This is a genomic window from Bacteroides stercorirosoris (assembly GCF_900142015.1).
In the GTDB taxonomy this organism is placed as follows: Bacteria; Bacteroidota; Bacteroidia; order Bacteroidales; family Bacteroidaceae; genus Bacteroides; species Bacteroides stercorirosoris.
Genome location: NZ_FQZN01000002.1, coordinates 288356 through 346026, shown reverse-complemented (window position 1 = coordinate 346026; position 57671 = coordinate 288356). Strand labels below are relative to the sequence as shown.

Annotated in this window: 39 protein-coding genes, 1 tRNA gene and 1 pseudogene (2 of these 41 running past the window's edge); 21 read left to right on the top strand and 20 right to left on the bottom strand. The window is 45.6% G+C overall.

What is annotated here, in order from left to right; translation table 11 throughout:
- The 8 genes from BUC01_RS02800 to BUC01_RS02765 form a co-directional block, all read right to left on the bottom strand.
- Positions 1-890, bottom strand: partial view of a flexirubin biosynthesis tyrosine ammonia-lyase FlxA gene (locus tag BUC01_RS02800; protein WP_175560854.1) — the 5' portion only. Its footprint begins 640 nt before the window's first position; the window shows 890 of its 1530 coding nt (coding positions 1-890); its start codon is at positions 888-890; the stop codon falls past the left edge of the window.
- A gap of 122 nt (positions 891-1012) precedes the next feature.
- Positions 1013-1405, bottom strand: a complete 393-nt coding sequence (locus tag BUC01_RS02795; RefSeq protein ID WP_073312640.1) for a bactofilin family protein — start codon at positions 1403-1405, stop codon at positions 1013-1015.
- Between the two features lie 138 nt (positions 1406-1543).
- The gene (locus BUC01_RS02790) at positions 1544-3802 is read right to left on the bottom strand and encodes a RelA/SpoT family protein (RefSeq protein ID WP_073312680.1); all 2259 of its coding nucleotides are present in this window, start codon (positions 3800-3802) and stop codon (positions 1544-1546) included.
- 69 nt (positions 3803-3871) lie between these two features.
- The gene (locus BUC01_RS02785) at positions 3872-5179 is read right to left on the bottom strand and encodes a lytic transglycosylase domain-containing protein (RefSeq protein ID WP_025831814.1); all 1308 of its coding nucleotides are present in this window, start codon (positions 5177-5179) and stop codon (positions 3872-3874) included.
- Between the two features lie 34 nt (positions 5180-5213).
- Positions 5214-5972, bottom strand: a complete 759-nt coding sequence (locus tag BUC01_RS02780) for a DUF5683 domain-containing protein (protein ID WP_025831815.1) — start codon at positions 5970-5972, stop codon at positions 5214-5216.
- The gene (locus BUC01_RS02775; protein ID WP_025831816.1) at positions 5969-6859 is read right to left on the bottom strand and encodes a ParB/RepB/Spo0J family partition protein; all 891 of its coding nucleotides are present in this window, start codon (positions 6857-6859) and stop codon (positions 5969-5971) included. The genes BUC01_RS02780 and BUC01_RS02775 overlap by 4 nt, the downstream gene beginning before the upstream one ends.
- A gap of 16 nt (positions 6860-6875) precedes the next feature.
- Positions 6876-7640: a ParA family protein gene (locus tag BUC01_RS02770; RefSeq protein ID WP_021968027.1), complete on the bottom strand. Its 765-nt coding sequence runs from the start codon at positions 7638-7640 to the stop codon at positions 6876-6878.
- A 382-nt stretch (positions 7641-8022) separates the two neighbouring features.
- The gene (locus BUC01_RS02765) at positions 8023-8532 is read right to left on the bottom strand and encodes an HU family DNA-binding protein (protein WP_007667090.1); all 510 of its coding nucleotides are present in this window, start codon (positions 8530-8532) and stop codon (positions 8023-8025) included.
- Positions 8533-11172: 2640 nt separating this feature from the next.
- On the opposite strand from BUC01_RS02765, the pseudogene BUC01_RS26150 reads away from it, so the two are divergent.
- The 5 genes and pseudogenes from BUC01_RS26150 to BUC01_RS02740 form a co-directional block, all read left to right on the top strand.
- Positions 11173-11469: pseudogene (locus tag BUC01_RS26150) on the top strand (energy transducer TonB); the annotation flags it as partial.
- Positions 11470-11473: 4 nt separating this feature from the next.
- The gene (locus tag BUC01_RS02755; RefSeq protein WP_083595426.1) at positions 11474-12691 is read left to right on the top strand and encodes a WG repeat-containing protein; all 1218 of its coding nucleotides are present in this window, start codon (positions 11474-11476) and stop codon (positions 12689-12691) included.
- Positions 12692-12915: 224 nt separating this feature from the next.
- A complete protein-coding gene (gene surE / locus BUC01_RS02750) occupies positions 12916-13680 on the top strand; it encodes a 5'/3'-nucleotidase SurE (protein ID WP_025831821.1) in 765 nt (254 codons plus the stop codon).
- A 108-nt stretch (positions 13681-13788) separates the two neighbouring features.
- Positions 13789-14925, top strand: a complete 1137-nt coding sequence (lpxB, locus tag BUC01_RS02745) for a lipid-A-disaccharide synthase (protein ID WP_073312678.1) — start codon at positions 13789-13791, stop codon at positions 14923-14925.
- 162 nt (positions 14926-15087) lie between these two features.
- Positions 15088-15849 (top strand): NigD1/NigD2 family lipoprotein, encoded by a 762-nt coding sequence (locus BUC01_RS02740; protein WP_025831822.1) that lies wholly within the window; start codon positions 15088-15090, stop codon positions 15847-15849.
- A 56-nt stretch (positions 15850-15905) separates the two neighbouring features.
- Here BUC01_RS02740 and BUC01_RS02735 read toward each other — a convergent pair whose 3' ends face one another.
- Genes BUC01_RS02735 through rsfS form a run of 3 tightly spaced genes read right to left on the bottom strand, consistent with a single transcriptional unit; the run spans position 15906 to position 19231 of the window.
- The gene (locus tag BUC01_RS02735) at positions 15906-16745 is read right to left on the bottom strand and encodes a phosphatidate cytidylyltransferase (protein WP_025831823.1); all 840 of its coding nucleotides are present in this window, start codon (positions 16743-16745) and stop codon (positions 15906-15908) included.
- A 21-nt stretch (positions 16746-16766) separates the two neighbouring features.
- Positions 16767-18863: an ATP-dependent zinc metalloprotease FtsH gene (gene ftsH / locus BUC01_RS02730; RefSeq protein ID WP_025831825.1), complete on the bottom strand. Its 2097-nt coding sequence runs from the start codon at positions 18861-18863 to the stop codon at positions 16767-16769.
- Between the two features lie 8 nt (positions 18864-18871).
- Entirely contained in the window at positions 18872-19231 is a 360-nt protein-coding gene (gene rsfS / locus BUC01_RS02725; RefSeq protein WP_025831827.1) for a ribosome silencing factor, read from the bottom strand.
- Between the two features lie 218 nt (positions 19232-19449).
- Between rsfS and BUC01_RS02720 the strand changes: the two genes are divergently transcribed.
- The 3 genes from BUC01_RS02720 (at position 19450) to BUC01_RS02710 (ending at position 21484) form a co-directional block, all read left to right on the top strand.
- A tRNA-Gln gene (locus BUC01_RS02720) sits at positions 19450-19523 on the top strand.
- A gap of 102 nt (positions 19524-19625) precedes the next feature.
- Positions 19626-20252, top strand: a complete 627-nt coding sequence (locus BUC01_RS02715) for a murein L,D-transpeptidase catalytic domain-containing protein (protein WP_081795793.1) — start codon at positions 19626-19628, stop codon at positions 20250-20252.
- A gap of 53 nt (positions 20253-20305) precedes the next feature.
- Positions 20306-21484: a phosphoribosylaminoimidazolecarboxamide formyltransferase gene (locus BUC01_RS02710; RefSeq protein ID WP_073312638.1), complete on the top strand. Its 1179-nt coding sequence runs from the start codon at positions 20306-20308 to the stop codon at positions 21482-21484.
- 117 nt (positions 21485-21601) lie between these two features.
- Here BUC01_RS02710 and BUC01_RS02705 read toward each other — a convergent pair whose 3' ends face one another.
- From BUC01_RS02705 to rsmA, 3 genes are all read right to left on the bottom strand, one after another.
- On the bottom strand, positions 21602-23515 hold the full coding sequence (locus BUC01_RS02705; protein ID WP_025831831.1) for a DUF349 domain-containing protein: 1914 nt from the start codon (positions 23513-23515) through the stop codon (positions 21602-21604).
- Between the two features lie 116 nt (positions 23516-23631).
- Complete coding sequence (gene mgtE, locus BUC01_RS02700) at positions 23632-24972, bottom strand: magnesium transporter (RefSeq protein WP_025831833.1); 1341 nt, start codon at positions 24970-24972, stop codon at positions 23632-23634.
- A 39-nt stretch (positions 24973-25011) separates the two neighbouring features.
- Positions 25012-25827, bottom strand: coding sequence for a 16S rRNA (adenine(1518)-N(6)/adenine(1519)-N(6))-dimethyltransferase RsmA (gene rsmA / locus BUC01_RS02695; RefSeq protein WP_025831835.1), 816 nt, complete (start codon positions 25825-25827; stop codon positions 25012-25014).
- A gap of 171 nt (positions 25828-25998) precedes the next feature.
- Here rsmA and BUC01_RS02690 point away from each other — a divergent pair, with 171 nt between their 5' ends.
- From BUC01_RS02690 to meaB, 8 genes are all read left to right on the top strand, one after another.
- A complete protein-coding gene (locus BUC01_RS02690) occupies positions 25999-26991 on the top strand; it encodes a lysylphosphatidylglycerol synthase transmembrane domain-containing protein (RefSeq protein WP_025831837.1) in 993 nt (330 codons plus the stop codon).
- A 177-nt stretch (positions 26992-27168) separates the two neighbouring features.
- Positions 27169-28626: an aminoacyl-histidine dipeptidase gene (locus tag BUC01_RS02685; RefSeq protein WP_073312637.1), complete on the top strand. Its 1458-nt coding sequence runs from the start codon at positions 27169-27171 to the stop codon at positions 28624-28626.
- Positions 28627-28843: 217 nt separating this feature from the next.
- The gene (locus BUC01_RS02680) at positions 28844-29791 is read left to right on the top strand and encodes a tyrosine-type recombinase/integrase (protein ID WP_073312636.1); all 948 of its coding nucleotides are present in this window, start codon (positions 28844-28846) and stop codon (positions 29789-29791) included.
- Between the two features lie 445 nt (positions 29792-30236).
- Positions 30237-33431 (top strand): coiled-coil domain-containing protein, encoded by a 3195-nt coding sequence (locus tag BUC01_RS02675; RefSeq protein ID WP_025831839.1) that lies wholly within the window; start codon positions 30237-30239, stop codon positions 33429-33431.
- 78 nt (positions 33432-33509) lie between these two features.
- Entirely contained in the window at positions 33510-34004 is a 495-nt protein-coding gene (locus BUC01_RS02670; protein ID WP_025831841.1) for a hypothetical protein, read from the top strand.
- A 734-nt stretch (positions 34005-34738) separates the two neighbouring features.
- Positions 34739-40519 carry an alpha-2-macroglobulin family protein gene (locus BUC01_RS02665; protein ID WP_073312635.1) on the top strand — a complete coding sequence of 1927 codons (5781 nt, stop codon included), beginning with the start codon at positions 34739-34741 and terminating at the stop codon, positions 40517-40519.
- 153 nt (positions 40520-40672) lie between these two features.
- Positions 40673-41743 (top strand): DUF1573 domain-containing protein, encoded by a 1071-nt coding sequence (locus tag BUC01_RS02660; protein ID WP_073312634.1) that lies wholly within the window; start codon positions 40673-40675, stop codon positions 41741-41743.
- A 48-nt stretch (positions 41744-41791) separates the two neighbouring features.
- Entirely contained in the window at positions 41792-42889 is a 1098-nt protein-coding gene (gene meaB, locus BUC01_RS02655; RefSeq protein WP_025831842.1) for a methylmalonyl Co-A mutase-associated GTPase MeaB, read from the top strand.
- 90 nt (positions 42890-42979) lie between these two features.
- Here meaB and BUC01_RS02650 read toward each other — a convergent pair whose 3' ends face one another.
- Complete coding sequence (locus tag BUC01_RS02650) at positions 42980-43891, bottom strand: DMT family transporter (RefSeq protein WP_025831843.1); 912 nt, start codon at positions 43889-43891, stop codon at positions 42980-42982.
- A gap of 174 nt (positions 43892-44065) precedes the next feature.
- The gene (locus tag BUC01_RS26045) at positions 44066-44194 is read right to left on the bottom strand and encodes a hypothetical protein (protein WP_262483998.1); all 129 of its coding nucleotides are present in this window, start codon (positions 44192-44194) and stop codon (positions 44066-44068) included.
- A gap of 31 nt (positions 44195-44225) precedes the next feature.
- Here BUC01_RS26045 and BUC01_RS02640 point away from each other — a divergent pair, with 31 nt between their 5' ends.
- The 4 genes from BUC01_RS02640 to BUC01_RS02625 all read left to right on the top strand — a co-directional run bounded on the left by BUC01_RS02640 (position 44226) and on the right by BUC01_RS02625 (position 48125).
- Positions 44226-45056, top strand: a complete 831-nt coding sequence (locus tag BUC01_RS02640; protein ID WP_025831844.1) for an AAA family ATPase — start codon at positions 44226-44228, stop codon at positions 45054-45056.
- 4 nt (positions 45057-45060) lie between these two features.
- Positions 45061-46062: a DUF4435 domain-containing protein gene (locus BUC01_RS02635; protein WP_025831845.1), complete on the top strand. Its 1002-nt coding sequence runs from the start codon at positions 45061-45063 to the stop codon at positions 46060-46062.
- Positions 46063-46089: 27 nt separating this feature from the next.
- Positions 46090-47349: a mechanosensitive ion channel family protein gene (locus tag BUC01_RS02630; protein WP_025831846.1), complete on the top strand. Its 1260-nt coding sequence runs from the start codon at positions 46090-46092 to the stop codon at positions 47347-47349.
- Between the two features lie 341 nt (positions 47350-47690).
- The gene (locus BUC01_RS02625; RefSeq protein ID WP_025831848.1) at positions 47691-48125 is read left to right on the top strand and encodes an HU family DNA-binding protein; all 435 of its coding nucleotides are present in this window, start codon (positions 47691-47693) and stop codon (positions 48123-48125) included.
- A 101-nt stretch (positions 48126-48226) separates the two neighbouring features.
- Here the strand turns inward: BUC01_RS02625 and BUC01_RS02620 are convergent, their stop codons facing one another.
- Both BUC01_RS02620 and BUC01_RS02615 read right to left on the bottom strand, forming a co-directional pair.
- Positions 48227-49456 (bottom strand): hypothetical protein, encoded by a 1230-nt coding sequence (locus tag BUC01_RS02620; RefSeq protein WP_073312633.1) that lies wholly within the window; start codon positions 49454-49456, stop codon positions 48227-48229.
- 73 nt (positions 49457-49529) lie between these two features.
- On the bottom strand, positions 49530-52220 hold the full coding sequence (locus tag BUC01_RS02615) for a TonB-dependent receptor (protein WP_083595425.1): 2691 nt from the start codon (positions 52218-52220) through the stop codon (positions 49530-49532).
- A gap of 237 nt (positions 52221-52457) precedes the next feature.
- Between BUC01_RS02615 and BUC01_RS02610 the strand changes: the two genes are divergently transcribed.
- Positions 52458-55250 carry a sensor histidine kinase gene (locus tag BUC01_RS02610; protein WP_073312632.1) on the top strand — a complete coding sequence of 931 codons (2793 nt, stop codon included), beginning with the start codon at positions 52458-52460 and terminating at the stop codon, positions 55248-55250.
- 69 nt (positions 55251-55319) lie between these two features.
- Here the strand turns inward: BUC01_RS02610 and BUC01_RS02605 are convergent, their stop codons facing one another.
- The gene (locus tag BUC01_RS02605; protein WP_073312631.1) at positions 55320-56759 is read right to left on the bottom strand and encodes an NADH-quinone oxidoreductase subunit N; all 1440 of its coding nucleotides are present in this window, start codon (positions 56757-56759) and stop codon (positions 55320-55322) included.
- Positions 56760-56791: 32 nt separating this feature from the next.
- Positions 56792-57671, bottom strand: partial view of a complex I subunit 4 family protein gene (locus BUC01_RS02600; protein ID WP_073312629.1) — the 3' portion only. 602 nt of this gene lie beyond the right edge of the window; 880 of the gene's 1482 nt are visible here — the last part of the coding sequence; the start codon falls outside the window, past its right edge; it ends in the stop codon at positions 56792-56794.

Below are 57671 nucleotides of genomic sequence, written 5' to 3'. Positions count from 1 at the left end.
CCTAATATTTGCGGAGTACACCTCAACGAATAGTAGGGCTGCACTTTATGTTCGAAAATCTTTTCTTCGTGTTTTTGCCCGTACAATTCATTCTCCCTTTTCCGGGTACACTTACTGCCTGATATCCAGGTCCTCATAGCTTCAGCTATTTTCTGTTGCCCTTTATGAAGCTTGGCATCATTCAATGGCTGAGAGATAAAATCGTCATACGATGCGGCAATTTCATTCATCATTACTGAGGCGCATACCGACCAGTTGAGCAATTGGCGGGCGTAAATCAGATTGACAATGCCGATACCTGTCATTACGGAAGTACCGTTTGTCACTGAAAGTCCCTCGCGTATATGTATGGAGAAAGGTTTGAGATGATTCTTTTCGAGTACCCGGGCGGTGGGTTGCAGTTCTCCCTGATAGAAAACGTCTCCTTCTCCTATCAGGGTTAAGGCCATGTGGGCAAGTTGCACTAAATCTCCACTGGCGCCTACGCTGCCATGTTCGGGTATGTACGGGGAAATGTTCAGGTTAATGAACTTAACAAGCAGGTCTACCAATTCTGTATGTATGCCTGATTTCCCTTGAAGAAAAGTGAATAATCTGGCAATCATTGCAGCTTTCACATAAAGTGGGGGCAATGGTCTTCCCGCTCCGGTAGAGTGGCTTCTGATGATGTTATATTGCAACTCTGTTAATGATTTATCTTCAATCCGATATTGAGCCATAGGCCCGAATCCTGTATTGATTCCGTAAATAATTTTATCACTGGAGAAATCCCTTAAAAAGCGAAAACTCTTATCTACTTCTTGAATACATTCATCGGAAATAACTATTTTTTCATCATCAAACAGCAGCTTCTGGAGCGTTCCCAAATTTATATATTTGCCGACTATCATAGTATACTTCATTGATATAGGTTGCAAAAATAGCTATTTTATATCAATAATGGGTGTCTATGCAGTATAAAACTTTTCTTGCAAAGATGGTTTTGGAATACTTGAATCTATTGTAAATAATGTTATTCGGTAACGGCTTCCAACAATTTTACTTCCTGATTCATGTCATTCGTATTGCAGCTTCCGTTGAATTTGGCTTGCGATTCTATTTCCAGTTTCGTGGTATAGATGTTGCCTTGCATCACGCAGTTGGCTTTCAGGGTGAGTTCATCTTTCACATAAGCATCACCAATGATAGTACCATGCAGGCAGGCATGCGTGCAGGAAATGTTTCCGTTTATTCTTCCTTCGGGGCCGATCACTATTTTGCCGGTGCACCGGATATTGCCTTCTATAGTTCCATCGATACGCATATCTCCTTCTATAGAACAGTCACCTTTGATTAAACTCTGGCTGGAAAGGGTGGTCAATTGGTTACTAACTTTATCGTCTATTCCTTTTTTTGAGTTAAACATACTAATGTGCTTTTTATAGTTTATATTCTTATATATGTAATTTGTCACTCTTTCAGCAGGATGATTATGCTTTTTACGTAAGAGTCTGTAGGGATAATCTTTACTACCGGTTCTTGCAATAAGAATAGGGTGTTTCTTTTATGCTTCTACACGGGTTACCTGCTTGATGTTCTGTATCTGTTTCAGATTATTGCAGATGGTTTTCACATCGTCCACATCGTGTACGTACAACTGAAGGTTTCCTTCGAAGATACCGTCCGTTGTTTCAATGGCCAGCTTGCGGATGTTCACATTCAGCTGGCGGGAGATGACTTGCGTCACTTCGTTCAGCAGTCCCATGGCGTCTATACCTTTTATATATATATTCACCAGGAAAGAGAGTTCTTTGTGGGTGTCCCATTCAGTGGCAAGAATACGGTTGCCGTAACTGCTCTTCAAACGGGCGGCAATGGGGCATTGGCGCTTATGGATGATAATCCGGTCGTTCTCGTCAATATATCCCAGCACATCGTCACCGGGGATGGGGTGGCAGCATTCTGCCATGATATAACTTTTCTGTATATTCTCTTCCGTCAGTTTCAGGATTTGTTTCGTATTGATTTTCTCCTTTTCCTGCGGCGCTTTCTCTTCAACCGGTTCCTTGTTGTCTTTATTGCTGCCGAATGAGAATGTGAGGAACTTCTTCCAGTTGGTTCCCTGTTTCTCTTTTAAGGCATTCTTGTCCAGGTCTCCGAGTACGATTTTCTTGTTGCCGATGGCAATGAGCAATTCGTCCCGGCTTTTCATATTGTGGGCTTTCACCAATTTGTCTATCAGCACATCATCCAGACGGAGTTCTTCTTTCTTGAAGAATTCGTTCAATAGGGTCTCGCCTTCCTTCTGGCTTGTCCTTTGTTCTTTGCGCAGGATGGCGGCAATCTTGGCGCGGGCACGGGCGGTTGTGGCAAATACTTCCCACTCTGGTTGTACCCGTTGCGATTTGGATGTCAGTACTTCAACCTGGTCGCCACTCTGCAACTTATGACTCAGGGGCACGAGTTTATGGTTCACTTTGGCACCGATGCAGTGGCTGCCGATGTCCGTGTGCAGGGAAAATGCAAAGTCCAGTGCCGTAGAGTTCTGCGGCATGGTTTTGATTTCTCCTTTTGGAGTGAACACGAATATCTCCGAGGCAAACAGATTCAGTTTGATGGTATCGAGGAAGTCGATGGCGTCCGGTTGCGGGTCATCGAGTATTTCCTTAATGGTACGCAACCACTTATCCAGTTCGCCTTCATCTTCGCTGCCACCGCCTTCTTTATATTTCCAGTGGGCGGCAAAACCTTGTTCGGCTACATCGTTCATCCGTTCGCTGCGGATTTGCACTTCAATCCACTGTCCGTTATTCCCCATAAGGGTGACGTGCAAGGCTTGATAACCGTTTGCTTTGGGATGGCTTACCCAGTCGCGCAGGCGGTCGGGGTGGGGCTTGTATATCTTGGAGATGGAGACGTAGATGTCGAAGCAATCGTTCAGCTCTTCGTCCGTATTGCGCGGCTCGAAGATGATACGCACGGCAAGCAGATCGTAGATTTCTTCGAAGGGTACGTGCTTGGTCTGCATCTTGTTCCAGATGGAGAAGATGGATTTGACACGTGCAAGAATACGGTATTTCAACCCCATCTTGTCCAGTTGCGCACGAATCGGGGCGGTGAATTCCTTGAACACCTTGTCGCGTTCGGTGGCTGTGGCTGCCAGTTTTTCTTCGATTTCGTGGTATTCTTCGGGATGCTCGTATCTGAAGCTCAGGTTCTCCAATTCGGTCTTTATCTTGTAAAGTCCCAGGCGGTTGGCGAGGGGGGCATAGATATACAGTGTTTCGCCCGCAATCTTGAACTGCTTGTTGGGAAGCATGGAACCTAACGTCCGCATATTATGCAGGCGGTCCGCTATCTTGATAAGAATCACGCGTATATCGTCGGACATTGTCAGCAGCAGCTTCTTGAAGTTCTCTGCTTGTGCCGAAGCCCGGTCGCCGAAGATGCCACCGGATATCTTGGTCAGCCCGTCCACAATCTGGGCGATTTTCGGGCCGAATATGTTCTCTATGTCTTCCACGGTATAGTCCGTATCTTCTACCACATCGTGCAGCAAGGCGGCACAAATGGATGTAGACCCCAGACCTATTTCGGTGCAGACAATCTGTGCCACAGCAAGCGGATGCATGATGTAGGGCTCGCCTGAACGGCGTTTGATGCCCTTATGCGCCTGGTTGGCAAAATTGAATGCCTTTGTTATAATCTCAATACGCTTGCGGTGTTTGGTTGCCAAATAGTCGTTCAACAGTTGCTGGAAAGCCTGTTCTATCATTTCTTCTTCGACTTTTTCTTTATCTTTCTGGCTCACATTCTCCTCCATAACCTGTTCTCCTTTCTTCAATTGTTGCAAAAATAAGCAAATTTCAACACCATACAAGCGTTTGTGCGTTTATTTATATATCTTCAGTTGCTTTCCGGCGGAAATGTTGGTATTGCGCAATCCGTTCCAGCTTTGAAGTTGTTTGACGGTGACGCCATAACGGCGTGCGATGCTACCCAGCGTTTCGCCGTTCCGTATTTTGTGACGTGTCAGGTTTCCGCTGCCGGTTGTAGCGCGGCGCGCTGTGGAGCGGGTTTCGGAGATGGCTACCGTTCGGCGGTTCTTGAATAATTCGTCGGAGCGGTGGGCGTAAATCGTATCCTGGCTGTCGATAAATGTGCTGATGTAATTCATCGGCAGACGGAGGGTTTGCGCTTTGCTTTCACCGGGGATAACGCTTTTCTTATATTGGGGATTCAGGCTTTTTAATTCTTCCAGGCTGACGCCGCAAATGTCGGCAAGTTGTTCAAAGTGTAAGTTTTTCGTTACCTGAACGGTATCTGTAGCATCGGGAATGTTGGTCTCCATGGGGCAGATGTTGTGCTTGCAATAGTATGTCATCACATAGTTGGCTGCGATGAATGCGGGCACATATCCGCGGGTTTCCTTCGGCAGGAAATTGTAGATTTCCCAGTAGTCTGTTTTCCCTCCGGCGCGGCGTATGGCTTTGTTGATGGTGCCCGGACCACAGTTGTAAGCGGCAATCACCAGGTTCCAGTCCTGATAGATGGCATACAAATCTTTCAGATAGCGGGCGGCTGCCCAGGTAGCCTTTATCGGGTCGCAGCGTTCATCGACGAGGCTGTTGCTTTCCAGGCCGTACATCTTTCCGGTAGCCAGCATAAACTGCCACAAGCCGGAAGCGCCGACGCGCGACCTTGCGGAAGGGTTGAGGGCGGATTCGATAATGGGCAGATATCTGAGTTCAAGCGGCAGGCCGTAGGTATCGAGCGCTTCTTCAAAAATAGGCATATAAAAGTTGCAGGCACTCAGCATGAACGATACGTTGTTGCGCAGGCGGCCTGTGTACATATCAATAAATTTGCGTACAATTTCATTGTATGGCATTTCCATTACAGCGGGAATGCGGCTGAGGCGGTCGATATAGACAGAGTCGCTGAAAAGCGGATTCTCTGTGGACGTGCTGCAATCTTTGCTTAAGTCGATATAGTTCTTTGCTTTCCAGTCGTTGAGCAGACTGTCCAGCGGATAAGTCATACTTTGCGGAAGCTCGATGCTTTCTTGCCGTTCTGTTCCGTTGTCGCGGATAAGCACATCCACACTTTCCTGCGCTTGCGCCTGAAAGGTGAAAAGTGACAGACAGAACAGGAATGGAGTAGCGATTAACTTCTTCATGTTTACAGATTTATTTTTCATGTGTGATTATTCTTTTGTATAGCTTATTTATTCATTAAAAACGGAAACTGCATTGCAGCCCGACGGACTTGTTGGAAGTGCCGGAACTGAATTGATTGTTGATTACAGCCGGTTCTATCCGCATGCTGAGGTCAGGAGTGATATCGAAATTGGACAGCTCTGCATCTACGTATGCATCGATTACCGATATCAGATAGACGCCTATAAAGGCGAAAATGCTCAAGTCGCGATACCGGCGGTACGTATCCTTTCGCTTCCGGAGGGTTTCTACTATTTGTGAATTGGGGACGCGACCTATATATCCGGGAGGCAGAAGGTCGGTGATGCTGCTGGCATCCCAATTCCCATTGGCGGCGTCCTTGTAGGCCTGCATATAGTCTTTATACATCTTGCCGTTCCACGTAAGTGCATACGCACATCCGGCGAAGCCTCCGTATATAATAGGTAGTTTCCAGTACTTCCGGTTATAGATTTGTCCGCCTCCGGGGATGACGAGGGCAAGCCAGGTCGCCTTGGTCGGATTGGGGATGAATACTTTTTTGTTGACTGCCTCGTGCAGGCTGTCCGTCGATGCGGGCGGCACTTGCGGGGTGGCGGTGGAGGTCATCTCCAACAGACGCTTTTTGTTTTCGGCAGCGATGCTGTCGGCTATGGCAAGGCTGTCTGTGGCTACCGAAGTCCGTCTGGCAGCGGCGCGCGGTTGGTTTTGCCCATACATAGCAATCCCTGCCGTCTGCACGAAGCAAAGCAGCAGGGCGATACACCATTGATATGTTCTTGTTCCTTTCGTCATTTATTTTTTAGAGTATCGAGTATGCCGATAATACGTTCTAAATCTTCTTCGTTATTGAACGGGATACTGATTTTACCTTTTCCTTTCTCCGAACAGGTCAGCTGCACTTTGGTGCTGAAGAAGCCCGAAAGCTGTTGTTTCAGCATGTTGAATTCTTCCGGCAGTTTGGCACGTTTGGGAGCGATTTTGCGTCCGCCGCTTTTCACGGTTTCGCCTTCGCTCAGGGATTTTACTATTTCTTCCACCTTGCGTACGGAATATCCGTGCTCGATGATTTCTTCGAATATCTTCACTTGCAGCTTCGGGTCACCCAGGGTGACGAGCGCACGGGCATGTCCCATGTCTATCAGCTTGTTCTGTATGGCCATCTGGATGGGGGCGGGCAGCTTCAGCAGGCGCAGATAGTTGGCGATGGTGGTGCGCTTTTTGCCGACACGCTCGCTGAGGCGTTCCTGGGTCAGGCCGTATTGCTCCAGCAAGTGCTGGTAGGCGAGGGCGATTTCCACGGAGTTCAGGTCTTCGCGCTGAATGTTTTCGATGAGCGCCATTTCCATGACGTTTTCGTCGTCGGCAGTGCGGATATAGGCGGGGATGCTTTTCAGACCAGCCCGTTGCGAGGCGCGGAAACGTCGTTCTCCGGCAATAATCTGATATTCATCGTCCGACAGTTTGCGCAGGGTGATGGGCTGAATGATACCTATCTCAGAGATTGAATCGGCAAGTTCCTGAAGGGCAGTCTCGTCAAATTCATGACGCGGCTGGTTGGGGTTGACGACAATCTTCGACAACTCTATTTCGTTGATGGAAGAAGAGCCTTCGGTCTGCACTTCGTCCATTGAGAGCAGGGCGTCCAGCCCGCGTCCTAATGCATTTCTTTTTTGTGCCATGGTTCTTCGTTTTTGGTTAATTGTTATGGCTTATCAGTTCTTTGGCAAGTGCCATGTGATTCTTGGCTCCGGTGGAGTCCGCGTCATACAGGATGGTGGGCAGACCGTAGCTTGGGGCTTCGCTCAGTTTGACGTTGCGCTGTATGACGGTGTCGAACACCAATTCCTGGAAGTGGCGTTTCACTTCGTCATAAATCTGGTTGGCCTGACGCAGGCGCGAGTCGTACATCGTCAGCAGGAAACCTTCGATTTCGAGTGCCGGGTTCAGTTTCGACTTGATAATCTTGATGGTGTTCAACAGCTTGCTGATACCTTCCAGTGCAAAGTATTCCGCTTGTACGGGGATAATCACGGAGTCGGCTGCGGTGAGCGCGTTGATGGTAATCAGTCCCAGTGAAGGCGAGCAGTCTATCAAGATATAATCAAACTCCTCCTTCAGTGGGGCAAGCACTTCTTTCAAAATCTTTTCCCTGTTTTTCAGGTTGAGCATCTCTATTTCGGCGCCTACCAAGTTTATGTGGGAGGATATCACTTTCAGTGTATCAATCTCCGTGTCGTGGATAGCTTCGCGGACATCGGCCCGGTCGATAATGCATTCGTAAATAGTGCATTCCGCCTGCTTGATGTCGACACCCAAACCGGAAGAGGCGTTTGCCTGCGGGTCTGCGTCCACAACGAGCACTTTCTTTTCCAGGGTAGCGAGGGAGGCTGCGAGGTTAATCGTAGTCGTTGTTTTTCCTACACCACCTTTTTGATTTGCCAAAGCAATAATTTTTCCCATATTCTTAGTGTTTATTGGCAGCGAAATAAGTGATAATTCCGTATTGCGCCTACTAAAAAAGAGAAAGATTGCAAAATCTGTTGATAAGTCGCCTATTTTGTTAATAACTCTAAGCCGTTTGATTTTCATTCCGGCTTCTTGCGGCACTTTTTCGTTCTCTTAATTTAGCTTGCAAATATACGTAATAATCTTGAATTGAAATATCTTTTTTGTCTCGCTTGCAGAAGATTAAGATTTGTTTTAAATGACTTCTTGCATTTTTAGGCGTGGTTTGTACGATAATCAGGTTGTTTTATGCTTTCATTTCTTTCATCAGCTTTCAGGCTGTTGTGTGTAAGGTGTTTACGCTGAAATGTCCGGTTGTGGGTTACTTTCAGTTCTTTCAGTCTGTTACCGTTCCGGTGTCCTTTGCTTCGTCTTCCGGCGTATTTGGGGTATGTACCCGTTCGCGTTCCAGCGTTTCGGGGCGCAGCATTTCGTGGGGGAAGTACTTGCTCAGCGGGTAACGGAAGAAATCCATGTTTTGGCGTAGCCTTCCCACCAACGAGCGGTCCGGTTTGAAGTAAATGCGTGAAACCTGCACCTTGCCAGGCATCACGTCGTCGGGATGTTCGAAGCCTTCGCTTGTTATGGCGAGGTTGAAGGAGCCGAGGCCTCTGATGGTGACGGACTCGCCTTCTCTGAGCGCTTCCTCTATGTATTTGGGCAGGTCCACCAGTACGCTTTGTACGTCGCCCTCACTCATGCCTTTACGGTGGGCCATGCGTTGTGCCAGCTTTTCGGTTGTCACTCCGCCGCGCGGTTGCAGAGTGCGCTGCACAGCGTAATACAGTTGTTTCATTCCTTCCTTGGAGCGGAAGAGTTTCTTTCTTACTAAATAAATCATTCCCATATCCTTGTTCCTGTTGATTGATGCTGTTGATGATAGCTATGCTTCTTAATGTCAGCTGCATAGGAACTTAACGCCTGAAACTCGTTTCCCTATGAACCATAACTCCCTTTGCTTTGCTGCTCAAGATGGCATCTTGTGTTGTTCAAGATGGTATCTCGTACTGCGTAAGATGCCATCTTGAGCGGCAAAGGTAATCATGCTTCGGTAGATATGCAAGCTTTTTGCAGGGGAAAGGTAAGGAGTTTGTGCGTGATGGGGAACGTGCCTCTTTATGCGGTGGGAAGTTTCTTCCGTTAGGGGGGAGGTACTGAAAGCAGGAGATGCATCGGATTTTTAGAAGGAATAAAACTTTTTGATGATAAATGTCGGGTGAAATTTTGTAATGTTATATGTATTATCTAACTTTGAAGCGATAAAATACTTGTTTGATCAGTAAAACGGATTGCCTATGGAAGATGACAAAACTATGATGTAAAAAGGAAATATCCTTTTTGGAAGTAGCCCGACAGAATGCCGGACTACGTAATTTTTAATGATTTCTATTTATTAATAACAAACAAAGGAAAAGCGTTTCCGTTCTTTCTATACATATTAGAGCTTTAGCTCTTATTGCTTGGTCCTGAAAATCGCCAATTGGAAAGCCCAAGAGATATAAGATGTTGAAGTTCGCGCTCTATGGGCGTGAACTGTTTACACTTATTCCTTGGGCGCGGTGTTTGGCGATACCTCAGGACCGGATAGGTTGAATGGTTCCGCCTTTTTTTTTGTATCATAATCCAATATAATATGATGCATTCTGATGTAAAAATATCGGGCACCAATTCCGGTATCTATAATATTCTGATAGCTGTTTCTGTTTTTTTAGTCTTTCTTTATGTCCCATTGGTTCAAACCGTAATAGATGGGAAAGTTGTTGAATCTTTCACTGTTGCGGAAAATATAGATAAAGATTCCGGTGGCTTTTATTTATTCCTTATTTTTCTGATGGCTGCTGCCATATTGGTTATCGGAATCTTGAAGATAACGTTGTCTAAAATCTTTCAACATTTTGTTGTAAGTGTCGTGGACTTTTATTATAGCCTTGGTTTCTGCGTTGGCCTTATTCTTATGGTTGTTGCTCTTAGCTCCCAAAATACCGGGACGTCTTACTGGGGGCATGAAATAAGGCAGATGATGGGAATAGGGCCGTATCTATTGATATTTTGTTCATTGACCTACTTTGTTGCAGCTTTAGGTCATCTTTGTTCATTCTATAAATGGTACCCGTTGCAAACTCTTTGTTGGGGGCTGCATCCGGTACTTAATATTCTTGTCACTTCGCTTCTGTCGCTTGTCGCTGCCAAGCTTATTCCTGATTCTGCCGGTGATACGGTGTTAAAGACTGTCTGTGTCATTATAGGTTGGGGAGTGCTATTTGCTGAAATTTGGCTGTTGGTTACTTATCGTAAAGAATGGAACCGCAAACTACGTGCAAGAGTGGATCATAATCCAGAAAATGCGGAAACGGATTCATCTGCATCGTTGGTGTCTATAGAGAAACAGCAATACTCTCCGCAGGATGTTTCTCCTTCTGCTGCAAATGCTTTTAATGATAAACCTCAGCCTGTAGCCCCACCGATTAAGGAAGCGATGGAAGTCCCTGCTTCGCCTGGCTTACATAAGAAATACTATATAATAGGGGGCGTGTCAGTGTTGGTGCTTCTGTCTGTTTTGTTCTTTTGTTTGAAGGGTGGAGAGACTGTGGAAGCGGTAAATATGCCCGCCATTAAAGAAGCCCTTTATGAGGGAAGGGTTGGAAAATCAGAAGTGCAAATGTGTTTAAAGCAGGAAGGCGATTCTTTGTATGGCACCTATTTCTATAAACGGAACAAACAGGAAATTCAGTTGAGCGGGAAGATAGAGGATGGATTGCATTACGTTGTCAATGAGTTTGTCAACGGGAAGAATACCGGAACTTTTCAAATGGAGTTATGGGAGTATGATGGAAATTATTCTTTGACAGGTACATGGAGCAATGGAAAGAAGTCTTTTAAGGTCAATTTGGAAGACAAAATACACAGGATAATTCCTTCGACGGATCCGGAGCATCCGTTTGTAGGTGAATGGAACTCGAAAGATGGCGCAAAATTTGCAAACGCTGAATTAGGATTGTATAATAAGGATATAAAGGGATATGGATATGGTTTCTTCATGATTGAGATAGAGGAGGATTTCCGACAATATCGAGTGGATTCCATTTTGCAATTAAACGGAAATACGGCTGTATTGGCAATGGGGGAGGAGAAATTCACATTGACCTATAATCCTTCCGACCGAAGCTTGCAGGTAGAAACTGAAAAGTCAGGTTCTTTTCATCTGTTTTTAGACCAGCGAGACCTTGCCCAACGTCTGGCAGATTGGGAGGCGCTTATTGCTGCAATTCCGCCCGAAGCTCCGTCTGTACCCGAAAGTAAAAGCCAGAATACAGAGGAGGCTGAGTATGATTCTCAAACAGAGATTCCCGAAGTGCCGTATATAGCTCCTGTTGAAGAAACCGATGAGCGCGAGGAAGCGGAGAGAGCCAGGCTGCAAGCCGAATTGGCGGCTGAACTGCAAAAGGAAGCGGAGGCTGAAGATCCCAATAAGATATATGACAATGCAGAGGTGATGCCTGAATATCCCGGCGGACAGGTGGCACTGATGCGCTATATCGCACAGAATGTGAAATATCCTAAGAGTGCGCAGGAAAATGGTACGCAGGGAATAGTCGTAGTGCAATTTGTAGTAGATGCGGACGGCAGTGTCACTAATGCGCATGTGATAACAAGTGTTGATCCCTATTTGGATGAAGAAGCCCTTCGGGTAATAAAATCAATGCCTCGATGGACACCGGGAAAGCTGAACGGTAAACCCGTCAGAGTGAAATATACAACTCCAATTAAATTCAGATTGTCGTAAGAAGATGAAAAAATATTTGATAACAATGTGTTTGGCAGTAGGCATGGTTTTGCCTGCCGCCGCCCAGTTTACTCCTATCAGGATAGGGGAGAATGCCAAAAAAGTGATAATAAACAGGTATGACACCAACTATGCCTTTCATGATGGTTTGCTTGCCGTGAAGAACGACGAGACCGGTTTGTGGGGATTTATAGACGAGCAGGGGAATAAAGTGATTGATTACCAATGGGATTATAAAAGTTTCGGTTATCCTCAATTTGGAGGTGGAGCTTGCCTGGTATGCAAGTCCGGTCGTGACATGTGGGGCCGCACTGAGACTTGGTACGTCATTAATAAGCAAGGGCGGGCTATAAAACTCAATGCGAGGATTATAGATTCTGCTCCTTTCAACAAAGATGGTTATGCCTTGATTGTAAAGACGGTGAATGACAGATACTCCAAGTGTACTTACATTGACAGGCAAGGCCGTGAGGTATTCCCGGCGCTTGTCCAGACGATGTTGACCGTGGGCGCGCAAAGCCCGGAAGAGGTGCGTCCTTTCTCCAATGGCTTGGCGGCCTTCTATGATATGGAGAAAAGGCGTTATGGTTTTTTCGATAAGGCTGGCAAAATCATTTGTCCGGCCATCTACCTGAAGGTACAGGACTTCAGCGAAGGTCTGGCTGCTGTGAAAGTGACCGAGAATGGCGGGCGGTGGGGATTTATTGACGTATCGGGCAAGATGGTGATTCCTGCTAAATTCAGCAAAGAGCCCTATCCGTTCCGTGAAGGAAAAGCCTCTGTTGCAAAGAGAGAGGGCGGAGTGGTGATGATTGACAAGACCGGAACGGTGATAAGCCCGGAATTTGAGGATATTCGCAACTTCTATTTGGGATATGCCTATGCACAGTTCAAGGACAGACGATATATGGATATTGTCGACGAGAACTTTAATGTAGTCAGGCCACAGTTGGAAAATAAAATGTTGGATCCGACCAGGCGGAATGGTGAACCTATTGAGTTCATCAATGGCTATTCCACTTGGGCAGGTAGCCCGGGAGCCTCTTTGCCTTTCCTGCTGAGTCCTATAGGGAAAATGCTTCGCTTTAGCTCTGATTGGGGAGAAAGCATAGATGTGAAGCATCGCACGGAGAAAGTCATCCATGTGAAACTGAAGAAATACGATGGGTTCATTGATTATGACGGGAACATTGTGTTTTATTTTGCAGAAGACGAGTTTTAGGCATCCATAGTGTGCAGCTGTTTGTGTTGGATACAAAACAAGAAACCTATATTTGTATATAAGTAAGTATTTATAATTAGTTCACATAATAATTATGAACACTTACTTATTCTTTTTATTCGATATATCGAATGAAACGCAAACTTTGGGACAACAAAAGCAAAGTATTGTATTAGGTGCTTTCTTTATTTTTGCCTACTTTTGCACTGAAAATAAAGATGAATATGGAAAATCAGAGACCTTTGATATTAATTTCTAATGATGACGGCATCATTGCGAAAGGTATTAGTGAGTTGATAAAATTCCTCCGTCCGTTGGGGGAGATTGTGGTAATGGCGCCCGATGCGCCCCGTTCGGGAAATGCAAGCGCACTGACGGTGACAGAGCCAATCCATTACCAACTGGTACGCAAAGATGTAGGACTGACTGTTTATAAGTGTTCCGGTACTCCGGTTGACTGTATCAAACTTGCGTTTCACACGGTGCTTGACCGTAAACCTGACCTGATAGTCGGCGGCATTAATCACGGCGATAATTCTGCTGTAAATGTGCACTATTCCGGTACGATGGGAGTGGTGATCGAAGGTTGTCTTAAAGGTGTACCTTCCATCGGTTTCTCCCTCTGCTGTCATGAACCGAATGCGGACTTTGAACCGTCCGGCCCTTATATCCGCGAAATAGCCCGTCAGGTTTTGGAAAAAGGATTGCCGCCGTTGACCTGTCTCAATGTAAACTTTCCCAATACTCAGGAACTGAAAGGCGTGAGAATCTGTGAGCAGTCCAAAGGACAGTGGACAAATGAATGGGAAAACTTTGCACACCGTGGAGATACCCATTACTATTGGCTGACCGGCGAATTCCAGAATACCGATCCGGATAACGAAAAGAATGACCATTGGGCGCTTGATAACGGATACATTGCTATCACTCCTACCAAGGTCGATGTAACGGCTTACGAACTTATTGATGAACTGAAAACTTGGTTCTAACTCAATTGACAATTGACAATTGAAAGTTGACAATTACTATGCAGATTGAAAGTATAGCCAATTATTAACAATGAATTGTCAATTGTCAATTATCAATTGTCAATTGATATGAAGTATTACTTGATTGTCGGTGAAGCTTCCGGTGACTTGCACGCATCTCACCTGATGGCTGCTTTAAAGGTTGAAGACCCGCAGGCGGAATTCCGCTTTTTCGGGGGCGACCTGATGGCTGCCGTAGGCGGGACGATGGTGAAGCACTATAAGGAACTGGCATATATGGGCTTTATCCCGGTGCTTTTGCATCTGCGCACCATCTTTGCCAATATGAAACGTTGCAAAGAGGACATCGTGGCATGGCAACCGGATGTAGTGATACTGGTGGATTATCCGGGTTTCAACCTGAATATAGCCAAATTCCTGCATGCCAGGACACAAATTCCCGTCTATTACTATATCTCTCCGAAGATATGGGCCTGGAAGGAATACCGCATCAAGAATATCAAACGGGATGTTGATGAATTATTCTCTATTTTACCGTTCGAGGTGGAATTCTTCGAAGGAAAACACCACTACCCGATACATTATGTAGGTAATCCGACAGTAGATGAAGTGACTGCTTTCCGTGCGGAACACCCCGAAACGTATGAGGACTTTATACGTGAGAATGGCTTGGAATCTAAACCGATTATCGCCTTGCTGGCCGGTAGCCGGAAACAGGAGATAAAAGACAATCTGCCTGATATGCTTCGTGCAGCATCTGCTTTTCCGGAGTATCAATTGATTTTAGCGGGCGCACCCGGTATTTCTCCCGATTATTATCAGGAATATACAGGCAGTGCAAAGGTGAAGATTCTGTTCGGGCAGACTTACCGTTTGCTGCAACAGGCTGAGGCTGCATTGGTAACTTCGGGAACTGCTACTTTGGAGGCGGCTTTGTTCCGCGTGCCGCAAGCCGTTTGTTATCATACACCGATAGGAAAAGTGATTTCTTTTCTGCGTCGCCATATATTGACGGTGAAATATATTTCTTTAGTAAACCTTATAGCCGACCGGGAAGTGGTGAAGGAATTGGTTGCTGATACGATGACGGTTGAACAGGCTCGTGCCGAACTGGAACGTATTTTATATAATAAGGACTATCGGCAGCAGATGCTTGACGGATATGAGTATATGGCATCTCGCCTGGGTGATGCGGGCGCCCCGAAGCATGCGGCGCAAGAAATGGTGCGTCTGTTGAAAAAGTGAAAAACTTACATAATGAAAGCCTTTTAGTTTCAAAAGGATGATAAAATAGTTAAAAGGTATGAAGCCGGTGCAGTATATGCCCGGCTTTCGTATTTTATAGACAGAACATAAAAGTGGTGTAAAACCGATAATTAGTAAGAAACAAGCAAAAGGACTTTGATTATGAAAAGATTACATTGGTTATTTTTAATGATGTGTTTGGCTGTGTTACCTGCTTTACAGTCGTGTGATGATTTTGATGACGGATACTCAATCGGTGATTTCTCTTATCCGAACTGGGCTACGGTGCGTTTAACGGGGAATGCTTTTTATCTGAACAGCGATACTTGGGGAACGTTATGGCCTATCAACACTGATTTGGGCTGGTATCAGCCGGTAGACGGACAACGTATGGTGACTATTTTCAATCCTATTTATGATAATTACGGGGAATATGACCATGCGGTGAAAATCCTGAAGATGTGGCATGCCTTGACGAAAGGCGTAGAAACGCTGACACCTGAGAATGAAGAAGAATATGGTAACGATCCGGTCTTTATTTATAAAGGTGACATCACTATCACCGGAGGATATATGAATATTATCTTTATGCAGAACTTGCCGAAAGACCCGGAAATGAAGCATCGTATCAGTCTGGTGCAGCGTGCCGGGAATGCTGAAGTGCCTTTGGATGAAGAAGCCGATGACGACGGATATATCCATCTGGAACTTCGTTACAATGACTATGATGATTTGAGCGGGATTCGTGAGGCAGGACTGGTGTCCTTCAATCTGAAAGATTTGAATATAACTTCTGAAACAAAAGGTATCAAGTTGAAACTGAATTCAGAAGTGAACAATGAAGTTGAAATAACTTTTGATAAACAATCAGACAATACAGAGAAAGCTTCTAACTTAGATTTCTCAAAGATGCAATTGAAGTAGAGTAAAGTGTTTTGTTTGGAGGCCGGGTGAATGTGAATTCCCCCGGCTTTTTCTTTTTAGAGCAGTGTCAGGACATAGAGATAGACTACTGCGGCGGGAATTGCCATCAAAGCGCTGTCGAAGCGGTCGAGCATTCCGCCGTGTCCGGGCAGGATATGTCCTGAATCCTTGATGCCCAGTTGGCGTTTCATTAATGATTCCGTCAAATCTCCCCAAGTTCCGAAGATGACAACCACCAGTGCCAGACCTGCCCATTGCAGGACAGATAGGAACGGGAAATAATGTGCGAACACAAATGAAGAAGCGATAGAGAAAATGCCGCCGCCAATGCTTCCTTCCCATGATTTCTTCGGAGATATGCGCTCGAACAGGCGGTGTTTGCCAATCAGTGAGCCTACACAGTATGCACCTGTGTCGCTCAGCCAGATAAATACGAAGATGGATAATGGTAGGATAGGGTTGTAGGTTACGCTGCTTTCTGTCGGATTATACTGGAAAGCCAGCACATTGAGCAGTGCAAACGGCAATGCCACATACAGCTGGCTCAGCATGGAATAAGCCCAGTTGCCGATAGGATTTTTCTTCTTCAGATACAGTTCCGTAATCATCAGGTAAAGCAGTAATGCCAGATAGGGCAGGAATACCTGTGCTCCGATGGTTGACTGGCAGAAGCCCATTACGGCTAAAAAGAGATAAGCGCCTCCCAAAGCTGTAATCGTCTTATTGATTTGTACTTCACCATTTTGGTTGATCAGGTGGGTGAACTCGTGTACGCTCAGTGCACCGATAATGGTGAACAGGATACCGAATGAAAGGGGGCTGTATAGGATACAGCCCACCAATACTACTACGAATAACACACCTGTTATGGCGCGTTGTAAGAAATTGCTTTTCACGGTTGTTCCGTTTTAAATTCTTTATTCTTTTGTTGGTCGTTCTACGGAAACTCTGGTGCCTTCTGCAGAAACCTTTCTATTACCGGTTTCTTTTCCGCCCTCAACATTGTTCTCTTCTTCCGCTTTTACTTCTTTTTCGCTCTCCACAGCTTCTTTGGCAGTTTCTTCTTCGGCTTTTTTCAAGTCCTCTGATATTTTATTGGCGCTGATCTCTTCCGAGCGGGAAGCCCAAGGCCGTTTTCCGAAGATTTCTTCCACATCCTCAGCGAAGATAACCTCTTTATCTATCAACAGCTGTGCCAATTTGTTGTGCCCCTCCTTATGTTCGGATAGGATTTGCTTGGCGCGTTCGTACTGTTCATTCACCATGCTCTTCACTTCCTCATCAATCAGTTCGGCAGTCTTTTCACTGTACGGGCGGTTGAAAGAGTACTCTTCGTTATTATAATAACATAGGTTCGGCAACTTCTCGCTCATACCCAGATAAGCAATCATGCCGTAAGCCTGTTTGGTAACACGTTCAAGGTCGTTCATGGCACCGGTCGAGATACGTCCCAGAAATAAATCCTCGGCGGCACGTCCGCCCAGTGTGGCACACATTTCATCAAGCATCTGCTCTTTGGTGGTAATCTGACGCTCTTCGGGCAGATACCATGCAGCGCCCAATGCCCGTCCGCGTGGAACGATGGTTACTTTAATCAGCGGGTTGGCGTATTCCAGCAACCAGGAGATGGAAGCGTGTCCGGCTTCATGGATAGCGATGGAACGACGTTCTGCTTCGGTTGTAATCTTGGTCTTCTTTTCCAAGCCACCTACGATACGGTCTACGGCATCGAGGAAATCTTGTTTACCTACAAATTTTTTGCCGTGGCGTGCCGCAATCAGTGCGGCCTCGTTGCAGACATTGGCTATATCAGCACCGGAGAAACCCGGAGTCTGACGTGACAATAAATCTACATCCACTGTATTATCTATTTTGATAGGGCGAAGATGTACGCCGAATACTTCTTTACGTTCGTTAAGGTCGGGCAAGTCTACATGAATCTGACGGTCGAAACGTCCGGCACGCAATAAGGCTTTGTCCAGTACGTCTACACGGTTGGTAGCTGCCAGGATGATTACACCACTATTGGAACCGAAGCCGTCCATTTCTGTCAATAACTGGTTCAGCGTATTTTCGCGTTCGTCATTACCACCCATTGCGGCGGCTTTGGCGCGGGCGCGGCCCACGGCGTCAATTTCATCAATAAATACGATGCACGGAGCTTTCTCCTTTGCTTGGCGGAACAGGTCGCGCACACGTGATGCACCTACACCGACAAACATTTCTACGAAATCGGAACCAGCCAGTGAGAAGAACGGTACGTTAGCTTCGCCTGCTACAGCTTTGGCGAGCAGGGTCTTACCGGTTCCCGGAGGGCCTACCAGCAATGCGCCTTTAGGTATCTTACCACCCAGGTCGGTATATTTCTGCGGCTCTTTCAGGAATTCCACGATTTCCTCTACTTCCTGTTTGGCTTCAGCGAGTCCTGCAACGTCCTTGAAAGTAACTTTCACGGGAGTTCCTTTTTCAAACAGTTGGGCGCGCGATTTGCCGACATTGAATATGCCGCCACCGCCTGCACCGCCACCACCACTCAGGCGGCGTGACATGAAAATCCAGAAACCGATCAGGAAAGCGATAGGCAGAATCTGCCACAAGATAGCACCGAAATAATTCCGTTTCTTCTCGTAATTGATAGAACCGTCGAAGTGCTGTTCGTCTCTTTCTTTTTGCAGGAAGTTACCCAGACTTTCACGTGAAGGAGCTTCAGTGGCAATCATAGGGTTCTTACCCACGCGGCTGGAGTCAGCCTGGAATACGTTCTTCACATACTGCGGCTTGATGTAGGCTTCTACCGAGTTATCATCGTAGCCGATAATTTTGCTCATATAGCCGTCACGTACGTATTGCTGAAATTCGTCGTAAGATACGATTTTGGTATTTGTTGTGTTCTCGTTAGTGAACCACAGTCCCAAAAGCATCATGGCTATGATCATATACAACCAGTTCAGGTTGAACTTGGGCATATTAACTTTATTGGGCTTTTTGTTAGCGTTATTGTTATTATTGTCCATAAGGCTTATTAATCAATATCAGGAATTTGGGTTAATTTGGCGTCAGCCCAGAGGTGCTCCAGGTTGTAGAATTCTCTCGTTTCGGGTAGAAACACATGAACCAGTATATCGGAATAATCCATCGCTACCCATTCGGCATTGCGTAACCCGTCTATCGCAAACGGTTTACTGTTGGCGCCTTTGCGGGTGAATTCCTTCACGGACTCCACAATGGCGGTCACTTGGCTGGGAGAATTTCCCTGGCAAATGACGAGATAGTTGCAGATAGTATCGCCAATTTTAGAAAGATCTGCTATAACAATTTTTTTCCCTTTTTTATCTTGTATACCTTCGGTGATTTGTTGAATGAGTTTCTTTGTTTCGTTCATTACTTATTATTAAAATTAAATAGTTGACAAATATACGGTGAATTCTTATATCAAACACCTAAAAGGGGAAAACTCTTTCATTTTTTGATTTTTTTTAGGTATATATTCCTTTGGCATACGGCATCTTAGAAGATTTTATGAAAAAAAATCGCGGATTTTGTTTTGGATTATCAAATTCTTTGTATCTTTGCAACCGCAAAACGGGAACGACCTGTTATTGGGCTATGGTGTAATGGTAACACTACAGATTCTGGTCCTGTCATTCCTGGTTCGAATCCAGGTAGCCCAACCATCCAACGGCTTATTTAAGTCAAAAACCCACTAAAATCGCAAGTTTTAGTGGGTTTTATGTTTTATCACAAGTGATTTTAATATCTGATACAATGTGAAGTTTATGCAAGAAGCTATTCGTTTTCTGTTAGTGCTACTTATCCTGCTTGCCGGATTAGGAGAGGGGCTTTGTGCGAAGTGCAGTGATACCATATCGGTGAGCCTTACTACACAGCAGCGGTTAAAAGTGAAAGCGCGCGAAGCGAAAGCATATTGTGTTAGTAAAGGTTTCAATACGAATTATTGTTTCTTGGTTGATTTCAGCATACACTCCGGTAAGAGACGTTTCTTTGTCTGGGATCTTAAGGGCGACTCAATTAAATATGCAAGTCTTTGCGCACATGGTTACGGAAAAGACAGTACTCCTTCTAAACCCGTCTTCAGTAATGTGCCGGGAAGTCTATGTTCTTCTTTAGGAAAATACAAAATCGGTATCCGCGCTTATAGTAAATGGGGAATCAATGTCCATTATAAATTGCACGGACTGGAACCGACCAATGATAATGCCTTTAAGCGTATTGTTGTGTTACATTCGTATACCCCTTTGCCTGCGACGGAGATTTATCCTTTACATCTGCCGTTGGGAATGAGTCAGGGGTGTCCGGTGATTTGTGATGAAACGATGCGGCAGATTGATGCTTTGCTTAAGGTTGAAGCCAAGTCTGTATTATTATGGATTTATAATCAGTGATTATATTCCTCTTCAGTAATTTTGTAGCAATTCTATTCAAAATAATTAAAACTATGGCAAAAGAGTTAGAACTCAAGTACGGCTGTAACCCTAATCAGAAGCCGGCCCGCATTTTTATGCAGGAGGGGGAACTGCCTATCGAAGTCCTGAATGGACGTCCGGGATACATCAACTTTATGGATGCCCTGAACGGATGGCAGTTAGTGAAAGAACTGAAAGAGGCTACCGGTATGCCGGCAGCTACTTCATTCAAACATGTCAGTCCGGCCGGTGCAGCTATCGGTCTTGAACTGGACGAGACAATGAAAAAGATTTATTTTGCGGATGACCTGCCGCTTTCTCCGTTGGCTAATGCCTATGTACGTGCCCGTGGTGCCGACCGTATGTCGTCTTATGGTGATTTTATCGCTTTGAGCGATGTATGCGACGAGGAAACCGCCCGTTTCATCAATCGTGAAGTGTCGGATGGGGTTATTGCTCCGGGGTATACAGAGAAGGCGCTTGAAATTCTGAAGAATAAGCGTAAAGGTACCTATAATGTGATTCAGATTGATCCGAGCTACAAACCTGCTCCGATTGAACGTAAAGACGTATTTGGAATTACTTTTGAGCAAGGACGTAATGAAATTAAGTTGAATAACGATGAACTGTTTGCGAATATTCCCACTCAAAACAAGAACTTTCCGGATGCTGCAAAGCGTGATTTAATGATAGCATTGATTACTCTGAAGTATACGCAGTCGAACTCCGTTTGTTATGTGAAGGACGGACAGGCTATCGGTATCGGGGCTGGGCAGCAGAGCCGTATTCACTGTACCCGTCTGGCAGGAAATAAGGCGGATATCTGGTATCTTCGCCAACATCCGAAAGTGTTGAACTTGCCGTGGATTGAAAAAATCCGCCGTGCCGACCGTGATAATACGATTGATATTTACATCAGTGATGATCATGAAGATGTATTGGCTGACGGTGTTTGGCAACAGTTCTTTACAGAGAAACCGGAGGTGCTGACCCGTGAAGAAAAGCGTGCATGGCTGAATACGCTGAAAGGTGTTTCTTTGGGTTCAGATGCTTTCTTCCCGTTTGGAGATAATATTGAGCGCGCGCATAAAACAGGTGTGGATTATATTGCCCAGGCAGGAGGCTCCGTACGTGATGACAATGTTATCGAAACTTGTGATAAATATGGCATTGCTATGGTGTTTACGGGTATTCGCCTGTTCCATCATTAAAAATAGGAAACAATAAAAAAGCTGTCTCCGGATAAATCGTGAGACAGCTTTTTTTATGCCTTTTTCAATAAACTTTCTGTTTGAAAAACAAACAGTCTATTTCTGTTTCTATCAAAATTATTCGGCGCTGCGAATGGATTCGTCGATAACCTTAATCTTCTGTTTTACCAATTCGATGTCGGCTTTCAGCTTTTCCACTTTACGATTCAGTTCCGTCAGCAGGCTGTTACCTTTCTTAGAAGAAGTAGTCAGGAAGCCGAGGTTGTTTTCGTACGTCTGCAACTCGTTTCTCATGGCATCTGCCGCGCGAACCAGTTTCTCGCGTTCACGATAAAGAGCCTGCGGGCTGCCTTCCTGGATGTTGCTGATGTTCGATTTGAAGTTGCTCAACTTCTTGTTGGCTGCGCTGATGTTGAAATGGTCGAACAGTTTATCCACTTGTCCGTGATATTGCTTGTACAGACGGTCTTTCTCTTTGAAAGGTACATGGCCGATACTGTTCCATTCTTTCATCAATTCGCGTACCAACTGGGTGGCCTCGTCAGTATCCATGTTTTCATCGATGGCGGTAAGCTTCTCGATGATTTCTTTCTTCTTGTTCAGGTTTTCAACTTCAATGGAACGTTGGGAAGAAGTTGCCTTGTTCTTTTGTTCGAAGAAGTAGTCACAAGCAGAAATGAAACGTTTCCATATTGCATCAGAGTATTTCTTGGCTACCGGGCCGATAGTCTTCCACTCTTTTTGAAGTTTGGTGAGTTCGTCAGCCGTTGCTTTCCAATCGGTGCTGTCTTTCAAGGCTTCGGCCTTTTCGCAAAGCGCACGTTTCTTGTCCAGGTTGACGTTCATTCCCTCTTTCAGGGATTTGAAGAATTCACCCTTCTTGCGGAAGAACTCGTCGCAAGCCTTGCGGAAACGTTCGAATATCTTCACATTCATCTTCTGCGGTGCAAAACCTATGGTTTTCCATTTGTTTTGCAGGGCAATGATTTCCTGAGTTTTGTTGTCCCAGGCGGCGAAGTTGGTCAACTCGTTGTAGTCGATGGCTTCGATGATTTCGCAAATCACTGTTTTCTGGTCGAGATTGTGTTGCTCTACTTCTTTCAGTGATTCAAAATGCTGCTGGTGACGGCGGTTTACGGCAGTGGAGGCTGCTTTAAAGCGGTTCCATACCTCGTCACGCAATTCTTTGGCTACCGGACCTGTGTCACGGAATTCCTGGTGTAACTTCTGCAACTGGTGGAAAGCTGATACTACATCCTGTTCATCTGCCAGTTTTTCGGCAGCTTCGCAAAGATGAGTCTTTATTTCCAGGTTTTTCTTGAAGTCATATTCACGGAATTCATTGTTCAGCTTCAGCAGGTCATAGAATTTCTCTACATAGAGTTGATAGCTCTTCCAAAGCTCGTTGACTTTAGCTTGCGGAATAAGCTTCACTTCATTCCATTGCTGTTGCAGTTTCTTGAATTCGGTGTAGGATTTGTTGGCATCATCGGGCGACTCTACCAGTTCTTTCAGTTCCTCGATTATGGAAAGTTTGATTTGCAGGTTCAGCTCTTTCTGTTGTTCCTGCTCGGCTGACAATGCACCTCTCTTTTCTTTAATGACGGACATGATATTCTTGAACTCCTCTTCCACAGTGTCCACTGTCGGAACGAAGTTCTCAGCTGCTCCCCCGTTTTCGATGAAAAGCTTCTTTGCAGCTTCCTGTTCGGCATTGTGCAGTTTATAGAAAGCTTGTTTCAAGCTGTCTATTTCTTGTTTACCGGCATTTTCCACTTCTGCGGAGATTTCTTTTAACTTGGCGAGGATTTCTTCCTTACTTAGTTTTTGTGTGGCTTCTACCGTTTTTTCTTCCTGCGTAGCTTCTACCAGTTTTTCTTCCTGTGCAGTTTCTTCTGCCGGCTTCTCTTCCTGCGTAGCTTCTTCAGCCGGAGTTTCCGTCAGAGCCGGTTCGGAAACCTCTGCTGCTTTCTTGTCTTCTTCTAATTCTGCCGCCTTTTCGGGGAGATTAGTGTCATGAGTGTCCATCATTGTAGATACATTTTAAGAAACGGTTTTACCCGTTCGGGTTACATTAGGTCACAAATTAATGAAATAAAACAATTACTTCATACTTTTTTCATCAGTTTTTTTTCATTTTTCTTCATTTAGGCGAGTAGCACGGTTATTCCCATGTACAACATCATGCCTATAATGTCGTTGGTAATCGCTATAAACGGCCCGGTAGCGATGGCAGGGTCTACCTTCAACTTTTCCAATGTCATAGGCACCAGTGTGCCGAAGATGGATGCGAACATCACTACGGCGAACAGGCTGATGGAAACGGAATAGGTGACGGTGGCGGTGGCGCCGAACCGGACAAAATTATAGATATATACTACTAAAGAAATGATGGTAGCGTTGATGAGGGCTACTACGGATTCTTTGGTGATTTGCTTGAAAATATCTTTGGCATCCAGCGAATTGTTGGCAAGGCCTTGCACGATGATAGCCGAAGATTGTGTCCCGACGTTTCCACCCGTACCACCGATCAGCGGAATATAGAGCGCCATTTCGGGATGGGCGGCGAAGGTTACGTCGAAGTTTCCCAGGATCATGGAGTTGCCGATACCACCCAGCATGCCGATGATGAGCCACGGCAGGCGTGCGCTGGTCTGGCGCATCACGTTATCGTCTGTCTCTACGTCCTGTGACAAACCGGATGCCAACTGGTAGTCGCGTTCCGATTGCTCACGAACTTCATCCATAACGTCGTCTACGGTAATCTGTCCCACCAGTCGTCCGATGCTGTCGATGACGGGAACGGCCACAAGGTCATATTTTTCAATGGTCTGCACCACATCTTCAACGGGCGTATCTACGTGTACGGAAATCGGGTCTTTCCGCATCACGTGTTTCACTTTTGACACGGAAGGGGAGGTAATCATCTTCTTCAGCGGGAATACACCTTGCAGGCGGTTCTCGTCGTCGATGACATAGACGTAGTAGATTTCGTCCAACTGTTCAGCTTGCTGGCGCATTTCTTTCAGACATTCCGGCATACTCCAGTTCTCGTTCACGACCACCATTTCCGTACCCATCAAGCCACCGGCGGTATCTTCGTCGTACTTCAACAGGTCTACGATGTCTCCTGCTTGCTCGATGTCTTCAATGTGGGAGAGGATTTCCTCCTGTTTCTCTTCATCCAACTCACGCATCAGATCTACGGCGTCGTCTGTGTCCATATAGTCCACAAAGCGCTTGGCAATAGTTTCTGACGGGAGTATCTCCAGGAATTCCTTACGGACGTCTTCGTCCATTTCCATCAATACATCTGCCGCTGTCTCATTGTCCAGCAAGCGATATACAAAACGGGCCTCTTCCGGACTCAGGTCGTTGCAGAGTTCGGCAATATCCGCAGGATGCAGGTCTATAAGGAGCGATTTGACGTTCTCTGCGTCTTTCTGCTCAATGAGGTTTTTGACATTGTCAATGTAGGTTTCGTCCATCTCCATAATCTTCCTCCTCTTGATTAAAATGATGACTCATCATTTATTTATTTCATCATTCTTTTCTCTAATCTCTTTTAACGCCTGTTCCACTTGGTTGGTCAAGTTGATAAACTCCTGTACGGACAGCTGTTCCGGCCTTTTGTTGAACACGGCATCTTCCGTCAGCGGACAGTCTTTGCCGAGTATCGGCTTTATCGAGTTTCGCAGCGTCTTGCGTCGTTGGTTGAAAGTGGTTTTTACTACTTGCTTGAACAGCTTTTCGTCACAGCCCAGGTCTTTAGTCTCGTTTCGTGTCATGCGGATGACGGCGCTTTTTACCTTTGGCGGTGGGTTAAACACATGTTCGTGCACGGTGAAAAGGTATTCCACGCGATACCATGCTTGTATCAGTATGCTTAAAATACCATATGTCTTGCTACCGGGACCGGCAGCGATACGTTCAGCTACTTCCTTCTGTATCATGCCGGTGCAGCAAGGTATCAGTTCTTTGTTATCCAGCATCTTGAAAAAAATCTGGCTGGATATGTTATAAGGGTAGTTTCCTGTCAGCACAAACGGCTGTCCACCGAACAGGCGTTGCAGGTTCATTTTCAGAAAATCGTCTTCGATGATGTTGTCTTCCAATGACGGGTATTCTTCGCGCAGATAGGCTACGGATTCGTAATCCAGTTCCACTACCTTTACCGGACGTTCTTTCTTTACCAGAAACTGGGTTAATACACCCATACCCGGACCTACTTCCAATATAGGGAGTCCGGGACATGCGTCTACGGTGTCGGCTATGTCCTGTGCCACTTTCAGGTCTTTCAGGAAGTGTTGGCCGAGAAACTTTTTAGGCTTTACTAATCTCATTTATCAACTGAATCGTTACTTTTGAACAATCTTTGCACTATCTTTGCTCCGCGAAGACAGGCTGCACCTCGGCATTAAAAATAAGCAAGCTTCTTTTGTACTGCCCTCGGTTTGCACTATCTTTACAGCTCGCAAAGGTAATCCTTTTCGACGAAGAATAACGAATTCTGCATGAATAAACTATTAAAAAAGACACTGAAAATCCTTTTGCCGCTCGCTTTGGGCGGTTTTATTCTTTATTGGGTGTATCGGGATTTTGACTTTACACGTGCCAAGGAAGTGCTTTTGCATGGCACTAATTGGGGGTGGATGTTGTTTTCATTGTTTTTTGGTGTAATGAGCCACGTGTTCCGTGGTTGGCGCTGGAAGCAAACGCTTGCGCCATTGGGTGCCTATCCGAAAACGGGTGATTGCGTGGATGCTATCTTTGTTTCTTATGCCGCTAATCTTGTTTTGCCTCGTGTGGGTGAAGTTTCCCGTTGTGGGGTACTTGCCAAATATGATGATGTGTCTTTTGCCAAATCGCTTGGTACGGTGGTGACGGAACGTTTGATAGATACGCTTACCATTCTTTTGATTACAGGAGTTACTTTTTTGATGCAGATGCCCGTTTTCCTGCGTTTTTTTGAAGAGACGGGGACGAAAATTCCTTCGTTGCTGCATTTGGTGACGTCTCCCTGGTTCTATGTTGTACTTTTCTGTGTGATAGGAGTATTGGTGTTGCTCTATTTCCTTTTGCGTATGCTTTCTTTCTTCGAGAAAGTGAAGGGGGTGGTGCTCAATGTGTGGGAAGGTGTGATGTCATTGAAGGGGGTGAAGAATATCCCGCTTTTCATTCTTTATACATTACTTATCTGGATATGCTATTTCTATCACTTCTATATTACTTTCTATTGCTTTTCTTTTACCGGGCATCTTAGCTTTTTGGCCGGATTGGTTATGTTCGTAGGCGGAACCTTTGCGGTGATTGTCCCTACCCCCAACGGGGCGGGATCCTGGCACTTTGCCGTCATCACGATGATGATGTTATACGGGGTCAATGCTACCGATGCGGGAGTTTTTGCTTTGATTGTGCATGGCATACAGACGTTACTGGTTATTGTGCTGGGGCTTTATGGATGGCTGCACCTTTCGCTGGTGAACCGTGTGAAGCAGAATTCATGAGCGGTAGTGTAAATTGAAGAAGAAGTTCTATTTATTTTGAAAGTCGCATCTCTTTATGATATAATGCCAGGATCACTATATCTCATCACTTTTTGTAGTAATACTAAAATCGTAACCGTTTATTGCATGGTTTAAGAATAAAAATGTATATTTGCGAAAACTAACTTTTTAAACGTTATGAGTACAATCTTGCAATTAGCTCCACAGAATGTGTGGAAGCATTTCTATTCGCTGACTCAAATTCCCCGTCCGTCGGGACACATGGAGAAAATAACAGAGTTCCTTGTAAACTTTGGAAAAGGCTTGGGCTTGGAATCATTTGTCGATGAAGTAGGCAATGTTATTATCCGTAAAGCCGCCACTCCGGGTATGGAAAACCGCAAAGGCGTCATTCTTCAGGCACACATGGATATGGTGCCCCAGAAGAACAATGATACTGTTCACGATTTTACAAAAGATCCTATTGAAACCTACATCGATGGCGATTGGGTGAAAGCTAAAGGAACAACGCTGGGTGCGGACAATGGTCTGGGCGTTGCCGCCATCATGGCAGTGCTGGAAGATAATAATCTGAAGCATGGACCATTGGAAGCATTAATTACGAAGGATGAGGAAACTGGTATGTACGGTGCTTTTGGCTTGAAGCCGGGAACATTGAAAGGTGAAATCCTGCTGAATCTTGACTCAGAAGATGAAGGCGAACTGTATATAGGTTGTGCCGGGGGTATCGACCTGACGGCTACGTTGGAATATCAGGAAGAGGCAGTGCCGGCTGATTTCGTAGCCCGTAAGATTACATTAAAGGGCTTGCGTGGTGGTCATTCCGGTTTGGAAATCAATCAAGGACGTGGAAATGCCAATAAGTTGTTGACTCGTGTGGTACATGATGTACTGGTTGAATTTGATTCCCAGTTAGCAAGTTTCGAAGGTGGCAACATGCGTAATGCCATTCCTCGTGAAGCACATGCCGTATTAGTGTTCAATCCTGAAGATACGGAAGGACTGGAAGACTATATTAAGGAATATGAAGCGCAAATCAATGCGGAATATACTCCTATTGAAAGTGGTATCACATTGACTATAGAGCCGGTTGAGCTTCCGGCTCATATTGTACCGATGGAAATTCAGGATAATATGATTAGTGTGCTGATGGCTTGTCAGGACGGTGTGATGCGTATGATTCCAACTGTGCCCGATACGGTGGAAACGTCTTCTAATCTGGCTATTGTTATTATTGGAGAAGGTAAGGCGGAGGTTCGTATTCTGGCTCGCAGTTCTTGTGACACAATGAAGGAATTTTTGGCTGACAGCCTGACCGCTTGTTTTGCCATGGCAGGTATGAAAGTGGAGTTGAGCGGAGGTTATTCCGGTTGGCAACCTAATGTGGATTCACCTATTCTGCATGCCATGAAGCTTTCCTATCAACAACAATTCGGAGTAGAACCTGCTGTGAAAGTTATTCATGCCGGCTTGGAATGTGGTATCATTGGCGCCAATTGTCCGGGATTGGATATGATATCCTTCGGACCTACACTGCGTTCTCCGCACTCGCCGGATGAACGGGCTCTGATTCCGACCGTCTCTAAGTTCTATGACTTCCTGGTTGCTACGTTGGAACAGACACCTGAAAAGTAAATAAGTCTTTTTTTATATAAAAGGCGGAGAGGATGCTTAACATTCTCTCCGCCTTTTTTATTTTATATTTTTATTAAAAAAAATGCCGTTACTTTATAGGTAACGGCACAAAATATGGTGCAAACATAACTGTTTTTCCATAAATGTGCAAATAAAGCTGTTTTTTTTTCTGTAATTCATTAAAAAAAGAGTAATTGTACTCAAAAAACAATTTATCATGAAACAAAAATTATTATTGGATATGCTATCCTCGACTATTCAAGAGCTTCGTGCTAACGGTCAATGGGGAACTGCACATGTGTACCGGAGTGCCCGGAATTCTTTCTCTGCATTTAATAATGACAGGGATATACCATTTGGCAAGTTGACTCCGAACCTTCTGAAGAACTTTGAAATCTATTTGCGCCAGCGGAGATGCAGTTGGAATACAATCTCTACATATATGAAAGTGCTTCGGGCAACTTATAACCGGGCAGTGGATAATGGTTATGCTTTGTATGTTCCACGGCTTTTCAGACATGTGCATACCAGTGTGAGTGCGGATCAAAGAAGAGCTTTGGATGCTTCTGACATAGGGAATTTGCTCTGTGAAGCGGAGAAAACGCCTGTATACAATACCTTGCCTGTAGATTTGCAAAAGACTAAAATCTTATTTGCACTTATGTTTCTGCTACGCGGTATACCATTTGTAGATTTAGTATATTTGCGTAAGACGGATATTCAAGGTAACATTCTGAGGTATCGGAGGCGGAAGACCGGTAGGCCGTTGACTGTGATGCTTACTCCTGATGCTTTGAGGTTAGTGCAATTAGTGGCTAATAAAGATATGGATTCTCCCTATCTATTCTCCTTTTTGTCCAGTCCGGAGGGAACTGAGATGGCTTATCATGAATATCAATCGGCATTGAGGGCTTTTAATCATCGTTTGTCCATATTGAAGAAGTATGTGAGAAGCCATGCTCATTTGAGTACCTATACCGTTCGGCATACTTGGGCAACGATGGCCTATTATTGTGAAATACACCCGGGTATCATATCAGAAGCTATGGGACACTCATCCATTAAGGTTACGGAAACTTATCTGAAGCCTTTTCAAAATCAGAAAATAGATGAAGCCAATCAGGAGGTAATCTCTTTTGTGAAAGGGTATGCTTCTGTGCTCTAAATGATTGGAATGAGTATTATTTGATTTTAGTTAGAAATCACTGACTTTTCGTAGAAATGAATCTACGAATGGTTGGAATCTTTCCTGAAATGATTTTTCAGGCAGTTATTCTTTTCTCTTCTTTAATTGCCCTCTTTCATATTTATCGTTCAGTATTACAGTATAATAGCTTTTTCTTCTGAAATGAAAACTTTCTAGGATACTTCGTTTTTAAAAATATGATGTATCTATTTTTACAAGCATGCCAAATGGTATGCTTTTCTGTTGTTGAATATATTCTTTGGCTGTCGATAATGCCTGTTTTATGCCTTTTTTGCGTGAAATATGCGTTGTAGTAGCTTGTGCCGTTACCTATAAAGTAACGGTAGAGATGGGGATGAGGATGATTTATTAGACTATTATTATTCTTTATTTTTTTAAATTTATAAATTTAAAGTTTTTTATTATGAACAAGAAGTATTTGAGTGTAGCCCTGTTTGGAGCCTTGATGATGGTTTCTACAGGTGTATTTACGTCTTGCAAGGACTATGACGATGATATCGACGGTCTTGAGCAAAAGTACACAGATCTGAACACTGAACTTAGCGCGCAGAAGACAAGCTTAGAAAAAGCTTTATCTGATGTACAAGCTGATGCTGACGCAGCTCAAGTTGCAGCAGATGCCGCAAAGGCTGCCGCTGATGCTGCTAAGACAGAAGCAGACAAGGCTGTTGCTGAAGCAGCAGCAGCTAAAGCGCTTGCTGAAAAAGCTGCAAACGATGCGAAAGCTGAGGCTATCAAAGAAGCTAAAGCTTACATTGATGAGTTAATGAAAAATGTAGCAACGGATGAGGAGCTTTCTGTTCTTTCTGGTAAAATAGATGGTATTCAGAGTGACTTGAATACAATGAAAGAAGACTTGAAAGGTCTAGGTGTTGATTTGAATGCAGAAGTAGAGGCACGGGCAAAAGCTGATCAGGCATTGCAGGTTCAGATTGATGCTTTGAAGAAGTTTGAAGAGGCTACAGGGAAGGAGTTTGACTCTCTTCAGGGACAGTTGGACGCTATGAAGAAAGAGTTAGCCAATTTAGGTTCTAAAGAAGAAATTGAAAATCTTCTGAAGAAAGCTAATGAGGAAATGCAAAAGGAAGTAAGTGACCAGTTGAATACTTTGTTAGGTGTACTTTCTACTCGTTTGAATAGTTTAGTCTTTAAGCCGGCTTTTTACTATCAGGGTATTGAAGCTATGGGGGCTTATTCCTATAATTATAACATCTTGACTGTTGGTAAGATTAATGCAGACGGTGACTTTAAAACTGATGCTCCTAAAGTAGGAACCACTACTTCTATGACTCCAGGTTTGGTAGCTGAATATCATATGAATCCTTCTGTTGCAGATTGGAAAAAGATTACTAAACTGACTTATATTTCTGCTGATAAAGACTATAAAACAAGAGCAAATGGTGTAGTAGAAGCTGTTGTTGACAACTTTCAGGGAGACAAGGGGATTTTGACTGTAAATTCTCACTTGGTGAATGGTACTGTTAAGGATATTGAGCAGGATGGTAAAGTAACGGTACTGGCCTTGGAAGCTCATTATAATAATGGTAAACAAGATACAATCATTACTTCTGATTATGCTGCTATAAAAGCGGTGAATGCTCATAATCTGGTATTGGCTTTAAGCCAACCATTCGAGCAAAAAGAAACGGTACATTTGTATAAGACTGCGGCTGAGGCTATAAATGCTGCGGCTACTTATGAAATTAGTTGGAATAGTGAAGGTGAAGACTTGTCTAAACTTATCAATACTCATTTCGATGAAATAGTTGATCCGGAAGATCCGTCTAAGGATGATCACAAGAAACTGGATAAGTATGCTTTCGATAAGACATCTGAAGGTTATGGATTTAAGTATTCTTATGAACTGGTTGGTTATCATGTAGGTGATAATAAAACCTCTGAAAGTGCTCATGCAGCCTTGAAGGATGCTATCTTTAGACCGCAAATGCCGAAAGATGGTTTGCAACAAGGATTTGGTGCAGAACAGAACAAGGCTGAGAAGGGCCGTGAACCGTTGGTTCGTATTACGTTGACTGACATTAAGAGTAATAAGATTGCAGCAGTGGGTTATTTGAAGTTCAAGATCGTTGATACTATTACAGAAAGTGATGTTGTATTGACTCCAAACTTTGACTTCGCTGATGTCTATACTGTAAATTGTACAGAAGATAAAAAAGAACTGAAACTTACTTGGCATCAGTTTGAGGAACAAATTATTGCACAGCTCGAAAAACAAGGTATTTCTAAAGAAGACTTCCATGATAACTTCACATTGGATGGTGGCGTGAATGATGCTACTCAATATGATGGTATTTTGGCTACTTCTAAGGCTGTGACAACTAAGTATGGTGTTGTATCTCAGTCTATTCAAGATGATGGTGGCAACGAAACTCAGATATTGAAATGGGTGGTTAAGAATAATCAGGCTTACCAAGTATTTAAGAATAAGGAAAGCATGAAGGCCATCGTCCGTTATACTAAGGTTATCGATGCTGTTAAGGGCATTAATCAATATGTATATGTGACATTGAATTGGACTCCGTCAAAGCGTAATGTAACGCCTGCTGGTACAGTAGCTGATGCTGATAAGAATAGAGCTTATTGGTATGCTAAAAATGATCCGAAAGCAGGAACGGGCTATAGTGATATTCATGCTAATGTTGAAACAGTGGGACAGGCTGGTGCAGACGATGAATTCAAATCTGACATCTTGAATACATTTATGGGTAACGATGTGACAGTTACTGGCATTGATGCTGTTTATACTGCATTTACAGATGCTAAGTTGGCTAAAACATTCACTTTCGTTGATCCGCAAGGAACTGCTTTGACTCCGGTTACAGGTAATTCCGGTCAGAAATATGATATTACGGTAGGGAATAATGGAAAGACTTTGTATGCAAATAAGGTAGGTGCTACTCTTGTTAAATATCCTGTTGTAACTATCAACGGTTCTGTATTAGAATATAATGCGGATAACGCAACCAATGAGTGGGCTAAGGATATTTTGAACTATGCAGACCACAATGAATTGGCAGATAAGCAAACCTTTACTGCTAAGATTCAGATTAATGCAGCTAATTGTGACTATGTTCCGTTTACTTTGTCTAACAATACATTCTTTGCGAAGTTCTTGCGTCCTGTTAGTGTAGCTGATCCTCATGAAACTAATTTCTTGGATGGTGAAACAGGTGGCTCTAAAGCAATGTTGAAATTGACTTTCACAGATTGGCGTGATCATAACTTTGATAATACTGCGGTTACTAAGGGAGAAAACTACTATAAATATTATGGTATTAAGTCTATCTCTTGCCTGGAAGATCAAATCAGAACTGATATGAACTCTACTTCTGGTGATTTTAAAGATTTGTTGAGTGCTGCAAGCAAGAAGATAAAGTTCAATTTTGTTGAACCTACAGAGACTGAAATTCAGAATGGTAAGGGTACTATTGCTCATTACTTCGGCGAACTGGTATATGAGAACAATAATACAACTGTAGGTGATTTCCAGATTAAGGTTCCGTTTGATGTTGAGTACGATTGGGGTACAATCCGCGTATATGTAATCTGTAAAATCGCTGCAACAGTAGCTAACTAATTCGGAGTAATCCGATCCATAAATAGGAGTAAGGGTACTTGCCTACCCTTACTTCTTTATACTTTTCAATAATAGAAAATGAAACAACTGATTTTTGTTTTTGTACTTGCCGCTCTTTTTAACCTTTTATCTTGCCAGTCAGCGGATAAAAAGCAGGCTGTAGTGGATTTATCGGAAGAACAATCGAATGATTTTGTTAGTGGATTAGTTCGGGAAGATACTCTAGCCGTAAAAGAATTAGTGGATAGGTTTATGACTTGTGTGCAAAACAAACAATACGAGCAGGCTGTTGTAATGCTTTATAGGCTTGATCCTGAAGATGCGTGGAATGAACCTCTTCAACTCAGCAATGAAGAAATGAATAATGTTGTCTGTATGCTGAGGCAGATTCCAGTGTTGAGTTATCGTATAAACAATATAAAGTTTGAAACGGCCTTAATGAATGAGGTGAAGTGTACTATAGTAATGAGGGAGGCCGATGGCACAACGCCGGAAGCCGTCAATAACTGGTATTTTAAACCTGTCAATTATTTAGGCGGATGGCGTCTTTGTTTGATGGACTCAAATTCATGACGCTATTATAAAAGAGAAAACTACTCTGTGAAGAATAGTCCTTTTTTTCACCATCGTGAAAAGTAAAATGTTGTTGTGTGAGGCTGTCCCCGGAGGGAGATGGCCTCACTCTTTTTCTGCCACCTTGTCTCTTACCTTGCCATTCTTACCGTTTCCTGCCATTCTTTCTTCTTATACCCCTTGTCTGATCTTCTTATTTTTGATATAGATCAAGAAATATGTTATATAACATGCTTTTTCGTCTATTATCACTTGTTGTCTTGAACAAAGGTCTTATTTTTGTGTTGTAAAACATATAATCAATAGGATAACAAGTTTTTTTAAGGAGGATAACAAAATGAAGATGTTAAAGAAAATTTTTAAGCACATCAGCGAGGCTGATAAGCATGTTTGGGGTTACTCAACGATTTATTAAACCCCTTTTTTATTGTGTGTATTTAGATTTTAGTTTTTAGGTATTAGTTTAATTTTTAAGGTTATGAAAAAAAAGATTTTTAAAACATGGAGAAACATTCTCGCCGAAGTAGGTCGGAACGAGATGTTAATGATGGGGTATACCCTAAAGAAGTAAGAAAGCATTTTAACTAGACTTTATGGAGCGAGGAGTACGTCCCGAAACGTACTCCTCGCTCTTTTTATATCCTCCTGAAAGGTTTTTTATTAAAAAAACAGCATTTGTTTAAACTTTATTTCTTTCCTTTGTTGTTAGTACAAAGACTAACAGAATAGTATCCATGGAAAGAATTCGAAGAATTTGTAGTTTAGTGCTGCTGGCGGCATTCCTGGGCTGTATGCCCATGCTGCATGCGCAGTCGTTTGATAAGTTGTGGAAACAAGTGGAGCAGGCTGAACAGAAAAGCTTGCCGCAAACCGTAATTAAGCTGGCGGATGAGATATTCCGGAAGGGGGAGAAAGAAAAAAATACCCCGCAGATGTTGAAAGCCTACATGTGCCGGAGAGACAATCAGGATATGTTGACGCCTGATAGTTTTTATGTCAATCTGCAAGGATTGGAACAATGGGCTAAGCTGGAAGAGAATACAGTTAGCCGTGCCGTGCTCAATTCGCTGGTAGCCAATATCTATGCTGATTATGCGGCCGGTAACCGTTGGGAATTAGGGCGACGTACTTCGCTTGATTTGGAGGAAAATGCCTTGCCGAAGGATATCCGTGAGTGGAGTGGTAACTTGTTCATGCAACAAGTTATGAAATATACCGGTGAAGCTCTGAAAGACTCGGTTGAACTGCTGAAAACGTCCTCACGCAGTTATGTTCCTTTTGTAGTTTTGGGAGATGCAAGTGAGTATTATCACCATGATATGTATCATTTGCTGGCATCGCGATCCATTGAAGCTTTACAAAACGTATCGGACTTTGATACGGATACGCTTGTGAAAAGTAAAATCATGGGCATTTACGGGCAGATGATTAATACCTACCGGAAGATGCCGGACCGGGAGGATGCAACCGTGTTGACTATGTTGGATTACATGAAGTGGCGCAATCAGAGAGAAGATGTATTGCTTCGTCCCCGTGCTTTAAAAGAGGGAGAGAGTGATGCTCCGAACCAGTACCTGCGTGCGCTGGATCGTATTATTAAAGATTATGCCAAGCGTGATGTTTGTGCGGAAGCCTATTTGGCTAAGGCGCGTTACTATCGTAATGAACAGAAAAATCAGAAAGCTTTGCAGCTTTGTGATGAGGCTATCAGCCTTTATCCCGATTACAAACGAATTTCGGCATTGCATAGTCTGAAGGGAGATATTCTGCGCCCCGAACTGACTTTGAATACGAATAAGACTGCCTATCCCGGTGATTCTTTGGCATTGCAGGTTACTCACAAGAACTTAGATGGCTTTACAGTCAATTTGTTCCGTACCACTTTGACAGAGTCGGTTACTGAAATGCCGGAGATAAACTCTGCTTTTTATAAGAAATATACCCGTAAGGTAAAGGCGGAACATTTGGTGCTGTCCCGTCCGGAAGATTATAATTTAGCTTCCGGTACATATAGTATTTTATTGCCTGATGAACCGGGCATTTATGTCTTGCAGGTTGTTCCGGATAGTAAAGAAGGGAAGAGTTCGGAAAATTTCATTTATCTGACCCGATTTAAGGCTCTGACGATGGCGCTGCCGGGAAATAATAATGAGGTAGTGGTGCTGGATGCTAAAACAGGTAATCCAGTTGCTGATGCCGAAGTCATTTTCTATTCTACCTATTATATAGGAAAGGATAACAAGGAAGTGGAACGGAAAACGACGGATGTAGCCGGTAAAGTAGTGTATAAGTCGGATTCAAAGATTCGTTCTTTGGTTGTCAGAAAAGGTTTGGATACGGCAATGCTGCTTCAGCGTACATCTTCCGGTTCTTTTACGAGTTGGGGAGACGATTTTGAGGAACCGCTTAATGAGTGGAAGCTACTGACCGACCGTTCTTTGTATCGTCCCGGACAAACTGTTTATGTGAAAGGTATAGCCTATACTCAAAAGGGTGATACGGCTGATGTAATCCCGAATGTTGTATGTGGAGTGGTGCTACGTGACGTAAACCGCAGGGAAATTTCACGCAAAGAACTACGGACGAACGAGTTCGGTTCATTTGCAACGGAGTTTATGCTTCCCACGGCCTGCTTGAATGGAAATTATACCATAGAAGCTTCCGGTGCAAAGAGCGAGGGCTGGGCGGATATACAAGTGGAAGAATATAAACGTCCAACCTTTGATATCGTATTCGATTCTCAAAAGGCATCCTATCAGGTGGGAGACAGTGTACAAGTGAAGGGTAATGCAAGTTCATTCAGTGGTGTACCTTTGCAGGGACTGGAATTGAATTATACAGTTATCCGGAATATTTATTCGTGGTGGCGGGGATATGGAAATGGAGGCACGCCTATCGCTTCCGGCAACGTAACCGTAGGCGATGATGGAGATTTCATCATCCCTGTTTGTCTGAAAGGTGATGATGATAATAACGTCTATTATACCTATCGGATAGAAGCATCCGTCACGAACCTGGCCGGTGAAACACAGACAGCCATCACATCATTGGCAGCAGGCAATCGTTCGGTAGTTCTTTCTGTTGATGATGAGGAACGTATCTGCAAGGATGATAGTATTTGTCTTACTTTCCATGCGAAGAACCTTAATGGAGGACCGGTAGCACTGAAAGGCGATTACCGTCTGCTGCAGGTAGTGAACGGAGATTCACTGGTTCGCATCAGTGCTACTTTTGAATCTAATATAGCCACCCTGTTGCCGGAATGGAAGAATTTGCCTTCCGGTGAATATGAACTGCAACTGAAAGCTAAGGACGACCAGGGCAGAAACGTGGATTTTGAAAAGAAGATTGTTCTTTTCTCTTATACTGATAATCGCCCAGTGGTGAAGTCCGACGTTTGGTTCTATATCCGCAATGACGAGTTTGATGCCGGACGTCCGGCACAGTTCTGTTTTGGAACTTCCTATAAAGACGCTTACGTGATGCTGGATATATTCAACGGCAAACAGCGTCTGGAAAGCAAGACGCTTCAGTTGTCCGACTCTATAGTCCGTTTCGATGTTCCCTATCGGGAGGCATACGGCAATGGAATCGAATACCTGTTCACTTTCGTCAAAGACGGCAAACATTATTCAAAGCTGGTAAGATTGAGAAAACGCGTGCCGGACAAGGAGTTGACCATGAAATGGGATGTTTTCCGCGATAAGCTACGCCCCGGACAGGAAGAAGAATGGCGCTTGACGATAAAGACTCCGCAAGGCACCCCGGCTATGGCTGAAATGCTTGCTACGATGTATGACGCTTCTTTGGATAAGATATATTATAACCGCCAGAGCTTCTTTGTAGACTATTCCAATTATATGCCTGGTATCGGTTGGCATGAAAGCTATATGAACAGGTTGTATTACTCTTGTAGCTTCCCGATAAAAGATTGGAAAGTACCTGTGATGATATATGACCGTTTCTATTCTCCAATAGATTTTGCGGGAGCGGTAGTGTTGGGATATAGGAGTACAAGGAAGGCTAATTTAACTGGTAGCGTAGGAGGAATGGCAACTGTTCAGAGCAGGGCTATGGCAAAGAACTCGGCGGATATGGTTGTTGCGGGTGACGACGCGGATATTGAGGAACATGCGATTTTTGAAAAAGCGATGGAAGCACCTGAAATGGCTACAGGCGGAGCTTCCACAGTTGAACTTCGCACTAGCTTTGCCGAAACAGCGTTCTTCTATCCACAACTGCGCACCAACGAACAAGGTGAAATATCCTTCTCCTTCACTATGCCGCAAAGTCTGACGCGCTGGAATTTCCGTGGATATTCCCATACGAAAGGTATGCTCACGGGCACGCTGGATGCTTCGGCAGTTACGTCCAAAGAATTTATGTTGTCCCCCAACATGCCGCGTTTCGTGCGGGTAGGGGATAAGACGAGTATTGCCGCAACCGTAACTAACCTGACAGGCAAGGCTCTGAAAGGAACTACTAAATTCATCCTCTTTAACCCGATGACAGAGAAAGTGATTTCCACGCAGAGTCAACCTTTCACTGTGGAAGCAGGAAAGACCGTTCCTGTTACTTTCCGCTTTACCGTGACAGATAAGTACGACTTTTTAGGTGTTCGCATGATTGCTGATGGCGGTACATTCAGTGATGGTGAGCAACACTTATTGCCCGTATTGAGCAACAAGGAATATATCACCGAAACCCTCGCCATGCCGATACGTGGTCAAGAAACCCGTACCTTCTCTCTGGACAGCCTGTTCAATTACAACAGCCGTACGGCTACCGACCGTCGACTGACAGTAGAGTTCACCGGTAATCCGGCTTGGTATGCCGTTCAGGCATTGCCTACGTTAAGCCAGCCTCGCACGGACAATGCTACAGCCTGGGCTGCCGCTTATTATGCAAATTCCCTTGCCTCTTATATCGCCAACAGTCAGCCGCGCATTAAAGCCGTATTCGATAGCTGGCGTATGCAGGGTGGTAAGAAAGAAACTTTCCTCAGCCAGTTGCAGAAGAACCAGGATGTGAAGAATATCCTTCTTGAAGAAAGCCCGTGGCTGATGGAAGCCACTACAGAAGCTGAACAGCAGGCACGTATCGCCACCTTGTTCGATCTTAATAATCTGGCAAATGGAAATATAACCGCTCTTACCAGATTGAAGGAATTGCAAGAGTCAAACGGTGCCTGGAGTTGGTACAAAGGTATGCCCGGCAGCCGTAGCATGACGGGGTATATAACCGAACTTCTCGTCCGCCTGCCTTTGCTCACCGGAGCCAAGAATTCCAATGATGCCCTTTCCATGCAGCAGAATGCTTTCAACTATCTGCATCAGCAGGCGTTGGAAGAATACAAGAATATCCGTAAAGCCGAAAAGAATGGTGCCAAGATAACTACTCTTTCATACCCGGCTATGCAATATCTCTATCTGGTAGCTATCTCCGGTGAGAAAGTTCCCGTTGCCAATGAAGCGGCTTACCGCTACTTCCTTTCTATGGTCGGCAAGAACCTGAATTCAAATGCAATGGGCATCAAGGCACAGTCCGCCGTCATTCTGCAAAAAGCAGGCCGTGCGTCCGAGACTAATGAGTTCATCGCCTCCATCAAAGAGCATCTGGTGCAGACAAATGAGCGGGGTGCTTACTTTGCTTTCAATGAAAAGCCCTTCCTTTGGGGAACTCAGCCGATTTCTGTTCATGTAGAGGTAATGGAAGCCCTGCGTATGGCAGGTGGCAACGGTGCACTGGTAGAAGAAATGAAACTCTGGTTGCTGAAGCAGAAACAAACTACAAGCTGGAATTCGTCCGTGGCAACAGCCGATGCCATTTATGCATTGCTCTGCCAGGGTAGCGATCTGTTGGTATCCCGTGGTGATGTACGCATTGTGCTTGGTAATAAAGTATTGGAAACATATAGCCCTGCCAAGACTACTGTTCCCGGTTTGGGATATATCAAGGAGAGCTTTGCACAAGGCAGCCCTGAATTGCGTGCCAAGTCCATTACGGTAGAAAAACGGGATGCAGGCGTTGCATGGGGTGCAGTCTATGCACAATATTTATCTCCGATTTCCGACGTGAAACAACAGGGAGGCGAGTTGGCTGTTGAAAAGAAACTCTACGTAGAGCGCACCTTGCCCGGTGGAAAGGCCGAATTACAGCCGGTTACTGCTTCCACCCGTCTGAATGTAGGTGATAAAGTGGTTTCCCGCCTGACGATACGCCTCGACCGTGCTATGGACTTCGTTCAGTTGAAAGACCAACGCGGAGCTTGCTTCGAACCGATGAATTTCATCTCCGGTTATCGCTGGAATAGCGGAACAGGTTATTATGTGGAGATAGAAGACGCTTCCACTAATTTCTTCTTCGACAGTTTGAGTAAAGGCGTATATGTGCTGGAATACAGCTATCGCGTCAGCCGCAGCGGTCAGTATGAAGCCGGACTGGCAACCATACAATGTGCTTATGCACCGGAATATGCCGCGCATTCGTCATCCATGAAAGTCGATGTAGAATAGTATTGCATACAGAGACATAGAAGCGCGGGGTTCTTTTCAAAATATGAAACGAACCCCGCGTATCTGTATATAATACAAGAAATTTTAAAACAGCCTTTTAGGAACTCTCATTTAAAACACCTACTTTTGTGCATCCTAAAAAAAGAGAAACGAATGAAACGAACCCTGATATGTATATGCGCGCTTGCCGCCACTGCACTTACCGCCATGGCGCAACCGCGTTTTTCGTCCAATAAAGAAACGCATAGCTTCGGACAGATAGAATGGAAACATCCCGTCAGCGTGCAGTATGTCATCACCAACACGGGCGACCAGCCTCTGGTGCTTACTGACGTGGACCCTTCCTGTGCCTGTTCCGTAGCCCAATGGACGCAGACACCCATTGCCCCCGGTGATAAAGGTACTATCACTGTGGACTTTGATGCGAAAGCGTTGGGACACTTTGACAAGTCCGTAGCCGTTTACACGAATGCAGAGCCTAATCTGGCTTACCTGCACTTCACGGGTGAGGTGGTGCGTGAGATAAAAGACTTTACGAATGCCTATCCTTATCTTATCGGCCAGATACGTATCGACAAGAACGAAATAGATTTCCCTGATACCCACCGTGGTGAGAAACCTGTGATACGTATCGGTGTGGTGAACCAGTCGGATCGTTCGTATGAACCCGTGCTGATGCATCTGCCTTCTTATCTGGACATGGAGGTAGAACCCAATGTGCTTCAAAAAGGTGAGAGAGGTCTCATCACCTTGACTCTTAACACTGAGAAACTGACAGACCTCGGATTGACTCAATCGTCCGTTTATCTTTCCCGTTTCACTGGTGATAAGGTGAGTGACGAAAACGAAATACCGCTTTCTGCCATCCTATTACCCGACTTTTCCGGTCTTACTGCTTCAGATATGGCTAATGCTCCCGTTATCCGTCTTTCGGAAACAGATATAGACCTGAGTGCTTTGCTGGCAAAGAAGAATAAGGTGAAACATGATATACAACTCACCAATGCCGGACGTTCTCCGTTGCAAATCAGTAAATTGCAAGTTTTCAATCCTGCCTTGGGTGTAGGTTTGAAGAAGAGCGTGTTGCAGCCGGGCGAAACTACCCGTTTGCGTGTGACGGTGGATAAGAGGAACATTGCCAAGAAGAAACGCCACCTGCGCATTCTGATGATAACAAACGACCCTACGCAACCGAAGGTGGAGATTAATATCAAAGCCAAGTAATTTCCTAATTTTCATTCTTTAATTATTCATTCCTTAATTTGCCCCGTCATGGAACATCCTGAAAACAATGAATCCTATAAAGGACTGGTTGTCAATGCAGGCATTGAGCAACCTTCATCTGTCAATCCCTATCGTCGTCTGAAACCTAAGAAACGTCAGCTTTCCGTAGCAGAGTTTGTGGAAGGTATCATAAAAGGGGATGTAACCATTCTGAGCCAGGCGGTGACTTTGGTGGAAAGTGTGAAGCCTGAGCATCAGGCAGTGGCGCAAGAAGTTATTGAGAAATGTCTGCCTTATTCGGGAAATTCTGTCCGTGTGGGCATCAGTGGTGTGCCGGGAGCGGGAAAGAGTACTTCTATTGATGTTTTCGGTCTGCATGTATTAGAGAAATATGCCGGTAAACTGGCAGTACTTGCCATCGACCCCAGTAGCGAACGTAGCAAAGGCAGTATCTTGGGGGATAAGACGCGTATGGAGCAACTTTCCGTTCATCCCAGTTCTTTTATTCGCCCCAGTCCATCGGCAGGGTCTCTTGGTGGTGTGGCTCGCAAAACGCGTGAAACGATTATTCTTTGTGAGGCGGCAGGCTTCGATAAGATATTTGTAGAGACAGTAGGTGTAGGACAAAGCGAGACGGCTGTACACTCTATGGTCGATTTCTTCCTGCTTATTCAGTTGGCCGGTACGGGCGATGAGTTGCAAGGCATCAAACGCGGCATTATGGAGATGGCGGACGGTATCGTTATCAATAAGGCTGACGGTGACAATCTGGATCGTGCCAAGTTGGCTGCAACGCAATTCCGCAATGCATTGCATCTGTTCCCTGCTCCCGAATCAGGATGGACGCCGCAGGTGATGACCTATTCCGGTTTCTATAACTTGGGTGTGAAGGAAATCTGGGATATGATTTACGAGTACATCGCTTTTGTGAAAGATAATGGTTACTTTGAGTACCGCCGTAATGAGCAAAGCAAATATTGGATGTACGAAAGCATCAACGAACGTTTGCGCGATAGTTTCTATCATAATCCTGCTATAGAGGCGATGTTGGCAGAGAAAGAACAACAAGTCCTGCAAGGCAAGCTCACCTCCTTTGTGGCAGCGAAAAGTCTTCTCGATACGTATTTCGGAGAGCTGAAAAAATAGTGATTGGTGGTTGATGATTAGTGATTAGTACCCTGCGGCATCATAGCGCAGCCTACTAATCACTAATCACCAACCGCTAATCACTCTATCTCACACCTCTTTCCCAGCCTTTTCAAAGTCTGCCTTCGACTTACTCTTTGTCACAATATACACTCCAAGGAACACCAAGGCAATAGCAGCTCCTTTTTCCCATCCGAATACTCCCAGCCCCATGATGATGGCAGCAATGGAAGCTACGATAGGTTGCATATAATTGTACATGCTTACCACTGTCGGGCGCATCAGCCTTTGGGCAGTCATAATAAAGATGTAAGCAAGGAAACTACCTCCCACTACTACATATCCCACTTGCACGAATGCAGCCGTAGAGATTTCCGTCCACTGAATACTTGCCACATCATGATAAGAGAACGGGATATAGCACATGGATGCATACACGAACATCCACTTATTCAGCGTGATAGGAGAATATTTCTGCGACAAGCCCTTGAATACGGTCAGATAAATGGAGAAGCTGATTTGTGCAACCAGGCAGAGTAAATCCCCGATGATACTGCTGTTGCCACCACCTGCAGTCTGGCTGCTCATAATAAGTATCAAAGCTCCCATGGCACCCACAAAGATGCCCAACACTTTCAGATTGGTAACCGGCTCTTTCAGATAGATAGCCGCTATTATCATGGTTACGATGGGCAGCGTTGTCGTCACGATGGATGCATCAATGGGCGAAGTCATTGAAAGTCCGAAGATATAAACCCCTTGATTGAAGACCAGTGCAAAGAGTGATGCGAAGAATATTTTCAGCATATCCCGGTGATCTACATGTTCGCGTTTGCAGAAAGCCGACAATAGCCAGAAACAGGCCGCTGCGCCCACCATACGGAACGTAGTTACTGACAAGGCCGAAAACTCCATAAGTGCAGATTTGCCGATAGGAGCCATTAGTCCCCATAAAACATTGGCAGTCAGGGCGAATATGTGCCCTTGTACATTCTTATTCATATTCTTTTCGCTTTTGAGGATGCAAAAGAACAACTATTTTTTGAAACGAGGAAGTCTTTTCGGCTTTTATATACTTGCGGTGAAGTCATTGAGAGGTTTCTTATTACAGTTAAGTATATCCTCACAATTACTTTGTATTTTGATAGTATCTCTGGAACCTTTACCAATGTCGTCTTACGAAACCGTCTGGGCGGCTCCATTTATCTTGATACCTCCTATAGGGATGGTACCCGCTTCTGCATAGATTTGCCTGTCGAAGAGTGAATTTTCTATCCGTAGGGCGTGGAAATCAGAGATTATCACGTATATTTGTTTCTAATTAAAAGTAAGAACTATGGAACAACAAGCCAATTACATCCAGCGAATCGAGATACACGGGTTGTGGGACCGTTATAACATAGCGTGGAATCTGCGTCCCGATGTCAACATCCTTTCCGGCATCAACGGAGTAGGGAAGACCACCATCCTCAACCGTTCCGTCCACTATCTGGAAGAACTTTCGGGCGAGATAAAGAACGGTGAGATAGAAGGGGTACGTATCACCTTCGACCATCCCGATGCCACTTACATCCCTTATGACGTCATTCGCAGTTACGACCGCCCCCTGATAATGGGCGACTTCACTGCCCGCATGGCCGACCCGAATGTCAAGTCCGAACTCGACTGGCAACTCTACCTCCTGCAACGCCGCTACCTCGACTATCAGGTCAACATCGGCAACAAGATGATAGAACTCCTTTCCGGTGATGAACAGCAGCGCGCGCAAGCCGCCTCCCTATCCATCCCCAAGCGGAAGTTTCAGGACATGATGGACCAGTTGTTCAGCTACACCCGCAAGACCATAGACCGCCGCAGCAACGAAATCATTTTCTACCAGGATGGCGAACGCCTTTTGCCTTATAAACTTTCCTCCGGTGAGAAACAGATGCTTATCATCCTCCTTACCGTACTGGTGCGCGACGATGCCCACTGCGTCCTCTTCATGGACGAGCCCGAAGCCTCCCTGCACATCGAGTGGCAACAGAAGCTCATCAGCATGATACGCGAACTGAATCCCAACGTGCAACTGATACTTACCACCCATTCCCCCGCCGTCATCATGGAAGGCTGGCTGGATGCGGTGACGGAGGTTGATGAAATTTCTTCAGTTATAACTAATAACTAAAAAAGTGGCTACTTCTTTAAAACATAATCTTACCTCCGCCTACTTCAATGCTGCTAACAAACTTTATCCTAAGAAAGCCCGGCGGCGCATTGTGGCTTATGTGGAAAGTTACGACGATGTAGCTTTCTGGCGAACGTTGCTGGCGGAGTTTGAGACAGATGAATATTATTTCCAGGTGATGCTGCCCTCGGCTACTTCCCTTGCGAAAGGGAAGAAAATGGTGTTGATGAATACGCTGAACACTGCCGAACTGGGCAAAAGCCTGATAGCCTGTGTGGACAGTGACTACGATTTCCTGTTGCAAGGCAAGACGAGCGTTTCCCATAAGATAAACAGTAGTCCCTATATATTCCAGACGTATGCCTATGCCATCGAGAACTTCCATTGCTATGCCGAAAGCCTGCATGAAGTATGTGTGCAAGCCACGTTGAACGACCGTAAACTGATAGACTTCCCTGCTTTCCTGAAAAGCTATTCGCAGATTGTCTATCCGCTTTTCCTGTGGAACGTTTTCTTTTATCGCCGGCGTGATACGTCTACTTTTCCGATGTACGACTTCAACGCCTGCACGCGCTTGCAAGAAGTCAATGTGCATCACCCCGAACGGACGCTGGAACCTGTGCAACGTGCCGTTTCGGCAAAACTCTCCGAACTGCGTAAGCGCTTCCCGCAGTATATAAAACCTGTGGATAGCCTGACCGCGGAATTCGACAGGCTGGGGCTGAACCCTGATACAGCTTACCTCTACATACAGGGACACCACCTCATGGACAGCGTTGTGATGAAACTTCTCATTCCCGTCTGCACCGTGCTGCGTCGTGAGCGCGAACAGGAAATCAAGCGCCTGGCCGCCCACAACGTACAATTCCATAACGAGCTGACCAGCTATGAGAACAGCCAGGTCAACGTCAGTCTGATGCTGAAAAAGAACAGCGGTTACAAGAACCTTTACCTGTATCAGTGGTTGAAAGAGGATATAAGAGACTTCCTGGAAAGGGAGAAGTGAATAATTCAATAATAAACCCTTAGTATCATGAGCATTGTACAACAAATCAATGAAGGACTTCAAACATTAGGTTTCAGCCAGTCATTGGCCGACCAGTTAGATCAATTTATAGCTTTTCTGGGAGTACTCCTTGTAGCTTATCTGGCCGACGCTGTTTGTCGGAACATCTTGCTGAAAGTCGTTTCGCGTCTGGTAAAACAAACCAAGGCCACGTGGGATGACATCGTTTTCGACCGTAAGGTTATGGTGCATCTCAGCCGCATGGTGGCGCCTATTCTTGTTTATATCCTGATTCCTCTGGCATTCTCCGATGCAGATTCGGCGACGCTTGCGCTTATCCAGCGCTTCTGCCTTATCTTCATCATTATCATGTTCCTCAGCTTTATCAGCGCTCTGCTTACGGCAGTTTATACCGTTTACAGTGAGAAGGAACAGTTCCGTGACCGCCCTCTGAAAGGATTTTTGCAGACGGCACAGGTCATTATTTATTTTATTGGCGGCATCATCGTTGTCAGCATACTGATAGACCGTTCGCCCGGTGTATTGCTCACCGGCCTGGGAGCTTCGGCGGCTGTGCTGATGTTGGTATTCAAGGACAGTATCATGGGCTTCGTCTCCGGTGTGCAACTCTCTGCTAACAATATGCTGAGAGTGGGCGACTGGATTACCATGCCCAAGTATGGTGCGGATGGTGATGTGATAGAAGTGTCACTGAACACGGTGAAGATACGCAATTTCGATAAGACCATCACTACCATTCCTCCCTATCTGTTGGTGAGCGACTCTTTCCAGAACTGGCGCGGCATGCAGGAGAGTGGCGGACGCCGTATCAAACGTTCCATCAACATCGACATGAACAGCGTGAAGTTCTGCACTCCCGAAATGCTGGCTAAATATCGCAAGATACAACTCCTGACGGACTATGTGGAGCAGACGGAAGAAGTGATAAAAGAGTATAACCAGGAGCATCACATTGATAACTCCATCCTTGTGAACGGTCGCCGTCAGACAAATCTCGGTGTCTTCCGTGCTTATCTGAACTGCTACCTGAAGAGTCATCCGGGTGTAAACCATGATATGACTTGCATGGTGCGCCAGCTCCAGCCTACCGATCATGGTATCCCATTGGAACTTTATTTCTTCTCCGCTACCACATCCTGGATACCTTACGAGGATTTGCAGTCCGACGTCTTTGACCACCTACTGGCTATTATTTCCGAATTCGACCTGCATGTGTTCCAGTCACCATCCGGAGATGATTTCCGAAAGACAATCCTGAAGGACTAAATGATTTGTGTTATATCTTCATCTCACAAAGCATACCTATTCATTGCATTTCTCATTAGGACTTAGTACCTTTGAGTCCTACTTTGAAAGGTCATAACATCCCCATCTTTTCTCCGAAAACATCCCCATGTTTTGGGGTAAAACATCCGGGTGTTTTGGGTGAAAACATCCCCATGTTTTAGGGTAAAACATCCGGGTGTTTTCGATACTCAGTCCTAAAGTGATGTGTGCTCAGTCCTTATGCGTGAACAATAAAGTATAGGTATGATGGATGCTAAGTATAGGTGCGTGTGGCATAAAACATTGATAATAAACTAATAATAAAGAAAGAGAAGAAAGACATGACAATGAATTATGTAGTCCGCAAGAAGGTGGACAAGAGTAAGGGCAAAGCAGTGGTGCGCTACTATGCCGCTTCGAAGGTGCTGCAACCGGAGCCGGTGAGCAACGAGGAGATTGCGAAACGACTGGCCGAAATCAGTTCGTTGCAGGTGGGCGATGCGCAGTCCGTGTTGGTACAGTTGCCGGACATCATAGCCGACTTCCTTGCCAGCGGGCGTACGGTGAACATCCGTGGATTGGGTAACTTCTTTCCCGCCATCACCAGCGAACCTGTGGAACGGGTGGAGGACTGCACAGCGGACAAAGTGCGTATATCGCGCATTTGCTTTAAGGCAGCGGGCAGCTTTGTGAAGCGTATCTATAAGAATTTGGATTTGTTCAGCTTCCAGGTGCGGGAGTTGAAGAAGGAACAGAAGAAGAAAGAGAAAGAGTGACAAGCTCTATACGCGCAAACGCCGGGCGGTTCCCCTGAACCTGCCCGGCGTTGCTGCTGTAGAAGCTATTTTTGCTTCGAGTGATGTGTGTTTCCTGTGTATTATTGTTTCAGCCAGTTACCGCTGGTCCAGGTGTCGCCTGCCTTCACTGCACCTTTGTATTCGGCTTTGGTGAAGAAACTGTCGGCGCTGAGGTCCTTGCCGCCATCGAGCGTACCTTCGTAGAGGTTCTCCCAGGTGAAGGTTTGTGAAGCAAGATTGCCTGTTGCAGTTGTAAACATATGGTTGGTATAGATGCCTTCTTTGGAAGAGATTGTTCCGCTGATGGCTACATATTCTATTTTGGAGATGCCGTCTTTCAGGGCGTTCTCTGTTTCGACAGTCTCTACGCTCAGAGGTAATCCTTTGCCGGTGATGAGCGTGTTGTAAAGTTCCACCTGGGTTCCGGCACGCAGGCGTACACCTTGTTTGCTACCGCCGTTGCCTATCAATGTCAGGTTGGCAAGGATGGGGTGTGCCACTGGGGTTGCGCCGAAGCTTTTGCCGTTATTGTCGCACTCCAGCAGGCAGTCGCAATCGTATCCCAGTGTTTCGGCTGCTTCCTGGTAGGCAACGAGGAACTGGGCTTTGCCGTTCCATCCTTCGGTCCAGTCGAAGGAGTCGTCGCTACAGTCGGTAGCCACCAGATACTTCACGTTTACGGAGCCGCCAAAGAATTCGAAGCCGTCGTCCGAACCCATGTAGGCCTGGCAGTATTCCACCGTTGTGCCGCTACCTACGCCGTAGAAGGTGATGCCATTGGCCTCGTGCTCTTCATCGAAGGCATAGCCGGTGTATTCTACGCGGACGTAGCGCAACGTACCGGAGTTGTCGGCATCATTGTTGCCGCCATAAGTTGCGCCGCCTATTTCGGAACTGCCTGTTCCGCCTTCGGCATTGGTGTGCGCATATCCGCAGAGGTGGATACCACCCCAGGCGCCCGGTTCTTTCTTTTCAGAAGTCATGATGATGGGACTGCTGGCGGTTCCCTGGGCATCAATCTTGGCGCCTTGTTCTACGAGGATGTAGTCCACTACGTCGTCATGTTTGGCAACGATGGTGACGCCTGCGGGGATTTTCAGGGTGGCGCCGTTCTTTATGTGTATGCCGCCGCTCAGCGTATAGGTCTTTCCTGCTTCCAGTTCCGTATTGCTTTCGATGTCTTTCGTCAGTTCATACTTGTTGTCTTCACCGCCGCCGCCAGTGTCGGGCTCGTTATCGGTACACGCGGTGAATAAGGTCAGGCTTGCCGCAAGGGCGAGACTCATGAATTTCAAATTAATTGTTCTCATAATTTAATTGTTTGAAATGATAAAATAAGAAATAATATGATTGTTGTTAGTCTGTCCGGGTTTTGGTGATTTTTTACAGGTTGTAGCTGAAACCGACTTCAAATCCTGTACCTTTCCTGAAACGTTCCACTTCCACCTTCTCTCCGGTGGTGGGCGCTTCCTGTTTGAAAAGGATGTCCTGGTTCAGCAGGTCGTTGACTTGCAACTTCACCGTGAGGCGTTTGTTGAAGCGGTAACTGCCTGTGAAGTTCAGCGTATGTACCGGCTGTTGCTTGATGTCTCCCAGTCCGGAGATACCTACGGAATGGATGCGCGGGCCTTGCAGGTTGTAGAGCAGGGCAACGCTGAGCTGTCGTTCTTCGCTAAAATTTGGTGAGTAGGTGAGGTCTGCATTCGCCAGATAGGGCGACGCTCCCTGCAAGGCACGTTGGCTGTTGGTGTAGGCACCGCCTTCGGGCAGTTTCACGTTGGTGTACATGTAAGAGCCGTTGATGCCGAAACGCAGGTCTTTCACTATTTCTTTGCGGAATTCTATCTCCACACCCGTAGCCATACCGTCGTCCGCATTGCGGAAGGAGTGGACGGCAGAACCGCCTGCCAATGTCTGCACGCGTTCTATCGGGGCTTTCAGATGCTTGTAATAGCCTGTGATGGAGAGCATATCCCCGTTCTGTCTGAACAGTTCATAGCGCAGGTCGATGTTATAATTGTAACCATTCTGCAAGTCTGCATTACCGCGGATCTGTGCCGAACCGTAGGACTCCTGGTAGAGGAACGGTGCCATTTCGATGAACGAAGGCCGCGTCACGGTGCGGGAGAAGGCGAAGCGCAGACTGTTCTTTTCGTTCATCTGGTATTTCATGTTCAGTGCCGGAAAGAGGTCATTCTTGTTCAGTTCGCTGCGTCCGGCCTTTCCGCCGTCGGTGAAGTAGTCTACCCACTGCTTGCTGACTTCATAACGTACTCCCAGGTTTACCAGTAAAGGGGCTACCGGATAATATTCGGCGGAGATGTAGCCTGCATAGATATTGTTACCTGCCGTATAGCTGTCTTTGGGTTGCATTTTGCGGTCTATGGTGATGGAACCGTTCGTTACGTTCTCCATGTTGAGGAAGGCGTCCGTATCGTAAATATCGGTGATAGTGGGGTTCAGCTTGTTCAGGTTGTAGTAGAAGCGTGTGCCCATATAGTCGCGGTTCTTGTCCTTGTAGGTGAACCCGGCCTGCAACTTGTTGTTGTCGCCGAAGCGGTAGCTGGCGGTGAAGTCGCCCACCCACTCGTCTTCGTTCAACTCGCCGAAGTAACGCATGGTTTCCTGGCGGTTCAGTTTGAAGAGTTTGACCTGGTCGTCTTCACGGATATACATCACTTGCCGGCGGTCGGGCTCGTCACTGGCTGTCTTGCTGTACGAGCCGCTCCAGTTCACATCCCATTGGCGACCGAAGTGGTGCTTGCCGTTCACCTGGTGGTTTTGCAGGCTGTAGATGTGCGTCACGTTGTTGCTGCCTATCAGGTTGTGGTCTTCGTAGTCCATACCTTCGCGATGCATATAAGTGTCGATGGCATTGCGTGCATAGAAGAAGGTGTAGCCGATGCGGTCCGTTGTGCGGAAGCTATAACCCAGGTTGCCGAGTGCGGCTATTTTCAATTCGTTGGAGTAGCTGTCGTAGGTGAATTCGTTCAGGGTATTTCCGGTGGCTTCCAGTGTTCTTATCGAAGCGTCGTTCATGGTTTGCAGGTCGTTGCTTACGCCTACGGATGCCAGGAGACTGAGTTCGTTTCCACCGATGTCGAAGCGCTTGCCGAAACCGATGTTTCCGCCGAATTCGGGCAAGGAGGTTTTCTTGCTCACCTGGAAGCTGGTGTTGAAGAGGCGGTTGCTGCGGGCGTATTCTTCAAAGTCGGTGAGCGACATATCCGTTAGTTTCCGGTCCAGCGAGGGCGTTTTGAAGAGTGAGCCGTCACGGTCCATCTGGTAGAAATCTTTTCCAAGTGTATTGAACTTGCCTCCTGCATTGAAGCTGACGGTGAAGAAATCACTGCCTACATTCTCCTTGGTACTGATGTCGATGTGCGCTCCCGAATAGTCGGCAAAGGAACCTGCATCATATACTTTGCTCACGGTGATGTTCTGCACGGTGGAGGCGGGGAAGATGTCCAGCGGGATCAGTTTGTTGTCCGGGTTGGGGGAGGCGATGGGAAGCCCGTTCAGAGTAGTGGTGCTGTAGCGGTCGCCCAGTCCGCGCACAATCAGTTGTCCGGCACTGGCGATGGAGATACCTGTTATCTTCTTCACGCCTTCCTCCACATTGCTGATACCTTTGATACTCATTTCTTTAGCTCCGAGATTTTCGATGGCGAGGGTGGCTTTCTGCCGTTCCATTTGCAGGGCACGTTCACCTTCCAGGTTCTTCTTGGCCACTACGGAGACTTCGCCGAGAGCCTGTGCGTCACTTTCCATCTCGAAGTTCAGCATTGTTTCACTCTGTACCTTTACACTGTTCAGCAGGATGTCTTTATATCCTATATATCTCACGGTTACGGTGTACGTTCCGTTCTTCACTTCCAGGAGGTAGTTGCCGTCAATGTCAGCCACAGCGCCTTGTGCAGTTCCGGTGATCTGCACGGTGGCTCCGGTCAGCGGCTCCCGGGTTTGCTTGTCGAGAACGGTTCCTTTGATGTTGCCTGCCAGGGCGGTCATGGCAGAGAGGGTCAGTAGTAAAATAAGGAAAAACAGCTTTCCTAAATCCAGTTTCATACTCATCTTTTATAGTTTCTTATTTCCGGTGCAAAGATGCGGCAACGGAGTTACAACCGTAATACACATGTCATACAATTGATTCTCAATATGATTACATTTTGGTGACAGAACATCTTTTTATAAATAAGGCTATTCTACTAACTACTTGCTACTAACTACTCTTTTTGTTGATATGAATAGGAACAAATTCAAGAAGTAAACGTTATCTTTGCGCTATTTAGAATCTTAATAGACATTGATATGAGTGCTGTTTCTTCACATTCACAAGAATCGGAACGCTTTCGTCGACTCTCTGCTATCGGACAGATAGGGTGGTGGGAAGCTGACTTTACTACCCGGGATTACCTATGTTCTGAGTATGTATGTAATTTACTGGGTATGAAAGGGAATATCCTGACGTTCCGTGACTTCGGAATGTATATTCGTGAAGATTACCGTGAACGTATCAGTCGTGAGTTCGTCTCAATAGAAGAAGTTGAGGTGTACGAACAAACGTTTCCTATCCTTGCCATGCATGGGGTGGTTTGGGTTCGCTCCCGCCTGGGAGAGAAGTGGACGACGGAAGACGGGCACCTGAAAGCTTTCGGTATTCTCCAGGTGGTTGATGCACCGGAGAATATGGAGTCTACGGATATTCTGAAGCAATTCAACGCTTTGCTGTTCCGGCAACACTCCGTATCGAATTCCCTGCGCAATTTCCTGAAAGATAAATGCCTGGACGAGGTTATCCCGAAAGTACTGAAAGATGTGCTGGAACTTTTTCATGGCGGACGTGTATATATCTTTGAATATGATGATGAGTGCCATACCCAGAGTTGCACATACGAGGTAGTTGCAAAAGGAGTATCTCCGGAAATTGAACTGTTGCAAGACACTGACACCCGCGAAATAGAATGGTGGCACAGCCAGATATTGGCGGATAAACCCATCTTGCTGAACTCTTTATCCGAACTGCCGGAGAATGCAAAACAGGAACGTTATATACTGTCTATACAAGATATTAAATCATTGATGGTAATTCCTTTACGAAATACCGAACGCATCTGGGGATATATAGGCATCGACCTGGTAGAGCAGGAGCACAGATGGAGTAATGAGGATTATCAGTGGTTCTCTTCCCTTGCCAATATCATCAGCATCTGTATCAATCTGCGCCGTGCCAGGGATGAGGCGGAACGTGAGCGTTCTTTCCTGCGCAACCTGTACAAGTATATGCCCATGGGGTATGTACGCCTTTCCGTTATTTTCGGTGAGGGAGGCAAACCGATTGATTATCTCATCACGGATGCCAACCAGTTTAGTGCTGAATTATGCGGTGCACCACTGGATAGCTACCGGGGGCATCTGGCTTCGGAGATTTACTCGGAAGAAAGACTGGCTGAGAAAATGAAAGTCCTTGCCGAGATACACAACAGAAATACGTATAGGGAACAGGACGAGTACTTTGAATTGTCTGGCAAGACTTGCCACTGTGTCATCTATTCGCCCGACCCGGAAGAATTGGTTTGCCTCTACATGGATGTCACTGAAATGCGGCAGACGTATACGGCGTTGGACCATAGTGAAAAACTATTGCGTAATCTCTTCTCCAACATTCCGGTAGGCGTGGAATTCTATGATAAAGATGGATTCTTGATCGACCTCAATAATAAAGACCTGGAAATATTCGGCGTCAAGGATAAGGCAAGCACACTCGGCGTGAACTTTTACGATAATCCGAATGTGCCGATGGATATACGTGAAAGAGTCAAGATAGAAGATGAACTGGACTTTTCGCAGGACTATGAGTTCGCTTCGATTAGTAACTATTATGAATCGGTAAGAAAGGGTGGGATAGAACTCTACACCAAAGTAAGCAAGATATACGACAGCAAAGGCTGTTGCAGTGGTTTTGTACTCATCAACATCGATAATACGGAAAGGATAAGTTCCATTAACCGCATCCGTGACTTTGAAAACTTCTTCCTGTTGATTTCCGACTATGCCAAGGTGGGTTATGCCAAGTTGAACCTGCTCACTCGTGAGGGGTATGCCATCAAACAATGGTATAAGAATATGGGTGAGGATGAAGACACGCCATTGGCAGATGTGGTAGGCGTTTATGATAAGATGCATCCGGAAGACAGGGCGCGTATATTGGACTTCTTCGATAAAGCCAAGAAAGGGGAAGCTACGAGCTTCAAGAGTGAAATGCGTGTGCTAAAGGCCGGAACACTGAATAAATGGAACTGGGTGCGCGTGAATGTAGTGCTCAACCGCTACGACCCGGCGAATGGACTGATTGAATTAATCGGTGTCAACTACGATATCACTGAGTTGAAGGAAACGGAACAAAAGCTGATTGAAGCCAAGGAGAAAGCGGAAGAGTCCGACCGCCTGAAGAGTGCATTCCTGGCAAATATGAGCCACGAGATACGTACGCCGCTGAATGCCATTGTCGGCTTCTCAAGCTTACTGGTGGAGACGGAAGATTCGGAAGAAAAGCGTGAATACGCCAAGATGGTGGAAGAGAATAACGAACTGTTGCTTCAACTGATTTCAGATATTCTGGACTTGTCGAAAATAGAGGCGGGAACCTTTGACTTTAAATTCAGGGATTTCGACATCAACACCTTGTGCGGAGACCTTGCACGCTCCATGCAGTTGAGAGTGAAACCGGGAGTGGAGCTTGTTTTTGAGCCGACTTTGCCGCAATGCGTCATCGTCAGCGACCCTAACCGCTTGCATCAGGTAGTTTCCAACTTTATAAATAATGCCATTAAGTTCACCACCACGGGCAGCATCCGGATCGGCTACGATAAGCCGGACGAAAAGCATTTGCGGGTATATGTGGCAGATACGGGCATCGGCATTGCTCCCGAAGCCTGTAACAAAGTCTTCGATCGTTTCATTAAACTGAACTCTTTTGTGCAGGGCACAGGACTGGGACTTTCCATCAGCAAGAGCATCATCGAGCAGTTGGGTGGCAAGATTGGGGTGAATAGTGAGCTGGGGAAAGGTTCGACATTCTGGTTTATCCTGCCGCTGGAATAAAAAAAATGTGTACCGGAGATTTTATCCATCCGGTACACACTTTAGTGAAATAAGAATTAAACAGTTTGTTTATAGTCCGAACGAGAACTTGTCGATGTGCTGATAAACCACGCTTGCAAAGCTCAATACAATGATGCCGAGCGTACAGATGACAAGACTGGCACGCGTGTAGTTATCGCTGCGGAAAGCGGCGATAGGCTCATCACTCTTGTTGATATACATGGACTTCACAATCTTCAGATAGTAATAGAGTGACAACACAGTATTAACCAAGGCAATGAACACCAACAGATGGAAACCGCTGTTGAAGGCTGCCGCGAAAATGAAGAACTTCGAGAAGAAGCCTGCAAACGGAGGAATACCTGCCAGTGAGAATAAAGCAAGCGTCATGAGGAATGCTAACTTGGGATTGGTGCTGTACAGTCCGTTATACTCTTCGAGGGTGAAGCGATGGGCGCGCAAGGCGATAATCGTAATCACCGTGAACACGGAGAGGTTGGCGAACATATAGATAAGTACATAATATACCAGTGACGTCATGCCTTGTGCACTACCGCCAATCACACCCAGCATAATGTAACCTGCCTGTGAGATACTGGAGAACGCCATCAGTCGTTTCAGGTTCTCCTGGCGCAGGGCAAAGAGGTTGGCAAGGGTGATAGAGGCGATAATAACCCAATAGAGCACTTCCTGCCATTGGTCTATCATCGGAGCAAATACTTTAATCAGGATGGTCAGCAGCACGAAAGCAGCCGCACCTTTTGAAATAACGCTCAGATAGGCGGTCACGGTACTCGGAGCACCTTCGTAAACGTCTGCCGTCCAGAGGTGGAAGGGAACAAGGGAAAGCTTGAAGCCCATGCCGGAGAAGAAGAATACGAATGCCATGATTTGCAGAGGACTACCGGTCAGGTGGGCCGGAATGTCATCGAAATAGAGGGTACCTACCGTACCGTAAATCAATGAAAGACCATACAACAGCAAACCACTGGAGAAAAGTGCCGTAAGAATATACTTAGCGCCTGCTTCGGCGGAGTGGTGACGGTATTTATCGAAAGCCACCAGTGCGGCCATCGGAATACTTGCTGTTTCCAGTCCGATGAAGAACATCAGGAAGTGTCCGGCGGAAATCATGAAGTACATACCCAGCAGTGTGCAAAGCGTCAGCATATAGAATTCACCTTGTTTGATGATGGTGTCCGGCAGTTTCAGCCACTCGTGTGCCATCAGGAAGACAATCAGCGTACCGACACTGAGAATAGACTTCACGATGCTTTGTATCGGTGCATTGTGGTACATGCCGCCGAAAGCATCGGTAGCCGGGCCGGGTATGATAGTAATCAGCGTGTGTATCGTGAGCAACACGACAGGCAGCATGGTGTTGAGCCGTGGGTTACCATCTTTCTTATGCGCATCGGGGCTCATGAAAAGGTCGGCCACGAAGAGGATAACGATGACGGCTATCAGCGAAAGCTCTTCTTTGAGAATGAGAAATTGGGAATAATCCATATCTTGTTGAGTTATGAGTTATTAGTTATAAGTTATTGAAATATACTCACCAAAGGCAATACGCTGTCTCCAATCATCGTACTTATCCACAACGGGGCAATACCCAAGCCTGCAACGCAAACAATGAGGATAATGACGGCAGTGCGTTCATCCCAGGTAGCGTCGGTCAGTGCCAGATGGTGCTTGTTGGTGCAGGTGCCGTAAAGTATCTTGCCGACAAGACGGAGAATATAAACAGCAGTAATCACGATACTGGTACAGGCGATAATCGTCCATGTGCGGTGGAAAACATCTGCATGCTGGAAAGCACCGTTGAAGATAGTCATTTCGGCAACGAAACCGCTGAGGCCCGGAAGTCCGAGGTTGGCAAGTCCGGCAATGACGTAGCAGACGGCGAGGAAAGGCATGATTTTCATCAATCCCGAAAGCTCGCGTACGTCACGTGTGTGGGTACGGCCGTATATCATACCGATAAGGGCAAAGAACAAGGCTGTCATCAATCCGTGGCTGAGCATTTGCAGGACGGCACCTGTGCAGGCGGTCTGGTTCATCATCAGGATGGCGAAAAGTACAAGACCGCAGTGAGATACGGAGGAGTACGCATTGATATACTTCAAGTCCGTTTGTACGCAAGCCGAGAAAGCACCGTAGACAACGGAGATACCTGTCAGTATCAGGAAAATCCAGCCCAGTTCCTGTGCAGCTTCGGGCATCAGATACATGGCGATACGGAAACAACCGTAACCACCCAGTTTCATCAACACACCGGCGTGAAGCATACTTACGGCAGTAGGCGCTGAAGCGTGACCGTCGGGGCTCCATGTATGGAACGGGAACAGGGCACCCAGCACACCGAAACCGAGGAACGTAAGCGGGAACCAGATACGTTGCTGCTCGATGGGGATATTGTGC

What these genes read in the sequence shown, in the direction of transcription:
- BUC01_RS02670 (WP_025831841.1), top strand. Translation starts at nt 33,510, where the DNA reads ATGAAACAACTGATTTTTGTTTTTGTACTTGCCGCTCTTTTTAACCTT.
- BUC01_RS02770 (WP_021968027.1), bottom strand. Translation starts at nt 7,640, where the DNA reads ATGGGAAAAATTATTGCTTTGGCAAATCAAAAAGGTGGTGTAGGAAAA.
- lpxB (WP_073312678.1), top strand. Translation starts at nt 13,789, where the DNA reads ATGAAGTATTACTTGATTGTCGGTGAAGCTTCCGGTGACTTGCACGCA.
- BUC01_RS02650 (WP_025831843.1), bottom strand. Translation starts at nt 43,891, where the DNA reads ATGAATAAGAATGTACAAGGGCACATATTCGCCCTGACTGCCAATGTT.
- BUC01_RS02625 (WP_025831848.1), top strand. Translation starts at nt 47,691, where the DNA reads ATGACAATGAATTATGTAGTCCGCAAGAAGGTGGACAAGAGTAAGGGC.
- BUC01_RS02740 (WP_025831822.1), top strand. Translation starts at nt 15,088, where the DNA reads ATGAAAAGATTACATTGGTTATTTTTAATGATGTGTTTGGCTGTGTTA.
- BUC01_RS02785 (WP_025831814.1), bottom strand. Translation starts at nt 5,179, where the DNA reads ATGAAAAATAAATCTGTAAACATGAAGAAGTTAATCGCTACTCCATTC.
- BUC01_RS02630 (WP_025831846.1), top strand. Translation starts at nt 46,090, where the DNA reads ATGAGCATTGTACAACAAATCAATGAAGGACTTCAAACATTAGGTTTC.
- meaB (WP_025831842.1), top strand. Translation starts at nt 41,792, where the DNA reads ATGGAACATCCTGAAAACAATGAATCCTATAAAGGACTGGTTGTCAAT.
- ftsH (WP_025831825.1), bottom strand. Translation starts at nt 18,863, where the DNA reads ATGGACAATAATAACAATAACGCTAACAAAAAGCCCAATAAAGTTAAT.
- BUC01_RS02755 (WP_083595426.1), top strand. Translation starts at nt 11,474, where the DNA reads ATGAAAAAATATTTGATAACAATGTGTTTGGCAGTAGGCATGGTTTTG.
- rsmA (WP_025831835.1), bottom strand. Translation starts at nt 25,827, where the DNA reads ATGAGATTAGTAAAGCCTAAAAAGTTTCTCGGCCAACACTTCCTGAAA.
- surE (WP_025831821.1), top strand. Translation starts at nt 12,916, where the DNA reads ATGGAAAATCAGAGACCTTTGATATTAATTTCTAATGATGACGGCATC.
- BUC01_RS02675 (WP_025831839.1), top strand. Translation starts at nt 30,237, where the DNA reads ATGAACAAGAAGTATTTGAGTGTAGCCCTGTTTGGAGCCTTGATGATG.
- BUC01_RS02620 (WP_073312633.1), bottom strand. Translation starts at nt 49,456, where the DNA reads ATGAGAACAATTAATTTGAAATTCATGAGTCTCGCCCTTGCGGCAAGC.
- BUC01_RS02765 (WP_007667090.1), bottom strand. Translation starts at nt 8,532, where the DNA reads ATGGGAATGATTTATTTAGTAAGAAAGAAACTCTTCCGCTCCAAGGAA.
- mgtE (WP_025831833.1), bottom strand. Translation starts at nt 24,972, where the DNA reads ATGGACGAAACCTACATTGACAATGTCAAAAACCTCATTGAGCAGAAA.
- BUC01_RS02660 (WP_073312634.1), top strand. Translation starts at nt 40,673, where the DNA reads ATGAAACGAACCCTGATATGTATATGCGCGCTTGCCGCCACTGCACTT.
- BUC01_RS02795 (WP_073312640.1), bottom strand. Translation starts at nt 1,405, where the DNA reads ATGTTTAACTCAAAAAAAGGAATAGACGATAAAGTTAGTAACCAATTG.
- rsfS (WP_025831827.1), bottom strand. Translation starts at nt 19,231, where the DNA reads ATGAACGAAACAAAGAAACTCATTCAACAAATCACCGAAGGTATACAA.
- BUC01_RS02705 (WP_025831831.1), bottom strand. Translation starts at nt 23,515, where the DNA reads ATGATGGACACTCATGACACTAATCTCCCCGAAAAGGCGGCAGAATTA.
- BUC01_RS02605 (WP_073312631.1), bottom strand. Translation starts at nt 56,759, where the DNA reads ATGGATTATTCCCAATTTCTCATTCTCAAAGAAGAGCTTTCGCTGATA.
- BUC01_RS02665 (WP_073312635.1), top strand. Translation starts at nt 34,739, where the DNA reads ATGGAAAGAATTCGAAGAATTTGTAGTTTAGTGCTGCTGGCGGCATTC.
- BUC01_RS02710 (WP_073312638.1), top strand. Translation starts at nt 20,306, where the DNA reads ATGGCAAAAGAGTTAGAACTCAAGTACGGCTGTAACCCTAATCAGAAG.
- BUC01_RS02640 (WP_025831844.1), top strand. Translation starts at nt 44,226, where the DNA reads ATGGAACAACAAGCCAATTACATCCAGCGAATCGAGATACACGGGTTG.
- BUC01_RS02780 (WP_025831815.1), bottom strand. Translation starts at nt 5,972, where the DNA reads ATGACGAAAGGAACAAGAACATATCAATGGTGTATCGCCCTGCTGCTT.
- BUC01_RS02615 (WP_083595425.1), bottom strand. Translation starts at nt 52,220, where the DNA reads ATGAGTATGAAACTGGATTTAGGAAAGCTGTTTTTCCTTATTTTACTA.
- BUC01_RS02790 (WP_073312680.1), bottom strand. Translation starts at nt 3,802, where the DNA reads ATGGAGGAGAATGTGAGCCAGAAAGATAAAGAAAAAGTCGAAGAAGAA.
- BUC01_RS02610 (WP_073312632.1), top strand. Translation starts at nt 52,458, where the DNA reads ATGAGTGCTGTTTCTTCACATTCACAAGAATCGGAACGCTTTCGTCGA.
- BUC01_RS02775 (WP_025831816.1), bottom strand. Translation starts at nt 6,859, where the DNA reads ATGGCACAAAAAAGAAATGCATTAGGACGCGGGCTGGACGCCCTGCTC.
- BUC01_RS02690 (WP_025831837.1), top strand. Translation starts at nt 25,999, where the DNA reads ATGAATAAACTATTAAAAAAGACACTGAAAATCCTTTTGCCGCTCGCT.
- BUC01_RS02685 (WP_073312637.1), top strand. Translation starts at nt 27,169, where the DNA reads ATGAGTACAATCTTGCAATTAGCTCCACAGAATGTGTGGAAGCATTTC.
- BUC01_RS02715 (WP_081795793.1), top strand. Translation starts at nt 19,626, where the DNA reads ATGCAAGAAGCTATTCGTTTTCTGTTAGTGCTACTTATCCTGCTTGCC.
- BUC01_RS02680 (WP_073312636.1), top strand. Translation starts at nt 28,844, where the DNA reads ATGAAACAAAAATTATTATTGGATATGCTATCCTCGACTATTCAAGAG.